Annotated in this window: 43 protein-coding genes and 1 tRNA gene; 25 read left to right on the top strand and 19 right to left on the bottom strand. The window is 60.9% G+C overall.

Annotation, left to right across the window (positions count from 1 at the left end):
* Positions 1 to 510 precede the first annotated feature (510 nt).
* On the top strand, positions 511 to 1242 hold the full coding sequence (locus NW844_RS01300; protein WP_414332798.1) for a protein-L-isoaspartate(D-aspartate) O-methyltransferase: 732 nt from the start codon (positions 511 to 513) through the stop codon (positions 1240 to 1242).
* Between the two features lie 12 nt (positions 1243 to 1254).
* On the opposite strand, the gene NW844_RS01295 is transcribed toward NW844_RS01300, so the two are convergent.
* The gene (locus NW844_RS01295; RefSeq protein WP_414332796.1) at positions 1255 to 2016 is read right to left on the bottom strand and encodes a glycerophosphodiester phosphodiesterase; all 762 of its coding nucleotides are present in this window, start codon (positions 2014 to 2016) and stop codon (positions 1255 to 1257) included.
* On the opposite strand from NW844_RS01295, the gene NW844_RS01290 reads away from it, so the two are divergent.
* A complete protein-coding gene (locus NW844_RS01290; protein WP_414332794.1) occupies positions 2015 to 2200 on the top strand; it encodes a hypothetical protein in 186 nt (61 codons plus the stop codon). The genes NW844_RS01295 and NW844_RS01290 overlap by 2 nt on opposite strands.
* Here NW844_RS01290 and NW844_RS01285 read toward each other — a convergent pair.
* The 5 genes from NW844_RS01285 to NW844_RS01265 form a co-directional block, all read right to left on the bottom strand.
* Entirely contained in the window at positions 2197 to 2766 is a 570-nt protein-coding gene (locus NW844_RS01285; protein ID WP_414332803.1) for a peroxiredoxin, read from the bottom strand. The genes NW844_RS01290 and NW844_RS01285 overlap by 4 nt on opposite strands.
* Positions 2767 to 2810: 44 nt before the next feature.
* A complete protein-coding gene (locus NW844_RS01280) occupies positions 2811 to 3320 on the bottom strand; it encodes an N-acetyltransferase family protein (protein WP_414332792.1) in 510 nt (169 codons plus the stop codon).
* A 316-nt stretch (positions 3321 to 3636) separates the two neighbouring features.
* The gene (locus NW844_RS01275; RefSeq protein ID WP_414332791.1) at positions 3637 to 3789 is read right to left on the bottom strand and encodes a hypothetical protein; all 153 of its coding nucleotides are present in this window, start codon (positions 3787 to 3789) and stop codon (positions 3637 to 3639) included.
* A gap of 738 nt (positions 3790 to 4527) precedes the next feature.
* Positions 4528 to 5244 (bottom strand): precorrin-2 C(20)-methyltransferase, encoded by a 717-nt coding sequence (locus NW844_RS01270; protein WP_414332789.1) that lies wholly within the window; start codon positions 5242 to 5244, stop codon positions 4528 to 4530.
* 3 nt (positions 5245 to 5247) lie between these two features.
* Positions 5248 to 5610, bottom strand: coding sequence for an STAS domain-containing protein (locus NW844_RS01265; protein ID WP_414332787.1), 363 nt, complete (start codon positions 5608 to 5610; stop codon positions 5248 to 5250).
* 296 nt (positions 5611 to 5906) lie between these two features.
* Between NW844_RS01265 and NW844_RS01260 the strand changes: the two genes are divergently transcribed.
* The gene (locus tag NW844_RS01260; protein WP_414332785.1) at positions 5907 to 10706 is read left to right on the top strand and encodes a translocation/assembly module TamB domain-containing protein; all 4800 of its coding nucleotides are present in this window, start codon (positions 5907 to 5909) and stop codon (positions 10704 to 10706) included.
* Positions 10707 to 11168: 462 nt separating this feature from the next.
* Positions 11169 to 11396, top strand: coding sequence for a nucleotidyltransferase family protein (locus tag NW844_RS01255; protein WP_414332783.1), 228 nt, complete (start codon positions 11169 to 11171; stop codon positions 11394 to 11396).
* A gap of 35 nt (positions 11397 to 11431) precedes the next feature.
* On the opposite strand, the gene NW844_RS01250 is transcribed toward NW844_RS01255, so the two are convergent.
* Positions 11432 to 11734 (bottom strand): Mo-dependent nitrogenase C-terminal domain-containing protein, encoded by a 303-nt coding sequence (locus tag NW844_RS01250; RefSeq protein ID WP_414332782.1) that lies wholly within the window; start codon positions 11732 to 11734, stop codon positions 11432 to 11434.
* Positions 11735 to 12326: 592 nt separating this feature from the next.
* Between NW844_RS01250 and bchB the strand changes: the two genes are divergently transcribed.
* From bchB to coaD, 4 genes are read left to right on the top strand one after another with little or no spacing between them, the layout of a single operon-like run.
* Complete coding sequence (gene bchB, locus NW844_RS01245) at positions 12327 to 13859, top strand: ferredoxin:protochlorophyllide reductase (ATP-dependent) subunit B (RefSeq protein WP_414332780.1); 1533 nt, start codon at positions 12327 to 12329, stop codon at positions 13857 to 13859.
* 50 nt (positions 13860 to 13909) lie between these two features.
* Positions 13910 to 14911: a UDP-glucose 4-epimerase GalE gene (gene galE, locus NW844_RS01240; protein WP_414332779.1), complete on the top strand. Its 1002-nt coding sequence runs from the start codon at positions 13910 to 13912 to the stop codon at positions 14909 to 14911.
* Between the two features lie 10 nt (positions 14912 to 14921).
* The gene (gene cutA, locus NW844_RS01235) at positions 14922 to 15257 is read left to right on the top strand and encodes a divalent-cation tolerance protein CutA (RefSeq protein WP_414332778.1); all 336 of its coding nucleotides are present in this window, start codon (positions 14922 to 14924) and stop codon (positions 15255 to 15257) included.
* A gap of 25 nt (positions 15258 to 15282) precedes the next feature.
* Positions 15283 to 15762, top strand: coding sequence for a pantetheine-phosphate adenylyltransferase (coaD, locus tag NW844_RS01230; RefSeq protein ID WP_414332776.1), 480 nt, complete (start codon positions 15283 to 15285; stop codon positions 15760 to 15762).
* A 23-nt stretch (positions 15763 to 15785) separates the two neighbouring features.
* Here the strand turns inward: coaD and NW844_RS01225 are convergent, their stop codons facing one another.
* Positions 15786 to 16145, bottom strand: coding sequence for a pentapeptide repeat-containing protein (locus NW844_RS01225; RefSeq protein ID WP_414332774.1), 360 nt, complete (start codon positions 16143 to 16145; stop codon positions 15786 to 15788).
* A gap of 363 nt (positions 16146 to 16508) precedes the next feature.
* Here NW844_RS01225 and NW844_RS01220 point away from each other — a divergent pair, with 363 nt between their 5' ends.
* On the top strand, positions 16509 to 17621 hold the full coding sequence (locus NW844_RS01220; RefSeq protein ID WP_414332772.1) for an ATP-dependent 6-phosphofructokinase: 1113 nt from the start codon (positions 16509 to 16511) through the stop codon (positions 17619 to 17621).
* Positions 17622 to 17817: 196 nt separating this feature from the next.
* On the opposite strand, the gene NW844_RS01215 is transcribed toward NW844_RS01220, so the two are convergent.
* Positions 17818 to 18828, bottom strand: coding sequence for an FHA domain-containing protein (locus tag NW844_RS01215; RefSeq protein ID WP_414332770.1), 1011 nt, complete (start codon positions 18826 to 18828; stop codon positions 17818 to 17820).
* Positions 18829 to 18967: 139 nt separating this feature from the next.
* Between NW844_RS01215 and NW844_RS01210 the strand changes: the two genes are divergently transcribed.
* Both NW844_RS01210 and NW844_RS01205 read left to right on the top strand, forming a co-directional pair.
* Positions 18968 to 19453, top strand: a complete 486-nt coding sequence (locus NW844_RS01210; protein ID WP_414332768.1) for a CGLD27 family protein — start codon at positions 18968 to 18970, stop codon at positions 19451 to 19453.
* 32 nt (positions 19454 to 19485) lie between these two features.
* Positions 19486 to 20418, top strand: a complete 933-nt coding sequence (locus NW844_RS01205) for a bifunctional riboflavin kinase/FAD synthetase (protein ID WP_414332766.1) — start codon at positions 19486 to 19488, stop codon at positions 20416 to 20418.
* A 6-nt stretch (positions 20419 to 20424) separates the two neighbouring features.
* Here NW844_RS01205 and NW844_RS01200 read toward each other — a convergent pair whose 3' ends face one another.
* Genes NW844_RS01200 through rpoD form a run of 4 tightly spaced genes read right to left on the bottom strand, consistent with a single transcriptional unit; the run spans position 20425 to position 23114 of the window.
* The gene (locus NW844_RS01200) at positions 20425 to 20664 is read right to left on the bottom strand and encodes a hypothetical protein (RefSeq protein WP_414332764.1); all 240 of its coding nucleotides are present in this window, start codon (positions 20662 to 20664) and stop codon (positions 20425 to 20427) included.
* Positions 20661 to 21449 carry an adenosylcobinamide-GDP ribazoletransferase gene (gene cobS / locus NW844_RS01195; RefSeq protein ID WP_414332763.1) on the bottom strand — a complete coding sequence of 263 codons (789 nt, stop codon included), beginning with the start codon at positions 21447 to 21449 and terminating at the stop codon, positions 20661 to 20663. Before cobS ends, NW844_RS01200 begins: the two co-directional genes overlap by 4 nt.
* A gap of 48 nt (positions 21450 to 21497) precedes the next feature.
* Entirely contained in the window at positions 21498 to 21842 is a 345-nt protein-coding gene (locus tag NW844_RS01190) for a DUF4342 domain-containing protein (RefSeq protein ID WP_414332761.1), read from the bottom strand.
* A 60-nt stretch (positions 21843 to 21902) separates the two neighbouring features.
* Positions 21903 to 23114 carry an RNA polymerase sigma factor RpoD gene (gene rpoD / locus NW844_RS01185; RefSeq protein WP_414332759.1) on the bottom strand — a complete coding sequence of 404 codons (1212 nt, stop codon included), beginning with the start codon at positions 23112 to 23114 and terminating at the stop codon, positions 21903 to 21905.
* 619 nt (positions 23115 to 23733) lie between these two features.
* Between rpoD and metH the strand changes: the two genes are divergently transcribed.
* Positions 23734 to 27378: a methionine synthase gene (gene metH, locus NW844_RS01180; RefSeq protein WP_414332757.1), complete on the top strand. Its 3645-nt coding sequence runs from the start codon at positions 23734 to 23736 to the stop codon at positions 27376 to 27378.
* 135 nt (positions 27379 to 27513) lie between these two features.
* Here the strand turns inward: metH and NW844_RS01175 are convergent, their stop codons facing one another.
* A complete protein-coding gene (locus tag NW844_RS01175) occupies positions 27514 to 28302 on the bottom strand; it encodes an ABC transporter permease (RefSeq protein ID WP_414332756.1) in 789 nt (262 codons plus the stop codon).
* Positions 28303 to 28995: 693 nt separating this feature from the next.
* On the opposite strand from NW844_RS01175, the gene NW844_RS01170 reads away from it, so the two are divergent.
* Entirely contained in the window at positions 28996 to 29673 is a 678-nt protein-coding gene (locus NW844_RS01170; protein WP_414332754.1) for a TIGR03943 family putative permease subunit, read from the top strand.
* 1 nt (position 29674) lies between these two features.
* On the opposite strand, the gene apcB is transcribed toward NW844_RS01170, so the two are convergent.
* The gene (apcB, locus tag NW844_RS01165) at positions 29675 to 30178 is read right to left on the bottom strand and encodes an allophycocyanin subunit beta (protein ID WP_414332752.1); all 504 of its coding nucleotides are present in this window, start codon (positions 30176 to 30178) and stop codon (positions 29675 to 29677) included.
* Positions 30179 to 30415: 237 nt separating this feature from the next.
* Positions 30416 to 31315 (bottom strand): tRNA pseudouridine(55) synthase TruB, encoded by a 900-nt coding sequence (truB, locus tag NW844_RS01160; RefSeq protein ID WP_414332801.1) that lies wholly within the window; start codon positions 31313 to 31315, stop codon positions 30416 to 30418.
* Between the two features lie 100 nt (positions 31316 to 31415).
* On the opposite strand from truB, the gene NW844_RS01155 reads away from it, so the two are divergent.
* Complete coding sequence (locus NW844_RS01155; RefSeq protein ID WP_414332750.1) at positions 31416 to 32417, top strand: DMT family transporter; 1002 nt, start codon at positions 31416 to 31418, stop codon at positions 32415 to 32417.
* A gap of 10 nt (positions 32418 to 32427) precedes the next feature.
* On the opposite strand, the gene trpS is transcribed toward NW844_RS01155, so the two are convergent.
* On the bottom strand, positions 32428 to 33423 hold the full coding sequence (trpS, locus tag NW844_RS01150; RefSeq protein ID WP_414332748.1) for a tryptophan--tRNA ligase: 996 nt from the start codon (positions 33421 to 33423) through the stop codon (positions 32428 to 32430).
* 116 nt (positions 33424 to 33539) lie between these two features.
* On the opposite strand from trpS, the gene NW844_RS01145 reads away from it, so the two are divergent.
* The 3 genes from NW844_RS01145 (at position 33540) to gatC (ending at position 34844) form a co-directional block, all read left to right on the top strand.
* A complete protein-coding gene (locus tag NW844_RS01145) occupies positions 33540 to 33824 on the top strand; it encodes a chlororespiratory reduction protein 7 (RefSeq protein WP_414332746.1) in 285 nt (94 codons plus the stop codon).
* 112 nt (positions 33825 to 33936) lie between these two features.
* Entirely contained in the window at positions 33937 to 34458 is a 522-nt protein-coding gene (locus NW844_RS01140; protein ID WP_414332744.1) for a photosystem I assembly protein Ycf3, read from the top strand.
* Positions 34459 to 34550: 92 nt separating this feature from the next.
* A complete protein-coding gene (gene gatC / locus NW844_RS01135) occupies positions 34551 to 34844 on the top strand; it encodes an Asp-tRNA(Asn)/Glu-tRNA(Gln) amidotransferase subunit GatC (protein WP_414332742.1) in 294 nt (97 codons plus the stop codon).
* Positions 34845 to 34931: 87 nt separating this feature from the next.
* On the opposite strand, the gene NW844_RS01130 is transcribed toward gatC, so the two are convergent.
* Positions 34932 to 35016 (bottom strand) — tRNA-Ser (locus NW844_RS01130).
* 214 nt (positions 35017 to 35230) lie between these two features.
* Here NW844_RS01130 and scpB point away from each other — a divergent pair.
* Positions 35231 to 35773: an SMC-Scp complex subunit ScpB gene (gene scpB, locus NW844_RS01125; RefSeq protein ID WP_414332740.1), complete on the top strand. Its 543-nt coding sequence runs from the start codon at positions 35231 to 35233 to the stop codon at positions 35771 to 35773.
* 24 nt (positions 35774 to 35797) lie between these two features.
* On the opposite strand, the gene NW844_RS01120 is transcribed toward scpB, so the two are convergent.
* Positions 35798 to 37042, bottom strand: a complete 1245-nt coding sequence (locus NW844_RS01120) for an ATP-binding protein (RefSeq protein WP_414332738.1) — start codon at positions 37040 to 37042, stop codon at positions 35798 to 35800.
* Positions 37043 to 37438: 396 nt separating this feature from the next.
* Here NW844_RS01120 and NW844_RS01115 point away from each other — a divergent pair, with 396 nt between their 5' ends.
* The 7 genes from NW844_RS01115 to rpiA all read left to right on the top strand — a co-directional run bounded on the left by NW844_RS01115 (position 37439) and on the right by rpiA (position 43512).
* Positions 37439 to 38221 (top strand): SH3 domain-containing protein, encoded by a 783-nt coding sequence (locus tag NW844_RS01115; RefSeq protein WP_414332736.1) that lies wholly within the window; start codon positions 37439 to 37441, stop codon positions 38219 to 38221.
* A gap of 44 nt (positions 38222 to 38265) precedes the next feature.
* Positions 38266 to 39219, top strand: coding sequence for a hypothetical protein (locus tag NW844_RS01110; protein ID WP_414332734.1), 954 nt, complete (start codon positions 38266 to 38268; stop codon positions 39217 to 39219).
* A 70-nt stretch (positions 39220 to 39289) separates the two neighbouring features.
* Positions 39290 to 39823: a hypothetical protein gene (locus NW844_RS01105; RefSeq protein WP_414332733.1), complete on the top strand. Its 534-nt coding sequence runs from the start codon at positions 39290 to 39292 to the stop codon at positions 39821 to 39823.
* A 2-nt stretch (positions 39824 to 39825) separates the two neighbouring features.
* Positions 39826 to 40470: a cobalt transporter CbiM gene (cbiM, locus tag NW844_RS01100; RefSeq protein WP_414332731.1), complete on the top strand. Its 645-nt coding sequence runs from the start codon at positions 39826 to 39828 to the stop codon at positions 40468 to 40470.
* Complete coding sequence (gene cbiQ / locus NW844_RS01095; protein WP_414332730.1) at positions 40457 to 41290, top strand: cobalt ECF transporter T component CbiQ; 834 nt, start codon at positions 40457 to 40459, stop codon at positions 41288 to 41290. The genes cbiM and cbiQ overlap by 14 nt, the downstream gene beginning before the upstream one ends.
* 119 nt (positions 41291 to 41409) lie before the next feature.
* Positions 41410 to 42789: a 30S ribosomal protein S12 methylthiotransferase RimO gene (gene rimO / locus NW844_RS01090; protein WP_414332728.1), complete on the top strand. Its 1380-nt coding sequence runs from the start codon at positions 41410 to 41412 to the stop codon at positions 42787 to 42789.
* A gap of 30 nt (positions 42790 to 42819) precedes the next feature.
* A complete protein-coding gene (gene rpiA, locus NW844_RS01085) occupies positions 42820 to 43512 on the top strand; it encodes a ribose-5-phosphate isomerase RpiA (protein WP_414332726.1) in 693 nt (230 codons plus the stop codon).
* Positions 43513 to 43594: the final 82 nt, after the last annotated feature.

The raw sequence follows: 43594 nt of genomic DNA, 5'->3' as shown, positions 1-43594 counted from the left end.
GTTTCCGTCCCCTTGCGGGGAAAAGGTAGGGATCAACCCTACCCCCGGAAAAGCTTGAATCCATAAGGTTTTCAAGGTGCGTTCGCGAGGGAGTACGGAGACTTCCCGACACAGATATTAACATTGTTCTGGCGGATGAGCGCAAGTCGGGAAATTTGCTGTTTTAAGAGTATTGTGCCGCATTTTTGTGTCAATTCCGGCAAGAGCTTCTGGTTTTCTCTTAAAGACTAGAGCGGGCAAAGAAAGGCCAGCAATCGCTCGTCCCGACGGATCGCGCACAAAACTTTACAATTTTGGCCCTCCCCAACCCTTAGGGGTTCAGCTTTCCGGGTTGTCGAGAGACTTTGCGGCAGCAGGCTTGGCAACAATCTCTTGATGAAAGCTGGAAGTCCTTGGGAAAGTGGGCCAGGATCGAGGTGGAAGCCTTCAGGGATCCGCGATCTTGTGCAATTGCGGCGCAGCATTCGAGCAAAATCCCCGCGGCCCATCATCTTGGGAGGGTGTAGGCCAATGGTCAGACTGTTCTCATCTTTTTTTAGGAGGACTGCCGACCCAGGGATCCGGGCTGCCGAGTTGGGGGCTCCTGAGCCTGCTGCTGGCGGTGGGGAGAGGCAGGCTTGTCCTTTTGCTGCCCAACGGGAACGGATGGTGAGGGAGCAAATCTTGCAGCGGGGGATCCGCGATCCGCGGGTGCTGGAAGCAATGCGCAAGGTGCCGCGCCATCTTTTCGTTCCTCCGGAGCTGCAGGATCGCGCCTACAGGGATTGCCCGCTGCCCATTGGCTACGGCCAGACGATCTCTCAGCCTTACATCGTTGCCTTTATGACCGAGGCGGCCCGCCTCACCCCTGAGTCGGTGGTGCTGGAGATCGGCACCGGATCCGGCTACCAGGCGGCTATTTTGGCCGAGCTGGCCCGACAGGTATATAGTCTGGAGCGTTTGTCTCCCTTGGCCGCCCGTGCCCAGCAAACCCTTGCTGCCTTGGGCTACCGCAACGTGGAGGTGCGCCAGGGAGATGGCTATCAAGGTTGGCCGGAACACGCTCCCTACGACGCCATCGTGGTCACAGCAGCCCCCCCAACCCTGCCGATGCTGCTCCTGGATCAACTGGCGGTGGGGGGCCGGTTGGTAGTGCCGGTGGGCGAAAGCCAGGGATCCCAATCCTTGCTGATCCTCCACAAAACCCCAGAAGGGGTGGTGCAAAAGGGCGCTTTCCCGGTGCAATTTGTGCCCATGGTCTAGGGCAGGGGATCCTCAGGAGGCGGCCCAGAGCCGGGCGCGAATTTGTAGCGCCAACTGAGGGCGGTCGGTGATTAGCCCCTGAACCACGGGATCCTCCCCAGGCGGGCGCAAACAGAAGGCCATGATCTCCGGATCGTTCACCGTCCAGACGTAGAGCGGGATCCCGGCCCGGGCTGCCGCTGCCAAAAACGGCAAGTCCAGCCAAGCGTAGTGGGGAGCGAGAAAGTCGGCCCCCAGCTCGCGGCAATAGGCCAACAGGGATCCCTGCTCTTCCCTCGGCGGCGCTTCCACCAACAGGCCAACCTGGGGGGCGGCCCCTTCAAGGTGCGGGCGTCCCAGAAGAGTTTTCACCCGTTGCACCACCTGGGGCAAAAAGGAAGTGATCACACACTCTGCAGGGGTCAAGAGCTTGCCGATAAGGGCGAGGATCTGTTCTTCATAGCCCGCCTCTTTCAGCTCGATATCGAGGGCAATCCTGCCCCTGACGTGGAGCAGCGCTTCTTCCAAGCTGGGAATCGAGGGCTTGCGGGCGCGGATCTCAGCCCACGTGAGCGCCGCCAACGGCTGGCCCTCCAGCTCGGCATCGTGAAAAACCAGCGGGATCCCGTCGCCGCTGCGGCGCACATCCAGCTCGATCCCGTCGGCCCCGCCTTCGATGGCCGCCGTAAAAGCGGCCAGGGTATTTTCCTCAACGTGGCTGTGATCCCCGCGGTGAGCGACGATCCGGGTGGGAAAGCGATAGGCTGGAGGAGTTGAAACAATCTCTGTAGCCATGGACGCAGCCGAAATTGCCGCCTTAAAAGAGCGCATCAAGCGCATTCGCGAGCGCCGGCCAGCTTTGGTCAAGCTTTTGGAAAAGCCAGACCTGGGCAGCTTGCGCATCGATGTCAACCAGGCCCTCGAGGAGATCGACGAGCTGCTGCAAGAGTTCGAGCAGACCTTTGGCCCGCAGGACTAGCCGGCCCGGGCCAGCTCTTGCAACTGGGCCAAGACCTCGGCGCTGTGCCGAGAGGGATTGACAATTGGGTCGATGGCCCGCAGGATCCCGTCAGGATCGATCAAAAAAGTGTTGCGCAGAGCCATCTCCCCCATCCAGGAGCCGTAGGCGCGGCTAACGGTGCCCTCAGGATCGGAAAGCAAAGGAAATTGCAGCCCCTCTGCCGTGCAAAACCGCCGGTGGGAGTCCACCGAGTCGGCGCTTACGCCCACAATCTGCGCCCCCAGAGCCCGAAACTTGGGCAGATCCTGCTGAAAGCGGCGGGCCTCGATCGTGCAGCCGGAAGTGAAGTCGCGGGGATAGAAGTAGAGCACCACCCACTCGCCGCGAAAATCCGCCAGCCGCCGCACCTGGCCCAACTGATCCGGCAGCTCAAACTCTGGGGCCGGCGCCCCGATCTCCGGCAGGGGAGTGGTGCCCCACTGGGCCAGGGCAGACTGAACACCCACAACGCTCACCAGCAAAGCCGCAAACAACCCTGCCAGGCCCAGCCAGCGCCCAATCCTACCCACCACTTTTTTGACAATCACGGCAACACCTCTCTAGCTCCCCCCTTCCAGTTTACATAACTTTACGTCAGCCACTTGCAGAGCAAAAGCTGGGGCGGGATCCCCAACCACTGCCAAAGTTGAGAGGTGCGCTGGACGGGAGTGTAGCGCAGTTGGGCATAGAGTTGTCGAGCGGGCAGATTGTCCGCCACCACGTGCAGATGCAACTGGCGATAGCCCCAGCCCTGCACCACCCCTTCGGCGCTCAGCAAAAGCTGCCGGGCGATCCCGCGCCGCCGCCAAGCGGGCAGCACCGCCAAGTTGGAAAGATAGGGATACTTGCCATGGGCCATGCGCCGCAGAGAGATCTCGGCAGTTCCCACCACCTTGGCCCCCACCGCCGCCGCCAGGCAGCAATAGCAGGGATCCCTGGCCGCCAGCTTGAGGCGCAAATCTTCGCGGATCCCTAGCTTGCGAATCGGGTAGATCCAGCGCTGCAGACCCAGTGGGGGGTGAAAAGCCTGCGCGAGAACCTCGGCTAAGGAATCCAGATCACCCGACGTAGCCGGATAAACCACAAGGGAAGGCAACACGCATCAACCGTGGGCATCCCTATTATTTTGCCAGACAACTTGCAAACCATAACAAGCGGCGGCCCTCTAAACAGAGCCGCCACTGAACTGGTAGAACTTGACCCCAGAGAGGAGAACCACCCTCTCCCGCCGCAGACCAACTGCAGCGCAAATTGACCCAGGCTTATTCAGTTGTCCTGTCCTAACACGTAACCGATCCGAGCACTCCAAAAAATGGATTCAACAAATTGGTTAGCAAACAACACTCTGGAAACGAAGATTTTTGAGCCAATGCCCGTGGGTGCTCCAAAACCCAAATCAAATCTGAGGCTTACGATCAGATCTCCAGATCGCTAGCGTGGCAGGCTGAGCCATTGATGCGATAGACATCATCCGTAATGGGCTGGTAACCCACTTCCACCAGATCGGATTTGTCAGGAGCAAATATGCGGATAACTGCTCTAGCAATCTTTGACAGAAAAGCAAACATAGCAACCTCCTGAAAGCGAGAGTGGAACTATGAACTGAGAGAACCTCGAAGAATTGCTAAAGCCCGCAGCCCTTGTCCCACTGAGCATTGGCTTCACCTTGCCAGAGCCTGCAGGTTGAGAGCACCTGAACCCGATCACCGATTTTCCTACTTGCACTCGCTCATGCGTGGAGACTCAAAATAGCCGGCTGAGCTTCTCGATCTGGCAAAACCACTTGAGAAACTTGCTTCCGGAAGAGTACTTCCCTGCTTCCCTCGTGGCCTCTACAGCAAACCCAACAGCTATCTGCTTTAACTCCCATGTTCTACTTCGAGGAAAACCTGTCGTAGGTACCAGGTGCTCTGCTTGGCGAGACATCCACTTCTCAGAAAAGCCTGCCGCAGCAACGGATCGGAAGTTGAGATCAAACTGTTGACTGACGGAGCCTTTTGGATTTGATTGAATCGAGAAGCGGTGTCTCGCGTTTGATGGGGATGAGATATTATCCTCCTCGCCTGAATCACCACACCCATAATCTAACCTGTAATCGATCTCGCTTCCAAGGGCAGCAACCATTCTTAACGGGCTGGATCATTCCTTTAACTTGGTCTTTTCATCTCTTTTTGATGTAGCTCAATAGAGGGATCCCTGCCTTCTGGATTGGGGCTGCTTGGCCTCTGACCAGCCCAATCTCTCCCCTTCTTCTAGGGAAACAAGCCGGCTCTATCCGGGCCTTAAGTTATAAAAGAAAAGTTAAACTAATTCCGAGGTTCACAACGCAGGATCAGCAGGGAAAAGTAGGGGGGGCGATAGTCGGCCAATCCTTCCAGGGTGGGGAAGAGAACTTGCTGCGGCCAACCGGCCCAAACCACCAAGCTGGCCTGCTGCAGCCAGCCTCTTGCCGCCAGCCACTGCCAAACCTGAGGATAGACGGGGGCCACTTTCATCAGCACGACCACGTCCGCCCAGGCGCAGGCCGCCTCCAGCTCCGCCAGGGCAAAGAGAGCAGGCAAAATCGCCAATTTCTCGGAGCCGAGCGCCAAAGGGGATCCGAGGGCGGCGGCGGCAGCCAGGGGAGAGCACACCCCCGGTACGGCCTGGATGGGCAAGTCAGGGATCCGCTGCTGCAGGGCCTGGGCCAGGTAGGCAAAGGTGCTGTAGAGGCCCACATCCCCTTCACACACAAAGGCCACATCCTCACCCCGTTCTAGAAGCGGGGCCAGTTGCTCGGCAGCCGCTTGCCAGGCCGCCTGCAGAAGCTCAACTTGGGTAACAAAGGGCAGATGCAACGGCAATAGGGTTTGTTCCGGTCGCAGCCAGGGGCGCACGATTTGATAGGCTAAACCCGGCTGGCCGATGGCGTTCTGAGGGCAGGCCACCCAGCGGACGGCGCCGAGGATGCGGGCTGCTTTGAGGGTCAGCCACTCGGGATCCCCGGCTCCAGCACTGATCCCCCAAAAAGTTCCCAGGCCCATGTATCAGGCGGTTTCTGGATTGCCCGCGCCTTCCTCCCTCAGGCGATCCAAGGCTTCCTGCAGAGAGTTGCGCAAGGACAAAAACTTTTCTAGCCGCACCAGTTTCACGGTTTGGGTGACGCGGGGGTTGCTCACCACCTGAAAGATACCTCCACGGCCCTGTGCCAGCTTGGCCAATTGCACCAGGGCACCGACGCCAGAGCTATCGATGAAGTCGATCCCCGTCAAATCCAGGATAAGGTTGGGGGATCCCTCTTCTAAGTATTTGGTGACCACCTTAACAAAGACCGGCTCAGAAAAGGCATCCAGAAGGCCCGTCAGGTAAAAGACCTGGCAGTTTTGCAGCGCTTCGTGGCTGCCGCGCAAGCTGACCGTCAGAGACAGAGGTTCCGGAATGGCTTTTCTCCTTTTGTCTATCTCGACAGAAGATGGAGGCCCGATCTCGGGCGTGGAGATAGCTTAGCATCCCTGCGGGCGAGACGGTATTTTTCCGCGGGCAGGGGATTGCGGCTGGGGGCAGGGATCCCTTCTCTCTGTCCCCTCGTGGCAGGCCGGGAGTCCTTGGGTAGGATGGGGGCAGCTTCCCCTATTTCAGAGGAGGCCGGCCTGCGGGCCAAACAGGGCTTCTCAACTGGGGTGGTTCGGATCCCTGAGGGTGGGTGTTGGGCGAAGATCAGCGCGAGAAAGAGCAACGATTTCCCCTCTCCTCCAAGACCTGGATTGGGGTGGGGGCGGGGCTGGGTTTGGGCTTGACGGCTGCTGCCTTGGGCGCCGCCTGGGGAATCGGGGCGTATCTTCAAAATCAGGTGCTGCCCCAGGTAGAAGAAACCCTCTCGCAGGCGATGCGCCGGCGGGTGGAATTGGGGGAGGTAAGGTTTGTGGCCCCTTGGCAGGTGAGGCTGGGAGAAAGCCACATCGAACATTTGGCCAGCATCGGCTCTATCGACCTCAGCCCCGACTTTTGGACCTGGCTACAAACAGGCGAGTGGGTGCTCAACATTACCCTGAACCGGCCCCAGTTGCTGCTGATGGAAACGCTGGATCGCGGCTGGGCAGATGTGCAGTTTCAACTTCCAGAAGGGGAGGGATCCCTGCCCTTGCAGGGGCTGAACGTCCGTTTGCAGGAGGGATCCCTGACGGCCATCCCTTTGGTGGGGGAGCGGCGCCAGTTTGACCATCTGCAGGGCCAGGTGCAGGTGTGGCTGAGTGCTCCGCCGGGGGGAGGGAATCGGGCCAGTTTCCAGCTCTCGGCGCGGCTGCGTCCTCTGCAGAGGGAAGGAGGGTATCCCTTGCAGCTTAGGGGGGTGGCGGATTTCGCCCAGGCTTCTGGCGCGGTGACGCTGGCCGCCCAGCGTCTGCCTTTGGAGCTGCTGCCCAGCGTCTTGCCGGCGGCGCCCTTGACCGAGGTGGAAGGGGAGACCAGTCTGGATCTGCAAGTCCTCTGGGGCGGAGAACGCCCTTGGGAGTTGACGGGGCAAGCCCAGGTTCAGCAGGCGCGGCTGGGGTTGGAGAGGTTGCCGCATCCTTTTGAAGAGGTGAAGGGCTCTGTTCGCTTTACCCTAGAGGAGCTGGATCTGCAGGGGGTGAGCGGTCGCTTTGGCCAGCTCTCTTTCGGGGATCTCAACGGCTCCATTGCCTTCGGCGACAACGAGGGGTTCAATCTGCAAGCTGTCATGGCTCCAGCCAGTTGGCAGCAAATCCAGGAGACTTTCAACTTTGAGCTGCCGGTGGCGGCGGCAGGGGTGGTGGCGGGATCCCTGGCGGTTACTGGGCCGCTCAAGGGGCCGCAGATCCAAGGGCAGTTGCAAGGGATCTCGCCGGGGCAGGTGGATCGCCTGGCGGTGCCGGAATATGCTTTTGGCTTCCGCTGGGCCGACCAGACCTTGGCCTTTGAGGAAATTGACCTGAAGGCCGCCGGCGGACGCATCCAGGGATCCGGACAACTGCAATGGGCTGCCGGCTTGGCGGGCCAGTTCAATTTGCAGGTCAGCGGGGCCGACGTGGAGCAGGTGCTGGCCCTCTACGACCTCAACCTGCCGCGGCGGGGCGAGCTGCCCTGGGCGGGGCCGGTAAGTGCTCAGGTACAGGTGGCGCTGACGGGATCCCGGCCCCAGGTGGAGGCCACCTGGGAAACCCAAGGGGGAGAGATTGCCGGCAGAGGACAGCTTCAGATCTTGCCCGAGGCGGGGGGCTGGGCGGTGGAGGTGCCGCAGGCCGTGTTGGAGCTGGGCGGGGGCCGGGCCCAGGTGGCGGGAAGGTGGGCGGCAGGGCAACTCCAGGCGCGGCTGGCTCCCCAGGATCTGCCGCTGGCCTTTTTTAACCCCCAGTGGCCGGGATCCCTCTCCGGGGAGCTGATGGCGCAGATGAACACGGCGGAGGCGGCGGAGGTGGGTTTCCTGGCGGCGTTGCGAGCGCAAGGGTCGCTAGCCCTGTCCCAGCCTTTGGGAGAGAGGGGATGGCCATGGGTTGACGGCATCCGCGGCCAGCTAGCTTGGGAAGGATCTGACCTGCGTATCCAGCAGGCAGAGATCTTGGCCGGCACCACCCGCTTGGCCAGGGTAGAGGGACGGATCCCCGTAGACCCGCAGACGCTGCAGGTGGGATCCCTGGATCTGAACTTTGCCGCCGACGGGATCCCCCTGGCAGAAGTACCCGGCCTGCCGCCGAGGGTGGCAGGAGTGCTGCAGGGATCCGGGCAGCTCCGCGGCTCCCTGGAGGAGTTACAGGTGACGGGGGAGGCCCAGTTGCGCGGCTTGCAGGTGGGGGAGGTAGCCTTTGCCGACTTGGCTGGGCCCTTTAGCTGGTCTAGCCAGGGGACGACGGTGGAGCTAGCGGGGACGCGGGAGCGGCTGGCGCTGCAGTTGGATCCCCAGTTTCGGCCCTTGCAGTTCGAGCTGCGGCGGGGCGAGGCGGAAGTGCGCGGCCAACGACAGCAAGATGAGCTGCAGGTGGTGGCGAACCGCTTGCCGCTAGCTTGGCTGGGGGGGGTGGCTGCTGGGGCATGGGCCGGCTTGCAGGGAACCCTCGATGGGGAGGTGGCGCTTGACCTGGCCAGTGGCGCTGCTCAAGGTCAAGCTGCGGTCGAGGGGCTGCGACTGGGCAATCTCGAGGCGCAGGGCCTTGCAGTGGATTTCGCTTACCACCCTGGAGACGACTCTCGCCCCGCTCGTCTGACCCTTGCCCAAGCCCAACTGGAGCTGTTCCAGAGCCTCTACACCGCCAGCGGTACTTTGGAGCTGCCGGCGACCTCTCTGGATCCCACCTCGGCGGCTCCCGTTCCCCAAATCGACCTGCAGATCAGCACCCGCCGGGGTCGCCTGGAAGATATCATTTCTACTTTCAAGTGGCGGAAGTGGAGCGATATCACCAGCCGCGGTTTTCGGCTGCCACCTTTGGGCCCTGCCGCGGTGCTGCGGACGGATCCGGTTGGTCTGCCCAACCATCCCCTCTGGGAGCAGCTAGAATACTACGCCCAGATCCTGGCTGCCCACCTGGAGGCCCTGGCCAGCCGAATGGATCCCCGCATCCCGCCGCCCACCAGCTTGCGGGGGGAATTTCAGGCTAGCGTCAGCCTCGTCGGCAACCTCAACCGGCCCAGCGTCAGCTTTCACCTGGAGGGCCAGAATTGGCAAGCGGAGGAGTTTGGTGTTGAAAGCCTCACCGCCAGCGGCAGCCTGGTCGAGGGGGCGGTGGTGTTGCAGCCGCTGCTGTTGCGCAGTGGGGAACGCCAAGCCCTTTTCACCGGCAAGTTGGGCCTGGAGGAACAGTCGGGATCCCTGCAAATTCAAGGGTTTCCTCTGGCTTTGCTGGATCGCTTCCTGCCGGATGGGCTGGAACTCCAAGGGGATCTCAACCTGGATGTGGAGCTGGCAGGCAACCTGCGGGATCCCCTTGCCCGCGGTTCCCTGACGGTGATGAACGCCCAGATCAACCAGGTGCCGCTGCAGGAGGTGGGGGGACAATTTGACTACCACCAGGGACAACTGCGCTTGGAAGGCGCCCTGCTGGCCAACGGCGACGAGCCGATCCGCCTCTCTGGCCTGGTGCCCTACACCCTGCCCTTTGCGAAGGTGCGGGCCGCCTCGGATCAGATCGACCTCAGCCTGCAAGCCGAGAATGGCGGCCTGCGCTTGGTCAACCTCTTCACCGACCAGGTGCGCTGGGAGGGCGGCCAAAGCCAACTGGAGCTGGCCATCCGCGGCACCTTGCGAGAGCCCAGCCTGCAGGGGAACCTCAGCCTCGGCTCCGGGATCCTCAAACTGGCCGCCCTGCCGGAGCCCATCACCGACCTGACCGGCCAAATTGTCTTTAACCTCAACCAATTGGAGGTGCGGGAGCTGCGGGGCCAGTTGGGGGGCGGATCCCTGTTGGCCAACGGCTTTTTGCCCGTCAACTCCCGCGGCGCCCTGCAGAGGGACGAGACCGCGCCACCCTTAACGCTGCAACTGCAAGGGATCCAGCTCAACCTGCCCAACCTCTACACAGGCCGCCTGGAAGGAGAGGTGACGGTGGGCGGCCTGCTGCTGCGGCCTCTGATGGAGGGACACCTAGAGATCTCCGATGGAATCGTCGATGTCAGCCCGCGCCAAGCGGCAGCTCCTACAGACGCGACTCAGGTAGATCCCTTTTGGCAGCCGCGGCTGAACGGTCTAGAGCTGGTCTTGGGACCTGGGATCCGCGTGCAGCGCCCCAACCTATTTGAGTTCAACGCCAGCGGCAGCTTGCGCCTGTTTGGCACTCCCCAAGATCTACGTCCGGCGGGCACCATTGCCCTGGAGCGAGGCCGCGTCAGCCTGCCCATTGCCAACTTTCGCCTGGATCGCTCCCGCCCCAACACCGCCACCTTTGACCTAGACAACCCCTTCGATCCTTTTTTAAACCTGCGCCTGGTGACCCAAGCCTTCGAGGTGTATCGCTTTCCCCAGGAGCTCTCTCCTTTTGAGACCAACCGCACCCTACCGGGATCCCAGCAGAGCATCGAGATCTTGGCCACTGTCAACGGACGGGCCAGCCAGCTTGCGGCTGCGGATCCCCGCAACGGGGTTTTGACGCTTTCTAGCAGTCCCAGCCGCTCCCCAGAAGAGATTGTCGCCCTGTTGGGGGGAACAGCTTTGGCCCAACTGAATCCAGAAGCCGGGGTGGCCGGACTGGCGGGAACAGCCCTACTCAACGATGTGGTGGAGACGCTGCGGGACACCCTCGGCTTGGATGAGGTTCGCCTCAGCCCCGTCCCCCAGGTCGATACCCGTGCCCCCAGACGTTCCTCGGTGGGCCTGGCCCTGGAAGTGGCCCGCGATCTGGGGCCCGCCACTTCCCTCTCGGTGCAGCGCAACCTGACGGATCCCTTTCAGCCCACCCGCTACAGCGCCCGCTACCGCCTCAACGAACAAACCCTCACCCGCGCCAGCACCGACCTCGAGGGCAACAACGCCATTGCCATCGAGTTCGAGACTCGCTTTTGACGGGATCCGCCCCAGCCAGACTACGGTTTGTTATGTTACATCGTTATTGCTACGCAACACTGTCGCGAATGCGCGCAGAGCGCTCTCCCCAACTCCCCTCTCCCTTTGGGAGAGGGGCCGGGGGTGAGGGTGGGAGAGGGGCCGGGGGTGAGGGCAGCGGCGCCGAGTGCTTGGGTAGTGGCGAGAACCGCTTGGAGACTGTCTTAACCTAGGTTGAAGTGGCCATAGTTTTTCAACGGCTTTTGGACGGCCAGGGATCCCTTGAACCGGACTCCGTGACTCCTAAAGATAGCTAGAATAAACACCTACCTGTGTGAGCCTGGAAGATCGAAACAAGCGGCCAACCTGCGTTCCCCCTTAGAGAGTTGACAAGTGAGTGATCCAATCTGCCCAACCATGAGGAAACAACAAGTATTACAATTGCTCGGCGAGCAATTTGCCGAGATTTAAGAGCAGTTTGGCGTGCGGCGACTGGCCCTCTTTGGCTCAACCGCTCGTGGCGAGGATCAAGCCGGCAGCGACATCGATATCCTAGTTGAATTTATGGGTAAAGCCGACTCCAAGCATTACTTGGGTCTGCTCTTCTACTTGGAAGATAAACTTGGATGCTCCTTAGACCTTTTCACCGACAAGGCTCTGCGCCCCGAACTCCATCCATTGATAGAAAAAGAAGCAATCTATGTCCCGTGAATATCTGTGAAGTATCATCTAAACCAAGAGCCAATCTAGAGATAGCGGCTGATGTCTTCTCCCTGTTCTGCCAAGAACGACAAAGCCCGGAAGCGCAGCCCTACCACCTGATCGTAGAAGGGGTTGAGCTTGCACATCGGTGGAATGTGCATTATTTTGTGGCCACACAGCACCACATCTCGCTCGAAAGGACAGCGAGCCGGGATCCACCGACACAAAAAGTGGGCCAGCCGGGGATCCCCAACTTCAATGCTGTCAATTGCCGCTCGAATTGGTTGCAAGGGCGCCTGCAGCCAGTCGCGCAGGTGAGCCGCAGGCTTGAAGTACGTGGAAGTCATGGAATCCGTTTGCTCCTCTGAAGCTTTGCGCGCACGTTGCCAAGAAATCGTGGTAGAGCCCATAAGCTTTCACCTCAACACCTCAAGGGTGTTCGCTCTCTGCAGCAGTCATGCTCTCCTGCCCGGGTTTGTATCTAGGGAAACAGGAAGGCGTTTCTCTCCAGACTCAGTCTGCCTTCGGCGGCCAGAAACTTGCCTGGGTAACACAAAATCTCTGCTCAAGTTTGTAGAGGTACACATTTTGTATTCAAAAGTTAACCTGCAACAAAAACTACAGAATTGACCGCCTTGGCTGGCGAGCTGCCAGGGCTTGGGGATCCAGCTCAAGGCTGTTGTCCCTATTTCCAGGATGGAACAGAGCTTGGGCCTATGGTAGAGGGATCCCCGCACCAAAAGTTACCTTGAAGCATTGTTTTTCTTTATGATCAATATTTTCTCAACATGTTGTTGTCGAGAGTTACAGGAGATAACGAGCAAGGGATCCCGGCTGCTGGGCACTCTACAATTCCAGGAGAGGTTCCCAGCGAGTGAGAAGCGGGCAGGGGATGGGGATCTCCTTTTTGTTACCTCGGTCTTTCTTCAGAGGCTGCTTATGAAATTGGCCTATTGGATGTATGCTGGCCCCGCCCACATCGGCACGCTGCGGGTGGCCAGTTCCTTCAAAAATGTCCACAGCATCATGCATGCTCCCCTGGGGGACGACTATTTCAACGTGATGCGTTCCATGTTGGAGCGGGAGCGGGACTTTACCCCGGTAACCACCAGCGTCGTTGACCGGCAGGTGTTGGCGCGGGGATCGGACGAGAAGGTGATTCGCAACATCGTCCGTAAAGATGGCGAGGAGCAGCCGGATTTGATTGTCGTCACCCCCACCTGCACCTCCAGCATTTTGCAGGAGGATCTGCATCACTTTGTGCGGCAGGCGCAGTTGGCCAGCCGCTGCGACGTGCTGCTGGCCGATGTCAACCACTACCGGGTCAACGAGTTGCAGGCCGCCGATCGCACCCTGCAGCAGATTGTGGAGTTCTACATCAACAAAGCCCGCAAAAGCGGCGAATTGGACGGCTTAGCCCAGAAGACGGAACGTCCTTCCTGCAACATCCTCGGCATCTCCAGCCTGGGCTTTCACCACGCCCACGATCTGCGGGAGTTGAAAAAGCTGCTGCGGGATCTGGGTATCGACCTTAACTTGGTGATCCCGCAGGGGGCCAGCGTCCACGATCTCAAGCATCTGGGGCGGGCCTGGTTCAACGTGGTGCCCTACCGCGAACTGGGGCCGATGACAGCTCGCTACTTGCAGGAGCAGTTTGGCACGCCCTACGTGGAGATCACCCCCATGGGAGTGGTGGAAACAGCCCGCTTCATCCGCCAAATCCAGCAGGTTCTCAACGAGCAAGGGATCCGGGCGGACTACGAGCCCTACATCCAGGAGCAGACCCTACATGTTTCCCAGGCGGCCTGGTTCTCCCGCTCCATCGATTGCCAAAACCTGACCGGCAAAAAGGCAGTGGTTTTTGGGGATTGCACCCATGCGGCAGCGATCACCAAGATCCTGGCCCGCGAGATGGGGATCCACGTGGTCTGGGCGGGCAGCTATTGCACCTACGATGGCGAGTGGTTTCAGGCGGAGGTGGGCGGGTATTGCGATCAGGTTCTGCTGACGGAGGATCACACCCGTGTGGCCGATGCCATTGCCCAGGCGGAGCCTGCTGCTATCTTCGGCACCCAGATGGAGCGGCATGTGGGCAAACGGCTGCGGATCCCCTGTGGGGTGATCTCCGCGCCCATCCACGTGCAGGATTTTCCCATCGGCTACAAGCCCTTTTTGGGCTACGAGGGCGCCAACCAAGTTGTGGACTTAATCTACAACTCCTTTACGCTGGGCATGGAGGATCATCTGCTGGAGGTCTTCGGCGGCCACGACACCAAAGAAGTGATCCACAAGAGCCTGAGCGCCGATTCCGATCTCATCTGGACGCGGGAGGCCCAGGCGGAGCTGAACAAGGTGCCCGGCTTTGTGCGGGGCAAGGTGAAGCGCAACACCGAAAAATTTGCCCGCGAGCGGGGCTTGGCTGAGATCAGCGTGGAGGTGATGTACGCCGCTAAGGAGGCTTTTGGCGCTTGATAGGGATCCCCTCGGCAACCTTTAACAACCTTTTGCTCTGACGTCTGCCTATGCGGCTTTTGGTTACGGGCGGGGCAGGATACATCGGCAGCCACACCTGCAAAGCTCTGGCGGCTGCTGGCCATCTCCCCATTGCTTACGACAACTTGATTTACGGGCACCCCTGGGCGGTTCGCTGGGGGCCGTTGGAAATCGGCGACATTGCCGACCGCGAGCGACTGGATCAGGTGATCCGACGCTATCGACCGGAAGGGGTGATCCACTTTGCCGCCTATGCCTATGTGGGTGAGTCGGTCAAGGATCCCGGCAAGTACTACCGCAACAATGTGGCCGGATCCCTGAGTTTGTTGGAGGCCATGCGAGATCACGGGATCCCGTACATTGTGTTCTCCAGCACCTGCGCCACTTACGGGGTGCCAGAGCGGCTCCCCATCCCTGAAAGTCATCCGCAACGTCCCATCAACCCCTACGGCCAGAGCAAGCTGATGGTGGAGCAGATCTTGCGGGATTTTCGGGCTGCCCACGGGATCCAGTCCATCAGCCTGCGCTACTTTAACGCCGCCGGCGCCGATCCCGACGGCGAAATCGGTGAAGCCCATGACCCGGAAACCCACCTGATCCCTTTGGTGCTGGATGCCGCCGCCGGCCAACGTCCCCACATCACCGTTTTCGGAGATGACTACGAGACCCCTGATGGCACCTGTATTCGAGACTACATCCATGTCGCCGACCTGGCTCAAGCCCACGTGTTGGCAGCAGAGGCGCTGGCCTCTGGCCGGCCCGTGCAAGCAGCCTATAACCTGGGCAATGGCCAAGGCTTTTCCGTCAGGGAGGTCATCGCCGCCGCCGAAGCCGTGACCGGACAACAGATCCCGGTGCAAATGGGAGCACGCCGACCGGGGGATCCCCCCTGCCTGGTGGGCGATGCCGGTGCCATCCTGCGGGATCTCAACTGGAAACCTCTCTACAGCGACTTGGCCGAGATCATTCAAACAGCCTGGCGCTGGCACCAGAAGCGGCCCTATTTTGCCAAAGGCACATCCCTGCTCTAGGAGCACCTGAATGGACAACACAGATGCACCCAATAGCCTCTTGGTTGTGATGACCACGGTGGGATCCGAGGCCGAAGCCCACCGCTTGGCCCACACCTTGGTGGCCGAACGTCACGTGGCCTGTGCCCAGATCTTGCCCGGAATTACGTCCTACTATCGCTGGCAGGGATCCCTGCAGACCGATGCTGAGTTCCTCCTCCTGTTCAAATTGCCCGCGACCGCCTATCCTCGGCTCGAACAACGGCTGCGGGAGCTACATCCCTATGAAGAGCCGGAGATTCTGGCCATCCCAGCCAGCCAAGTGAGCGCCACCTATTTGGCTTGGGCCCGCGACCAGGTAGGGTGAAGAATAGCACGACTCCAGCTTGGCCATGATCGCTCTCTATCCCGGTAGCTTCGATCCCATTACCCTTGGGCATCTCGATATCATCGAGCGGGCCAGCCGTCTTTTTTCCAAGGTGATCGTCGCCGTCTTAAAAAACCCCAACAAAACCCCCCTCTTCAGCCCCGAGCAGCGGCAGGCCCAGATTAGCCTTTCCACTGCCCATCTGAAAAACGTTGAGGTCGATACCTTTTCCGGCTTGACGGTGGCCTATGCCCGTCAACGGGGGGCAAAAGTCGTTGTGCGTGGCTTGCGCGTCCTGTCGGACTTCGATGTGGAGCTGCAAATGGCCCACACCAACAAGCTGCTGGCCCCCGAACTGGAAACCCTCTTCCTCGCCACCGCCAGCGAACACAGCTTCGTCAGCAGCAGCCTGGTCAAGGAGGTCGCCAAGCTGGGCGGCCCCATCGACCATCTCGTGCCGGCGCCGGTGGTTCAAGATCTGCGGGAGCGCTTTCCCCTGCCCTGAGGCTTGGGCAGCCGAATTGCCAACTAAAATTCAAGCAGTTGCATCCCTGCCGCCGCCGGGTCAAACCCTGCCGGAAAGCAGGTGCTGTGGTTGTACTGGGAGCCACTCAAGTTGGCTCCTTCCAAACGGGCTCCCTCCAGGTCGGCATAGCGCAGATCGGCACAGCGCAGATCGGCATTGGCCAGATTGCTGCCGCGCAGGTTGGCATAGCGCAGGTTGGCCCCATGCAAATCGGATCCCTGGAGATCGGCGTGCCGCAGATCTGCCCCCCTCAAAAAAGCGTACTCTAAGCAGGATTGGGGAAAATGGCGCTCTCCCCGCTGGTAGCGGCTGAGCAACTCCGCGGCCCCTTGCAGAGCACACTGAGCAATGGTTTGAGTCATAATACTTCTCCCAAACGAGACTTGAGACCCTATCTCTATGCTCATCTTTATCATCGGGTTGAGTGGGTTTTGATCATCCCTGCTTAACAAATGATTTCATTTTTTGAGTCGATCGTTGCCCCAAGTTTTTTCGGAAAGATCTATCCTCGGAGATATCGCAGCTTGCCCAAATTGCGGGTTTGTGCGGCAATGTTTCTTAATTGTTTTTGTGAAGGATACTTAACGTCTGGGCTTATCGCCCAAGACAAACTGCGCCGGCAAGGCAGGCTAACCTGATCTTGCTGGGTTGTAGGGATCCCTCAACCTCTCCTTTTTCTCTGCAATCGATGTTTAGGATGTTCGCCCTTTTTCAGCCAGAGACCTATGCCCAAACGTAAGCGAATCGGGATCCTCACCAGCGGCGGCGATTGCGGCGGTCTCAACGCTGTGATTCGAGCGGTGGTGCGGCGGGCCCGCGACTACGACATGGATGTTTACGGCATCAAAGATGCGACGGCAGGACTGATGGCCCGACCGGTGGAGGCGGAGCTGCTGGATGTCAAGCGGGTTTCCGGCATTTTGCGCTACGGCGGCACCATCCTGGGTACGGTGAACAGGGGCAACCCCTTCGCCTATCCCATGCCCGATGGCAGCTTGGTGGATCGCTCGGCAGAGGTGATCACCGGCTACCACCGGCTGGGCTTGGATGCTTTGATCGGGGTGGGCGGGGATGGCAGCCTGGCCATTCTCCGGCAATTGGCTCTGCAGGGGGATTGGAACTTCGTCGGGATCCCTAAGACCATCGACAACGATGTTGGCGCCACCGAGTATTCGGTGGGGTTCAATACGGCTCTGAGCGTGGCTGTGGAGGCCCTGGATCAGCTCACCTACACGGCCATCAGCCACAGCCGGGTTATGGTCATGGAGGTGATGGGGCGGGATGCCGGTCACATTGCCATCAGCGCCGGCATTGCCGGGGGGGCGCATGTGATCTTGATCCCGGAGATCCCCTACAAGCTGGAGAATGTCTGCAAAAGGATCCTCGACCGCAAAGAGCGGGGCAACAATTTCAGCATTGTGGTGGTGGCGGAGGCCGTTCCCACCGAGTCAGGCGAGCCCATAACCTACACCAACAGCCTGGGGCAGTCTCTCTACGGTGGCATTGGCCATTATATTGGCAACGAGATCGCCCTGCGCACCGGCATCGAGACGCGGGTGATGGTTTTGGGCCATCTGCAGCGGGGAGGCACCCCTTCGCCGCTGGATCGCCTGCTGGGAGCAGCCTTTGGGGTGGCGGCTGTGGACCTGATCGCCCAGGGCAAGTACGACCGCATGGTGGCCTGGCAAAACCGGCGGGTGGTGGATGTGCCCCTGGCAGAGGCCATCGCCCAATACCGGCGGGTGGAGGTGGATGGGGCTTTGATCGCCACGGCTATCGGGTTGAATACCTATGTGGGCGAGGTGGATCCCCAGCTTCTGCGCCGCCTTTCCCCCTGAGCAAGTTACCGCCGGCAGAGACAATCTTCCGCCGATATCGGGGAACCTACACCACATCTGGCTTTGGCGACCCAAGCGCGGGATCCCGTTCACCGGACGGCGAAACTCCAAGGTGACCGAAAAGTGACCACCTGTAAAGGAGCAGCAGAAGGTTCTGGAGGAACGGCGGGATCCCACGGGTATCGGGAGGCGGGGTCTAGGTGCCGAGAACGGCTTGCAAAGACCCCACATCGCAGTAGTACACCTGATGAGGGTGGGCATACCCCTTCAGCTCTACGGCCTGCTGCGAGAAGCAGGTGGCTGCCTGCCCCAGTTGTTTGGCCAAGCAGATATAGGTGTCGTGGCTGATGGCCAAGTCGGTGTTGAGGGTGCGGGTGGCACTCTCGATGCGAAAGGCCAAATTCACTGTATCTCCCAAGGCCGTGTACTCCTGGCGAGTGTTGTTGCCCACCTGGCGCACGATCGCCGAGCCGGTGTTGACACCTGCCCCCAGCCGGATGGGAGAAGGCAGGGGAAACTCGCCGTTCAGGTGCTCGGTCATTTGAAACAGCTTCGTCATGGCCTGCAAAACCGACTTGACGTCGAGATCCATTCCCGGCGCTGCGGTTTCCAGGGGAGCTGGGTTGGCTTGGGGCGCGTGGAACCAAACGGCCATGATCGCATCGCCAATGTATTTATCGACCGTGCCGCCGTACTGCTGAATGATATCTCCGCCCCGCCGGAACCAATCGCCCATCACCTGCGACAGCAGGCGCTCGTCCAGTTGTTGGGTCAGTTGTCCGTAACCGCGCACATCCACCACAGCCACCGAGATCAGCCAGCGGGTTTGCAGAACCAGAGTGTCCGACGGTTTGGCCGCAGAACTGGGTTCTGAGCTGGCCAGGGATCCGCTGTGAAACTCGAGCTGGGATTGTCCAAGGGTGAGGTGATCTCCATCTTGCAGCAGGGTGGGAATGCTGACGCGGCGATTGTTGACGAAGGAGCCGTTGCGGCTGCCCAGATCGATGAGATAGATGCTGTTGTGGTCGAGGTATTGCAGCAGGGCATGTTGGCGCGAAACGCTGGGATCGGTTAGGACGATGGCGTTGTCTTCATCGCGGCCCAGCGTCCAAGCGGTCGCTCCGGAGAGAATGTACTTCCTCTGGCTGCCGTCCGGCTCTCTCAGGACGACATAGGGTGCGGCGGCAGATTCGCTCGTGAAGCTCATGGCAAGAGGGATTGTAGACGCGACCACACTACTCAATACGATACCCCGCTCGCCTTCGGTTATCGGGGCGGGCTCTGAGAATGGGCTTGGCGGGGAGCTGACCCGACCGATATCATTTTGTGTAGATACATTAAGGTGTATGCTGGATCCTGCCCATCCCATTCCTGCTGAGCAACAGCCGCTGCGGCAGTATGCCGAGCTAAGGGAGTCTTTTCCTTTCTCCTGGCCCGCTTTGGGGTGGATTCCTTATCTCCGGCGAATCGGCGCTGTTTGGGGAGCGGTCGTGCTGGCGGTTTCCCCGCTGGTTTGGAGCAGCTTTGCCGGGGACTGGGGCCACTTCGTCTCTGGGTCTGTGCTGGGGGCCAATGCTTTGCTCGGCCTGGTGTTGCTCCATCTTTATTTGGGATGGGCCTATGTGCGGCGGCGCTTGCTGCAGGCCCGGATCCCCTATGAAGAAAGTGGCTGGTACGATGGGGCGATGTATGCCAAATCGGAAGAGGAACTGGCTCAGCATCGGCTGATCGTCAGCTATCAGATCGACCCTGTGTTGCAGCGCCTGCGACGCAGCCTGTGGGGTGTGGTGGGCTTAAGCGGGCTGGTGGCCCTGCTTTGGCCATTGGAGTAGAGGGGGTTGGCTGTTGTTCGGGATCCCAAACTGTGCATGTAACTTCTGATTTGGCTCAAACCTTGCGACCCACCGCTGTGGCCATCGGCAACTTCGATGGCCTGCATCTGGGCCATCAGAAGGTGCTGCAGCCGATTCGAGACTCTCTCCAGGGGGTGCGCACCGTCCTCACCTTTCATCCCCATCCCCAAGAAGTGCTGACAGGGCGCCGGCAACTGTTGCTCACTCCCCCTGCCGAAAAGCTGGCTCTGTTGGCGCAGATGGGTTTTGAGCAGGTGGTGTTGCTCCCCTTCACCCCTGCATTTGCCCGCCAGCCGCCCCAAGAGTTTATCCAAACAGTACTGGAACAGGGCTTGCGCGCTCGCCATCTCAGCGTCGGCTGGGATTTCTGCTTTGGCCACCGTCGTGCCGGCAACGCCCAAACCCTCCAAGCCTGGGGATCCGAGCGCTGCATTCCGGTGGAGGTGATCCCAGAGGCACAACTGAACGGGGAACGGGTGAGCAGCTCCCGCATTCGCGCTGCCTTGGCGACCGGGGAGGTGTCCACCGCCGCAGCGCTCTTGGGTCGCCCCTATCGGCTGATGGGAGAGGTGGTGCGAGGGGATCAGCGGGGCCGACAACTGGGCTTTCCCACCGCCAATCTGCGCCTGCCCCCGGAGAAGTTTTTGCCCCGCGATGGGGTGTACAGCGTTTGGGTGGATGTGCCTGCGGCGGCGGCAGCCCTGCCTGGGGTGATGAACATCGGTCACCGCCCCACGTTTGCCGGGCTACAGCACACCGTCGAGGTACATCTGCTGGATTGGACAGGGGATCTCTACGGGCAAGAGGTGCAAGTGGCGCTGCAGGGCTTTATTCGCCCAGAGCGGAGGTTTCCGGCAGTGGCGGATTTGGTGCAGCAAATTCAGCAAGACTGCCAAACGGCCCGTCAGCAGTTGGGCTTGGCCGAGCACGTGGGCCTGCTGTAGAGGGGCTTAACATCCTCTCGCAGAGAGTTGGCAAGCGCCCATGCTCACCCAGGCGCTGCTGCCATCCCTCCAGTGTTCTTTTTCCCAGATGGGGGCGTTGTGCTTGAGGTTGTTATCGCGAACAGAGCCGCTCATCACCACCACTGCCCCATTGCCCGGATGGGATGCCTCTTGGTGGACACGGTCGATGGATAGGGGAGCGAGGGTGATCTGGAAGGAGGTTTTCAGGGCGGCCAGAAGGTTCATGATGGCTCGAGCAGGGATCCCCACAACAAGGCTATCGCTTCTGACCATTCCACCGTAGCTCCGTAGGTGTCCCCCGTGTGCCCTCCCAACTGGCGGTAGATCCAATAGCCCACGGCCAGGGCTCCCAGGGCAGATCCCAGCGTCCAAAGCAGCAAAGGCTGCCAAGCCAGGAGCCCGGCCCAGCCCAACCCCCCAGTGATGGCCAGCAACAGCAGCGTGCCCGGCCACAGGGATCCCGGCAGAGCAGTGGAGTCTTTGAGGAAGCGGGCGGATCCCTGCCGGCGCAGATAGGGGTAAAGGGCGATGGCGAGCAACTGGCCCCAACGCCCCCAAGCCGGCACCAGCAGCAAGAGAGGCCAGACCTGAAGGCTGCTCAGAGCGGCAAATTTCAGCAGCAGCAGCAGCAGCAAGGCCAGCACCCCATAGGCCCCGGTGTGGCTGTCGCTCATCACCTGCAGGCGGCGGGATCCCTCCAGGTGCCGGGCCGACGGTTGCGGATCCCCTGCCTGAGGATGTTTGTGGACGTTGATCGCCAGGCCATCAGCCGTATCGGCCACCCCGTCTAGGTGCAGCCCACCGGTCAACAGAGCCCACAGAGCCACCAGCAAAGCCGCTCGCACCGCATTTGGGAACATCTGCAGCAGAAGCGCCGCCAGGGAGAGGATCCCGCCCAGCAGCAGGCCTACCACCGGCAGCCAGGCGGCGATGCCCTCAAACGATAGCCCACCCGCCCGCCCCAAAGGCAAGGCGGTGTAGAAAGTCAAAGCTGCCCACAAACGCCTCACCGGCTCGGCCTTGAGGCGGGCATCAGCCGCTGGAACAAGCTTGGCGGGCTAGGAATCATCGCGAATGGTTCGCTCCACAACAATGGTCAGCTTGGCCACCAGAGCTCCGATCGCTCCCACAGCCGCCAACACCGGAAACAGAGCCGCCCCCAACACCCCTGCGGCCACTCCTACGCCCAGAGGGATCTCGATCAACGTCTGCCCTTCGGCATTTTTGATCAAGATGCGGCGAACATTGGCCTCTTCGATCAGCTCGCGGATCTTGGCCAACAGCTCGTCCCCGCTGATCTTAAACTCCTCCACGTGGTACTCCAGCCTGGCCGGAGGCAGATCCCTGCCCTCCCCGTCGGCCTTTGCAGAGGAGTTGGGATCCGGCGTCTCATGGGGGTTCATGCTGAAGAGGCTCCATACGTCGGTTGGCAGCGGCAACTGAGTCCATCCTAAGACCGGATCCTAGCGGATGTACTCTTTCAACACACTGTTGCGATTGGGGTGGCGCAGCTTGCGCAGAGCCTTAGCCTCGATCTGCCGGATCCGCTCGCGGGTTACATTAAAGATCTGGCCGATTTCTTCCAAGGTTTTCATGCGGCCGTCATCCAGGCCGTAGCGCAGCTTCAGCACATCCCGTTCGCGGGGGGTGAGGGTTTCCAAAACGCTCTCCAGATCTTCTCTGAGCAAGACTTTGGCCACCCGATCCTCCGGCGTCTCCCCGTCGGACTCGATAAAGTCGCCCAGGCGCGAATCCTCTTCCTTGCCGATGGGCGTTTCTAAAGAAATGGGGAGCTGGGCCGACTTGGCGATAAAGCGCAACTTTTCGATGGTGATCTCCATGCGGGTGGCGATCTCCTCTTCGGTGGGCTTGCGGCCCAGCTCCTGAGAAAGCAACTTGGTCACCTTTTTGATGCGGGAGATCGTCTCGTAGAGGTGGACGGGCAGGCGAATGGTGCGGGATTGGTCGGCAATGGCGCGGGTGATGGCCTGGCGGATCCACCAGGTGGCATAGGTGGAAAACTTGTAGCCCTTCTCGTGGTCAAACTTTTCCGCTGCCCGGATCAGGCCCAGGGATCCCTCTTGGATAAGATCCTGAAACGACAAGCCCCGGTTCATGTATTTTTTGGCGATGGACACCACCAAGCGCAGGTTGGATTGCACCATCTTTTCTTTGGCCCGCCGCCCCCGATGCAACCGCCGCCGAAATTCCGGCAGGGACATTTTGACTTCCTCTGCCCAGAGGGTGTCGGGCACCTCCTCTGGATCCGACCAGAGGCCCATGCGCTGAAAAACGGCCTCGCGAGCGCGCTCTAGCTCCAGCAGATCGGCAATTTTGCGGGCCAGCTCGATTTCCTCATCGGCCCGCAGCAGCCGGATGCGCCCGATTTCCTGTAAATAGACCCGGATGGAGTCATCGGTGTAGGGCTTTTTCTTACTGGCCGCTTTGCGCTTCGAACGACCCTTGGCGCCGACGGCGACAGTCTCGCCATCCTCGTCTGCTACCTCTTCTTCGTCCTCATCCTCATCAAAAGCATCAGTGTCACCGGTATCCAGTTCGCTCTCGAGCGTGTCCGTCCCACTCTCCAACTCCAGAGCGCTGGAAGATGGATTTTCCAGATCCGGTTCGAGAAGCGCTGTTTGACCAGACTGCACCAATTCCTTTGCTTGAGCCATGCTGAGTTCCTCGTGATCCTGATCACAGACAACAGAAGGTGACTAGAGGAGGCTAGACGCCAAAAGGAGGAGAGCCAGTTGCAGCTCTGCCGCCTCCCACAGCGCCAGAGTGAGAGAGTTAGACCGGCAAACCAAAACCTGGCTTGCCCGCTTCTAATAGGCGATTGCTCCGGTCAATCTGGAAGCAGATATCGCTCATGGGGCTTAACTGAACTGGCGCAAGACTCATCTTGATGGACGGAGCCTCTCGCAGTTGCGAAAGGCGGATCTTTTTCTTCGCCAATCTTGCGACGGCAGGCGAGGCACTTCACCAGGGGGACAGGACATTCAGCACCTCAACCACTCCAACCTAGGAGAAGAAGATCCCTCTACAGCAGGCAGCAAATGGCCTCAAAGGGAGCACTTGCAGGCAACTGTAGCCGTTCTCACCAAAACGTCTTCCCTAAATTAGCCCGACCTTGGGGAAACAGCAACGGGGCAGGCAAAGAAAATGTTAAATCCACCTCAATAACCAAAGTCGGATCCCTGGCCTCGGTCTAGTCCAAGCGAAAGGCTCAATGCTACCTTAAATCAGACTTTCTTTAGATCCAACTTGATCCCTGCCTGCGCCGCACCGCCTATGACCCATCCCTTCCTACAGCATCTCCAGGAACGTGTGATCGTCTTCGACGGGGCAATGGGATCCTCTCTGCAAGCCCAGAACCTGACGGCAGCCGATTTTGGTGGGCCGGAGCTGGAAGGCTGCAACGAGATCCTGGTGCTGAGCAAGCCGGAGGCGGTGGCGCAGGTTCACCGGGGTTTTCTAGAGGTGGGGGCCGACGTCATCGAGACCAATACCTTTGGCGCCACCTCGATTGTCTTGGCCGAGTACGGGATCCCGGAAAAAGCCTACGAGCTAAACGTGGCGGCGGCGCGGCTGGCCAAGCGGGTGGCAGCCGAGTTCTCAACGCCGGAAAAGCCTCGTTTTGTGGCCGGCTCCATCGGCCCCACCACCAAGCTGCCCACCCTGGGGCACATCGGCTTTGACCAGATGCGGGCTGCCTATGAGGAGCAGGTGCGGGGGCTCCTCGACGGCGGGGCGGATCTCCTCATTATCGAGACCTGTCAGGACATTCTGCAGACCAAGGCGGCCTTGGTGGCCGTGCAGCAGGAGTTGGCCCGGCGGGGGATCCGCCTGCCGGTGGTGGTGTCCCTGACCTTTGAGGTGCAGGGGACGATGCTGGTGGGCACGGAGATCGGGGCGGCGCTGGCCGTCCTGGAGCCCTACCCCATCGATGTGCTGGGCCTCAACTGCGCCACCGGGCCGGACAAGATGGCCGAGCACATCCGCTACCTCTCCCGCCATTCCCCCTTCCCCATCTCCTGCATCCCCAACGCCGGTCTGCCGGAAAACATCGGCGGCAAGGCCCACTACAAGCTGACGCCGGAGCAGTTGCGCTTCCACCTGGAACACTTTGTGCGGGATCTGGGGGTGGCGGTGGTGGGGGGCTGCTGCGGCACCCGCCCGGAGCACATCGCCGCCTTGGTGGCAGCCGTCCAGGGGTTGCGGCCCAAACGCCGCGCCGTCGAGCGCATCCAGGCTGCCGCCTCGATCTACTCGCCCCAGCCCTACCTCCAGGACAACTCGTTTTTAATCATCGGCGAGCGGCTCAATGCCAGCGGCTCCAAGAAGATGCGGGAGCTGCTCAACGCTGAAGATTGGGACGGCCTGGTGGCCCTGGCGCGGGAGCAGGTGCGGGAGGGATCCCACATCCTCGACGTGAACGTGGACTACGTGGGCCGGGATGGGGTGCGGGATATGCGGGAGCTGGTCTCGCGGCTGGTGACCCAGATCCCGCTTCCCCTGATGCTGGATTCCACCGACTGGCAGAAGATGGAGGCTGGCCTCAAGGTGGCCGGGGGCAAGTGCCTGCTCAACTCCACCAATTACGAGGATGGGGAAGAGCGCTTCCTCAAGGTGCTGGAGCTGGCCAAGACCTACGGCGCGGGGGTGGTCATCGGCACCATCGACGAGGAGGGCATGGCCCGCACCGCCGAGAAGAAGTTCCAGATTGCCGAGCGGGCCTATCGCCAGGCAGTTGAGTACGGGATCCCGCCCTACGAGATTTTCTTTGACCCCTTGGCTTTGCCCATCTCCACCGGCATTGAGGAAGACCGCGCCAACGGAGCGGCCACCCTGGAAGGGATCCGCCGCATCCGCCAGGCTTTCCCCGATACCCACATCCTCTTGGGCATCTCCAACATCTCCTTTGGACTTTCGCCGGCAGCCCGCGTGGTCTTGAACTCGGTGTTTTTGCACGAGTGCCGCCAGGCCGGGCTGGATGCCGCCATCGTCAGCGCCGCCAAAATCCTGCCCCTAAGCAAGATCCCGGAGGAGCAGCAGCAGGTGTGCCGGGATCTGATCTGGGATCGGCGGCAGTTTAACGCTGAGGGCATCTGCACCTACGATCCCCTGGCGCGGCTGACGGAGCTGTTTGCAGGGGTTTCCAGCCAGGAGCTGCGGGCGGCGGGATCCCTGGCCAAGCTGCCGCTGGAGGAGCGGCTGCGGCGGCACATCATCGACGGGGAGCGCATCGGCCTGGAGGAGACCCTGGCGGAGGCGCTGCAGAAATACTCCCCCCTGGAGATCATCAATACCTTTTTGCTGGACGGCATGAAGGAGGTGGGGGAGCTTTTTGGCGCCGGCAAAATGCAACTGCCTTTTGTGCTGCAGTCGGCAGAAACCATGAAGGCGGCGGTGAAATACCTAGAGCCCTTCATGGAAAAGGTGGGCGGGGAGGTGTGCAAGGGCACCTTCTTGATCGCCACCGTCAAGGGGGATGTCCACGACATCGGCAAAAACCTGGTGGACATCATCCTCACCAACAACGGCTACAAGGTCATCAATTTGGGCATCAAGCAGCCGGTGGAAAACATCATCGAGGCTTATGAAAAGTACAAGCCCGACTGCATTGCCATGAGCGGCCTGTTGGTGAAATCCACTGCGTTTATGAAAGAAAATCTGGAGGTGTTTAACGAGCGGGGCATCGCCGTGCCTGTGATCCTAGGGGGGGCGGCCCTTACCCGCCGCTTTGTGGAAGAAGACTGCCGCCAGACCTACAAGGGCCAAGTCATCTATGGCCGCGACGCCTTTACCGACCTGCACTTTATGGATCGGCTGATGCAGGCCAAGGCTGCCGGGCGCTGGGATGACCGGCTGGGTTTTCTGGATGACTTGGAGCAGCGAGTCAACGGCCAGAAGGAGGCTGCTGCGGATCCAGCGGATCCCACCCTGCCTCCCCCGGAGACCACTGTGGGTGCTGCTCCTGCCCTTGCGGTCTCGGCTGGCGACGGCGGGGCAAACACCCGTCGTTCCGAGGCCGTTGCCCTGGATACCGAGCGGCCCATCCCCCCCTTCTGGGGATCCAAAGTTCTCGCCTCAGATCAGATCCCCTGGCCGGAAGTCTTCTTCTATATCGACAAGCAGGCCCTGGTGGCCGGCCAGTGGCAGATCCGCAAGCCGCGCGACCAGTCGGCGGAGGAGTTTGCCCAGTTTCTCGCCACCCAGGTGGAGCCGGTGATCGAGCGTTGGAAGGAGCGGATCCTGAGCGAAGACCTGCTGCACCCGCAGGTGGTCTACGGCTACTTCCCAGCGCAGGCGGAAGGGAATACGTTAATCCTCTTCGACCCGGCCAGCTTCCCCGAGCTGTTTGCTCTAGAGCCCGGCTCCACCACCTACTTCCAACTGCCCACCGTCGAGCGCCCCCAGCTTTCTCCCCAGGTGCGGGAGCTGGCCCGCTTCACCTTCCCCCGCCAAAAAACCGGCCAGCGCCTCTGCATTGCCGACTTCTTCGCCGATCGCTCCACCGGCCTGGTGGACGTTTTCCCCATGCAGGCAGTTACAGTGGGGCCAGAGGCCACGGCCTACGCCCAGCGCCTGTTTGCCGAAGGCCAGTACACCGACTACCTCTACTTCCACGGCCTGGCCGTCACCCTGGCAGAAGCCTTAGCAGAGTGGTGCCACGCCCGCATCCGACGGGAGCTGGGCTTTGGCGGCGAGGACAGCCCTGACATCCGCCAGATCCTGCACCAGGGCTACCGCGGCTCCCGCTACAGCTTCGGCTATCCTGCCTGCCCCAACATCGCCGATCAGCGGGTTTTGTTGGAGCTGCTCCGGGCCGAGCGCATCGGCCTGACCATGGACGACAGCGACCAGTTGGATCCGGAACAGTCCACCACTGCCATCGTCGCCTACCACCCGGCGGCCCGCTATTTCAATACTTGATCCCTCACCCCCAGCCCCTCTCCCTGAGATCCTCACCCACGGCCTCTCTCCCTGAGGGATCCACCCTCACCCCCAGCCCCTCTCCCTGAGGGATCCACCCTCACCCCCAGCCCCTCTCCCTGAGGGAGAGGGGGGCTAGCGGGAGCGGCTGAGCAGGGGAAACCCCATCACCACGACCAAGGTAGCCAGGATGATCACGGTGGAGAGGGCGTTGATCTCCGGCGTCACCCCCCGCCGCGCCGTGCTGTAGATGAGGATGGGCAGGGTCTGGCTTTCCGGCCCGCTGGTGAAAAAGGAGATGACAAAGTCATCGATGGAGAGGGTAAAGGCCAGCAGCGCCGCGGCCAGGATCCCCGGCCTGGCCAGGGGCAAGGTTACATAGCGCAGCTTCTGCCAGGTGTTGGCGTAAAGGTCGTAGGCGGCTTCCTCCAAAGCGGGATCCAAAAGCTGCAGGCGGCTGCGCACCACGATGGCCACAAAGGCAATCTGAAAGGTGATGTGGGCCAGGATCATCGTTCCCAAGCCCAGCTCAAACCAGCCGGTGTAGGCGCGCACAAACTGGTAAAACAGCAGCAGCGTAATCGCCATCACAATATCAGGGACAGTTACCGGCAACAGCAGCAACCCCTGCACAATCCTTTGGCCGGGGAAACGGTAGCGGTACAGCCCGTAGCCCAAGAGGGATCCCAGCACCGTGCTCACCAGAGTGCTGACTCCAGCCAAGACAAGGGTATTTTGCGTGGCCTGCCAGATCGCGGCATTGCGAAAGAGAGCCAAGTACCAATCGAAGGTAAAACCCGTCCACGCCAGGCCAAAGCGGGCGCGGTTAAAAGAATAGACGGCAATCAGCACAATCGGCAGGTAGAGAAAGCCATAGATGGCATAGCTCACTCCCCGCAGCCAGATGGGTACCCTCGGCAACATTTGGTTGTGCTATCTCGGTTGTGTCTATCTCACTGTAGAGCAAATGAGGGCAACTCCCCAGTTTCAGGCATCCGCTTGCAACCATGCCTACACGCTAAAGCCTCTCATCAATACTCTCATCAATATGAGGTTATTTGTGACTGAATTCGTTGAATTGACGATGGGATCCCGACAGCTTTGACATACTCCCCACAGCCGTACAGTTTTTTCTGACTTCACGGAAGTTCTGTAGCCAATCCGGATCTTCACGACACAAGAGATAGATCTACATTGGCTTATTAGATAACGCTGGAAAAAGCTGTAGCTTGCTAGGGCTTACGATCCACCACAGGCAAACCGTCCAGCAATAGACAGGGTAATCACGGTGCTTTTTGTAAAGTTGCCGATCAGGAACGTGGGCTAAACGAAGTTTTTTGCTGAGCTCTATTTGGGTGAACCTCAATACCTGTGACCGCGAAATCGCAGTAAAGACCTTGCCCATTCTCGCCACACAGGTAGTGGAAAATTGCGCGAGGATTGCTAAACTTGGGTTCGGAGTGGTGTGAAAAAGCTGTAACCATGCCCAAAAGCAGTTCTAGTCCTATTCGGGAAAAACAAAACCCAGAGGGAGTGCGTATCAAAACCAAGATTATGTCTTGGCCCAGGAAACTGTTGGCGTGGGGCCATATAGCCTACTGGGAGGCGTCCGGGTTGATGTTGCTCGGGATCCTGCTGATCGTTTACCGCTGGCGGGGTACCCTGCTGATGTTGATCAATCCCGGCTACGTGAATGTGGCTTTGTTGGCCGGGCTATGCCTGCTGGGCTTGGGGATTGGCCGTTGGCAAGGAGCGAAAGTCGCCTCTTCTGAAGCCCACGCCTCGCTGTTGGGACCGCAGCTGGGCGCAGGACTGCTGATCCTGACGGCACTGCTGGGGTTTTGGGTCGAGCCGCGACCGCTCTCCAGCCAAACTGCCCTCAACCGAGGGGTATCTCCCTACCTGGGGGTATCTCGTAGCCAGCCGCAGGCTTTTCGTCCCAAGCTCGACCCGCGTCAGCGCACTCTGCTGGATTGGGTACGCACCTTGGATGTCTACCCGGATCCCTACACCTACACAGGGCAGCCGGTGCGGGTACAGGGGTTCGTCGTTCCCGACCCGCGGCCCGACCACTTTGTTATCGCTCGCTTTTTGGTCAGTTGCTGTGCTGCCGATGCCTACCCTGTGGGCTTGCCGGTGCGCTGGCCAGAGGCAGAACAGTTAACTGCCGATAGTTGGCTGCGTCTGGAGGGACGCATGGCCGTAGAGCGGCGGGATGGCCAATCTCAGTTGGTGATCGTCGCCGAGCAGGTGGAGCCAATACCGGTGCCGGCCAATCCCTACGCCGACGAGTAGGCTAGATATCGGTTTCGCTTAGTTTGCTGCTCATGTAATCGAAAGGCTCGGCCACAAAGCTGTAGTCTTCGCCGGAGCCGAGCAGCTCCAGGGTGCGGGTTTTCATGTTTTGGATCCCAATCACCGTCGGGGCGATGGGCACGCCGAGGGAGTTGTAAGTTTCCCGCAAGCCGGCCAAGACTCGCTCATCCAAGACGCTGTTGTCGGCAGCCACCAGCGCATAAGAAGCGTAGCGCAGGAAGTAGTCCATATCCCGCAAACAGGTGGCGTAGCGGCGGGTGGTGTAGGCGTTGCCGCCCGGACGGATCAGATCCGGCACCTGGGCAAACATAGCTGCGGCAGCCGTCTTGACAATGTCCACCGAGTTGAGATTAATCACCTGCACTGCCTTGATGCGCCGCAGCCCTGAATCGTAAAAAGCTTTGAGCGCATCCATCGCATTCCGGTCCAAGTAGCGGCCCGCCAGGTCGTAGGTTTTGATCAGTGTGGTTACGGCATCCCGCATATTCTCAACTCCGTTCCTGTAACTCTATGTAAAAGTAGCTTGAGATGCAAAAGTGAGAAAAGATTGAGAAGAGATTTTGTCGGCAACGTCCAAAGGCCACCCTTGGAAAATCGAGCCGGAGCCCAACAACGGCAGCGCTCCGAGCTCCCCACTTGCCCCCAGAAGTTTAGCATGCAGGGGGTTCTTTCCCGCCGAGACAATGGCCAATGTTGTTACGAAAATGTAATGTTTCTGCAACTAGGGATCCGGCGGCAACACCCGCAGCGGCCTGAGCTGACCTGCTTGGCTGTGCCCCAAGCCCAAAAATTCCCCCTCTCTGCTCATGACCCGCAAGGTCTCAGCACCGGCCTGAGCAGGATCCAGGGGAATGGCCTGACCTTGCCGCCAGCGCTGGGCCTCAGCCGGAGATAGGGATACTGAGTCCCAATCGCGAAATCCCCACTCAATCGGCAGCAGGGCAGCGGCGGGATCGGCGGATCCCTGCCATTGCTCCAGGGGCAGGCTCTCCTGGACGCGAAAGGGGCCACTTTGCAGCCGTCGCAGGCGGCTCATCAAGCCTCCGCAGCCCAATTTCTCCCCCACGTCGCGGGCGAGGGCGCGGATGTAGGTGCCGGGGCCACAGGCAATCTCCAGATCCACTTCCGGGAAGTTGCCGGGGCGCCAGCCCAGGATCCGCAGGTGCCGAATCACTACTCTCCGCGGCTCCAGCCCCAGTTCTGAGACCTCTACCCCGGCCCGCGCCAGCTCGTAGAGCTTTTTCCCCTGCCGCTTGATGGCGCTGTAAAGGGGCGGCACCTGCTCAATCTCGCCGACAAACTCCCGCAAACAGGCCGCCACCTGCTCGCAGCTCAGCTCCGGACAAGGGGATCCCACCTGGATCTGCCCCTCGGCATCGTCGGTGTCGCTGCGCTGCCCGAAGCGGAAGGTGGCCCGATAGACCTTATCCCCCGGCAGAAAGGCCAAAAAGCGCGTCGCCCGCCCCACGGCAATGGGCAAAACCCCCGTCGCCGCCGGATCCAAAGTGCCGCCATGCCCCACCCTGCGGGTGCGCAAGACCCGCCGCACCACCGCCACACAGTCGTGGGAGGTAAGCCCTGCTGGTTTATCCAGGTTGAGAAAGCCCTCCAGGGATCCCATGCCAGGCATCAACTTGCATCAACCAATAATTAAGATTTGTAACCGAACTGCCGCAGCGCTTAACATGGGGTTAACTTCCGTCTGCGAGTTTGAAGCACCCATGGCTCAGTCTTACCTGCTTTCTCAGCCTATCTGGCAACGCCTGTTGATGATTGCCCCCTTTTTCCTGTGGGGTTCGGCGATGGTGGCGATGCGGGATGCCCTCTCTGAGACCACCCCTCTCTTTATCGCCATTCTGCGGCTCTTGCCGGCTGGGATCCTGGTTTTGGCCTTTCGGCTTTGGCAGGGACGGGCCGCCGGGGTGTCTCAACCCTGGCATCCGCAGGGGCGGCGGGGGTGGCTGTGGGTCTTGGCCTTTGCCCTGGTGGACGGCACCTGTTTTCAGGGATTTTTGGCGCAAGGGTTGAGAGAGACCGGCGCCGGGCTGGGATCCGTGCTGATCGACTCGCAGCCGCTGGCGGTGGCTCTGATGGCCACCTGGTTTTACCGCGAGCGGATGGGAGCGCTGGGCTGGCTGAGCTTGGGGATAGGGGTGGTCGGCATCGGCCTGATCGGCTTATCTGGCGGGGGATCCCTGCAGTTGGGGGCTGGCGTCGTCTGGATGTTGCTGGCATCCCTGTCGATGGCCATCGGCACCGTGATGATGCCCAAGGTGGCGGAGGTGGCGGATCCGGTGTTGGCGACGGGCTGGCACATGGTGTTGGGCAGCCTGCCCTTGATCCTGCTCTCGGCGCTAACAGAAAGCGAGCAATGGCAGCACCTGAGCGGTGCCCACTGGCTGGGCCTGCTCTACGCTTCGGTGATGGGAAGCGCTGTGGCCTATGCCCTCTTCTTCTATTTCGCCTCCCAGGAGAACCTCACCGAATTCAGCTCCCTGACCTTTCTCACCCCCATCTTCGCCCTGCTGTTCGGCAGCACCTTCTTGGGGGAATCGCTGACGCGGCTGCAGTGGTTGGGAGTGGGTATCACCCTGGTCTGCGTGTATTTGATCAACCACCGGCAAGAATGGCAGGAGCGCCTGCGCTTGGCCTGGCCAGGGATCCTCTCGGAGCTGGGCCTGGAGTTCAGCACCGTCGAGATCCGCGATGGCAACCGCGACTAGCAGGGATCCCTTAGGGGGGTAGGAACCCCATTGCCTCTCGCACCCTTTGCAGCGTTGGCTCGGCAACAGCGCGAGCCTTGGCAGCATTTTCCCGGATCAGCGCCAGCAGATAGTCGGGGTTGTTGCAGAGATCCCGGTAGCGCTGCTGAATGGGCTCTAGGGCAGCGATGATGCTGTCTGCGAGGAGAGGCTTGAACTGTCCCCACCCCATCTCGGCACACTCAGCTGCCACCGCCTCCTTGCTTTTTCCAGAGGTGAGCATGTAGATCGTCAGCAAATTGTGGGCTTCAGGACGAGCCGGATCGTCAAAGACAATGCCCCGAATGGGGTCGGTCTTGCATTTTTGGATCTTCTTGCGGATGGTATCCGGGTCATCCAAGAGATGAATGCGGCTGAGATCCGAGGGATCCGACTTGGACATCTTGCGCGTGCCATCGGTCAAGCTCATGATCCGCGCCCCCTGTGGGCGAATCAGGGCCTCTGGGATCACAAACACCTCGCCAAAGCGGTCGTTAAAGCGGCGGGCAATATCCCGACACAGCTCAATATGCTGCCGCTGATCCTCCCCCACCGGCACATACTTGGGCTGGTAGAGCAAAATATCCGCCGCCTGCAAAATCGGGTAGCTGAACAAGCCAACGCTGGTCTCCTCTCCCTGTTTTTCTTTTTTCTCCTTGTATTGGATCATGCGCTCCGCCCAGTTCATGGGGGTGATGGTGTTGAACAGCCAGGCCAGCTCCGTATGGGCAGGCACGTGGGACTGCACGAACAGCACACAATGCTCCAGGCTGAGGCCACAGGCCAAATAAAGGGCAAACAGCGAGCGGGTGCGCTCCCTCAACAGCTTGGGATCCTGAGGGACGGTGATGGCATGTTGATCCACAATGCAAAAAAAGTTCTCGTAGTGCTCCTGCTCGGCCACCCAATTTTTAATCGCCCCCAAGTAATTGCCCAGGTGCAACTCGCCAGAGGGCTGAATGCCAGAGAGGGTGCGCGGCTTAGCCATAGGAAAAGCAGATCTCAAATGCCAACAAGACAAGAGCAAGGAAAGTCTTTATCAGGATACCAAGAGAGGCGCAACCCGTTGGTTCATGATGGATAGAAGACGCCCAGCCCAACACCATGTCAGACTCGGAACCCGAACTGTTGCGTGCCGCCAACCACTATGTGCTGCTGATCCCGGGCTTGCCGGAGCAATTTCTCAGCCCTGAGGAATTGCAGGAGTTCCTCGTGCGGCTGTTGCAAGAGCACCCCCACCTGGTGGATGCAGATCTGGCCCGCTACCCCACCCCCCAAGCGCAGGCGCAGCGGCTGATCGACACCGCCTGTGAAGTCGAGGTTTCCCCCGGCGAAACCCTGCAGTGGCATCCTGTGCGCCTGAGCAAGCGCCCCTCGATACCGCCTTGACAGACCAGGGGCTCGTTTGTGAAACCAACGGGGCTGTGTTTCGGATCCCGCCTTGGACGTGATACAACGCAAGAGAGAAATCTTTAGTCCCAAGTTCTAAAAGGGGTCAGCCATGCCGCGCAGCATGAAGAACGACAACTTCATCGACAAAACCTTTACCGTCATGGCCGATCTGATCCTGAAACTGCTGCCGGGGGTGAGTTCTGAGCAAAAGAAAGCTTTTGCCTACTACCGGGATGGCATGGCCGCTCAGAGCGAAGGGGAATACGCCGAGGCTCTGGAAAACTACCGAGAAGCCCTCACCCTGGAGCAAGGCGAAGAGGATCGTAGCTACATCCTCTACAACATGGGCCTGATCTACCAAAGCAACGGCGAACTGGACAAGGCCCTGGAGTACTACCACCAAGCTCTGGAGTTGAACCCACGACTTTGTTCTGCCCTGAACAACATCGCTGTGTTGCTGCATCATAAAGGCGAGCAGAGCCTGCAGGCCGGAGATGAAGAAACGGCAGAGGCCCTGTTTGACGAGGCCGCTCAATACTGGATCCGCGCCATTCGCATTGCCCCCAACAACTACATCGAGGCCCAAAACTGGCTGAAAACCACCGGGCGCGCCAACCTCGAGTTGTATTGAGTCTGCCTGCCAAAGGACTCTGTACCACCAACGCGAACGGTTGCTCTCAGCTACCTTAAGCTAAGTTAATGATCTGCGCGCCGGGGGGAAGGATGCTGAAACGGGAAGGGGTACAACATGTCGCTCACTTGGCTCGTCTGGAGCTAACCGAGGAGGAAGAGATCCAGTTCACCGAGCAACTGGCAGACATCTTGGCCTACGTGGAACAACTGAAAGAGCTGAATACGGAAGGGGTGGAGCCCACCTTCCATGCCCTGGACATGGAGCTGCCCACCCGCCCCGATGAAGTCGAGCCCTATCCGGATGTCGAAGGGATCCTGGCCAACGCTCCCGACCGGGCGGATGTGTTCTTCAAAGTGCCCCGCATTCTGGATGCAGAAGACTGACGTCGCCAGATTACCTTAGGCTGGCCCAAGGGAGTAGGGGCGTGGTAGGGGCCGCCGGACAGCATTGTGGGTTACTCAATAAAGCAACGGAGAGGGTGGGATTCGAACCCACGGTGGCGTGAACCACGGCAGTTTTCAAGACTGCTTCCTTAAACCGCTCGGACACCTCTCCAATTCTCTGGGATCCCCAAACCCTATTTATGCTACGCAATTGGCTTCAGGTTGTGCAATTGTACTCCGCACCGAGTAGCGCGATGGGCGGGAAAGCAGGCCATGGCATGGTTTAGCATAGCAACGCTCGCCTTGGCCCAGGCCGCCCCAGCAGGGATCCCTCAGCCTGCAACTGCTGCTATGCTACGGGACAAGTAGGCGGATCCCTTGTCGCTATGGCCTCGCGTCGTTCCAAGTTGGTTTTGGATCCCGGATCAGAGGTGGAGGGGGGGCGTCTCTTAGCCCTGAAAAACCAGATTGAGGCAATCCTCTACCTGAAGGGGCAGCCGTTGGCCCTATCGGCGCTGGCTCAATTGGCCCGCTGCAGCCGCGATGAGGCCTATGATGCGCTGCTGGAGTTGATGGAAGACTATGCTCACCGCGACTCTGCCCTGGAAGTATTGCAGGTGGGGGAGGGGTTTGCCCTGCAGTTGCGAGAGCCGTTTTTGGAGCTGGCCAACCAGCTCTTGCCCCCCGAAATCGGGGTGGGCGCTGCCCGTACCTTGGCGACCATCATCCTGCGGGGGCCCCTCTCCCAAGCCGAGTTGGTAGAGTTGCGCGGTCAGGGCGCCTATCAGCATGTGGCAGAGCTGGTGGAGAAAGGCTTTATAACCCGCTACCGCAAAGAAGGCAGCCGCTCCCCCTGGTTGCGGGTGACGGATAAGTTTCATCGTTACTTTACGGTAGACAAGCTGGCCAATCCCTTCCCCGAAGAATAAACTTCCCGCAACGCGGCCAGCGATTCATTCGTTCCCTTTTGCCAGCCCTGCCCGAACGGCATCCAAAAACTGACGGGCGGTGCGACCGGAAAAGCCGTTTTGCTGCTGCGCCCAGATCAGGGCCCGGCGACGCAGGGCCGCCAAAGATTGAGCGAAACCCAGCCGCTGCGCCAAGTGTTCTACAGTTGCCAAGTAATCGTCTTGAGTGAACGGAGGGAAGGTGAGGGTGAGGCCAAAGCGATCCTGCAGCGACAGCTTTTCCTGCACCGTATCCCAGGCGTGGACTTCTTGATCTTGGGGGTTGGGGCGGTCGGCGAAAAACTCGCGGACCAAATGGCGGCGGTTGCTGGTGGCATAGAGGCGGACGTTGGGCGGCGGCGCGACGAGATCCCCCTCCAGGAGCACCTTGAGCTGCTTGAACTCGGTTTCGTCGGCCTCGAAGGAGAGATCGTCCACAAACAGCACAAAGGGCAGCCCCTGTTTCCTCAGCTCCGCCAAGATCTCCGACAATTGCATCAAGTCAGTTCGTCTCAGCTCCAGAAGGCGCAGCCCCTGAGGGCCGTAGCGGCGCAACAAGGCCTTCACCAACGAAGACTTGCCGGTGCCCCGCGCCCCGTAGAGCAAGACATGCAAAGCCAGATCCCCCCGCAGCAGCGCTTCGGTGTTGGCGGCCAACTGCTGCTTCTGCCGTTCGTAGCCGTAAATCTCATCCCAATCGGGCAGGTCGGGAGCCGGGATCCCTTCTAGCCCTGCCGGCCCCCAGCGAAACGCCCAATAGCGAGCACAGATTCCTACCCCTCTTTGGCGGTAGTGGGCGATCAACGCCTCCAGGCTCAGGCCCCAATCGGCAAAAGAGCGCGGATCCCAGCCGGCGCAGTCACTGTCCCCATCCGGCCAAGGGATCCCCAGGCCCAGCGCCTGCATCTGCTCTTCGATGAGCTCCTGGCTCTCGGCCAGGATCTGTAAGCAGCGGAGATCGTGCCGTGCTGCTTGCAAAAGGGGTGTCGGGATCTCCCCACCTCGCAGCGCCGCGCGGGCAAAGGGGTTGTCCGCCCAGCGGATCTCCTGGATCAGCCACTCCCGCCAGCTCAGGTTTTGCTGGGCCAAAAGCTCAAACCAGCGCCCGTAGGCCGCCCAGCAAGGCAGGGGATCCCCGGCCATCAACTGCTGGATCAGCTCCTGCCAGCCCAGGGCTAGGGGATGGGCGCAGATTTCTCGAAACAGCAACAGCTTGGCCGCCGCTTCCGCCGCTTCTTCGAGGGGAGTCATCGCTGTGGTTGAGATTGGGCATAGTCGCTATGTTGCCGCGATAACGGCAGTGCAGTAAAGCCTTGCAAGACAAGGTTGGTTTTCTGGCTCATCCCCATCGTTGGCGTAGTGTGCCGGCGGCAGGGAGAATCGCCAGACGGGGGGAGTCTCTATGCTCATCTTGGTCAAATGGGGGGTCGCCCACCCACAAGGGTGTCTGCTCTGCTTCCCCTGGCTATAGAGGCGGGGGGTTGACGCGATTCTGTTCAAGCCAAGGTCAGAAGCAAAAGTCGGCATCTTTGAAGATGTTATAGATTGGGATGCGAGTGCTCTGAATCTCGTAGATCCCCGGTTGCTGACAGGGATCCCAATGGGTTTTGCGGTTCTTGTCTGCAGCTTTGCAGGGAGGTACTTTGGATGGCTAACTACCCAATGCGAGGCCGTTCTTCTCCTGCTTCTGACCATTTTCCCTTGGGCACCTTGGTGGTGGCGAGCGTCTCGGTTGGGGCTCTGGCCGCCTTGGGTTGGCAGTTGTGGCAGATGGTCGCTCCGATGTTGGCCCCCCCGCCCCCACCCCAATTTCAGCGGGCGATCCGCCCGGATCCCTTGCCGAGCCCAACCAGCTTTCCCCCTCCCCTGTCTGCCCCTGCTGCAGGCACCCTTGACCCTGAAGGATTTCCCCCCGGCAGCCGCGGACGGGTGATTGAGCCGATTGGCCTGGCGATCCGCAGCCGGCCCTCCGCCGATGGAGCCTACCAGGGCGGGATTGTGGTGGGGGAAACGGTGACGGTGTTGGAGTATAGCGCCGATGGTCGTTGGCAACGGGTGCGGCGGGAGTTGAACGGTCAAGAGGGCTGGGTGCGGGCGGGCAATTTGGGCCCTGTGGAAGGGGCGGCAGCCTCGGCATCTGCTGTCTCTACCGTTTCACCATCGACAGTTCAGTTGACTCAACCCAGGCCTGAGTCCACCCACTCTCCTGGAGCAACAAGCGTTTCCCCCGGTGAGCGGGGGCGGGTGATCGAGCCGATGGGTTTGGCGCTGCGAGCCACTCCCGACCGGGAAGGGGCCTACATGGGCGGCCTGCCCCTGAATGAGGTGGTGACGGTGTTGGGCCTGAGCGAAGATGGCGGTTGGCAGCGTATCCGCCGCGAGAACGGGCAAGAGGGCTGGGTGCGGGCCGGGAACCTGGCGCAGGAGTAGCAAGATGCCCCAGCGGGGGATTGTGGTGCCCCGAAAGTTTGTGTTTGGCTAGGTCAGTAGCGCTGGCCGAACTCCAGGTGAAGCAACTCCTCTCTCCGTCGTGGGTCATTTCCTCCAGGGATCCCTTGGCCAGAGGGCTGGCTCTGGTGGCCCTGGGGCTGGGAGCCGGCATGACAGCTTGTCGTCCGCCTGTCGAGTCGGGGCCAGCTAGGGAGCCGCAGGCGATCTCTGCCTCGGCCAAAGGCACGCTGGAGCTGTGGGCCAACGGCGAAGCGTTCGTGCGGGAGGGGTTGGTCTCCAAAGACGGCTGGGCGCTGCAGTTTGAGCATGTGTACGTGACGCTGGCCGACATCACGGCCTACCAGACGGATCCCCCTTTTGAAGGGAAAGGGGAGCTCCAGGCCAAGGCCTTAGTCAACCTGACAGGCCCCCTCACGGTGGATTTGGTGCCAGCGGCGGGGGCAGAACGGGTTCTGCTGGGATCCCTGGAAGCTCCCCCTGGGCACTACAACGCCTTGGCTTGGCGGCTGGTGCCGGCAGCGGAGGGGCCGGCCAAGGGCTACTCCCTCTGGATCGAGGGCACAGCCCGGCCAGCAAAAGGGGAGGGAGAGGGGATCCCCTTTGTGCTCAAGTTCAGCCCTGAGCTGGCCTTCGTCTGCGGCGAGTATGTGGGGGAAGCGCGCAAGGGCTTTGTCCAGGCGGGCCAGGTGGCGGATCTGGAAGTGACTTTCCACTTTGACCACCTGTTTGGGGATGGCAGCCTACCGCCGGAAGATGACCTCAACCGGGCGGCGCTGGGGTTTGCCCCGCTGGTGAAGCTGGATCCCCTCTCCCTGGAGCAGCGGCTAAAGGGGGGATCCGACCCTCTGGTCTGGGACGACCTGCAGGAAAGTGGGACGGCGTCCGAAACCCTCTTGGAGATCCTGCAGAACTTGGGCCACGTGGGGGAGGGCCACTGCCGCGCGTCCTCTGACCGTCTTGGTGGGACGGGATCTTGACCTTAGGTCTTTGCCCTCAAGCCTGGGTGGCTTTTGCAGTCGAGAGATTGTCCTCTACTTTTGCCGACCCATGAACTCAGTCTGGCCAAATCGCCTCCCTTTCTACGCTTACTGGCAACTGAGCTGGCTGGCCTGCGGCCTGCTCTTGTCTGCTCCGGCTTGGGGGCATGGGGTGGAGGCCTCTTGGCGGGCCGTCCCCACTTTCGAGATCCAAGCCCGCTACGATTCCGGCGAGCCGATGCGTTCTGCCCGCGTCACGGTGTTTGCGCCCACCGATCCCACCACCCCTTGGCAGGAAGGGCAAACGGATGAGCAGGGGCGATTTCTGCTGCAGCCGGATCCTGAGCTCAAGGGACTGTGGCAGGTGCGCATTCGCCAGGCCGGCCACGGCGGGGTGGTGAACGTGCCGGTAGGCGAAGCGGCTATGCAGGCAGAAGGGATCCCCAACGGCTCCTCCTTTGGCCCTGTGCAGCGGGGGGTTATGGCTGCCTGTGTCATCTGGGGGTGCTTGGGTACGGCCCTGTTCTTCTCCCGGCCCCGTCCCTCCCAAGGCCCAGAACTCCCCGACTCCTCAGGGGGTGTTGCCGCTTTGAGCCAGGACTAGCCATGCACATCAGCGAGGGCCTTCTGCCAGCACCGCTTTGGCTGGGGGGCTATGGCATCACTGCCCTGCTTACGGGTTGGAGCCTACACCTCCTCCAGCGGTTGGAAAAGGATCCCCGCCGCCAACTGCCCAAAGCGGCGCTGCTGACCGCCGCCTTTTTTGTCGCCTCCTCCATTCACCTGCCTTTTCCCCCGGCCAGCCTGCACCTGCTGCTCAATGGCTTGCTGGGCGTGATGCTGGGGGCCTTGGCCTACCCGGCGATTGTGGTGGGCCTGTTTTTTCAGGCGGTGGCTTTTGGCCACGGGGGGCTAACCACCCTGGGGATTAACGCCGCCATTATGGGGATCCCGGCGCTCTTGGCAGGGGGGATCTTTCGAATGGGCCGACGGCGGCTGGGAGACGGGTTGGCAGCCTTCTGGGCGGGGGCGGCGGGGGTGGGGCTGGCGGCGCTGCTCTTCTACGGGGTGGTGATGGCTGCTCTCCTGGGCGAGGGGACGGTCTCCACCCAAGCAGAGCGCTTGGCCTTGGGCAGCTTGGTGATGGCCCACCTCCCTTTGGCGGCGGTGGAGGGGCTGTTTACCTGTTGGGTGGTGCGGTTTTTGCAGCGGGTGCAGCCGGAGCTGCTGGGAGAAGATGCCAAAAGATAGGGCCGAGGCCGTCATCTCCCAGGATCTCAGGGGAACGCAGTTCTCTCCACCCGCTCCCCTCCCTCCCTCCCCCTCTTGGCTTCACCGCTGGCGGCCTTTGCCCAAGCTGGTGGGCCTGGGAGCCCTGATGGCAGCTTTTGCCCAGGTGCAGCGCTTGGCCTTGCTGCCCCTGGCCTGGGCGCTGCTGGCTCTTCTCTGGGCGTTGTCGGGAGTGCCGCTCAGCCGAGGACTGAAACGGCTGGCCGCCCCAGGCGCTTTGCTAATAGCTCTCGTCGCTCTCCTACCGTTAGTTATGGGGAACACCATCCTCTGGCAGTGGGGATCCCTGGCTCTGCGGTGGGAGGGGCTGGAGAAGGCGCTCTATGTCGTTGGGCGCAGCCTGGCTTTGTTGGCGCTGGCGACGCTGCTTTTGGAGACCACCCCCCTGCTGGAACTGTTGGCGGCTTTGCGGGCGCTGGGGATCCCCGACCTGCTCTTGGAGTTGGCCTGGCTGACGCAGCGCTACCTGCAGGAGATAGGCGCCCAGTGGCAGCAGATGCAGCGGGCAGCTTGGCTGAGGGGCTGGCAGCCGCGGGGATCCCTGTGGCGTCCGGGCCCGGCCTTGCGCCAAGACCTGCCCTTCCTGGCTGCTGGGGTGGCTACTCTCCTGGTGCGCAGCTATGAGCGCTCCGAGCGCGTCTATCAGGCGCTGCGCCTGCGGGGCTACGGGCGGGCGCCCTTGGTTCCGACAGCGGCTGGCGGGGATCCCTGCAGTTGGGCGGCCAGCGGTCTGGCAGTGGCTGTGGCTCTTGGCTTGGTGTGGGTTCAACTTGGGGGGTAGCCCGATTGAGCTGGTTGGCAGAGGAGTAGCGAAACCTAAACTAGAATAAGAAAACTTTCATTTCTGCTGTCGCCATTCTCTCGGCCTCTCCTGTGGCTATGAACCGGTTGGAGACCGCTTTGCCTACGCCCTCTCGCAGCCCTGCCGCTCCCCCAAAGAAAGCGCCGGCAGTTGCCGTTGTGCACCTGGGCTGTGAGAAAAACCGGGTGGACACCGAGCACATGCTGGGCCTGCTGGCCCAGGCGGGCTACCGGGTGGAAGGCGACGAAGACAGCGCCGACTACGTCATCGTCAACACCTGCAGCTTCATCGAGGCGGCGCGGCGGGAGTCGGTCAGCACCCTGATGGAGCTGGCGGTACAGGGCAAAAAGATCCTCATCGCCGGCTGCTTGGCCCAGCACTTCCAAGAGGAGCTGCTGCGGGAGATCCCGGAGGCGGTGGCCATCGTCGGCACCGGCGATTACCACCAGATCGTGCAGGTGATCGAGCGGGCGGAGCGAGGGGAGCGGGTCAACGCCGTCACCTCCAGCTTGGACTACATTGCCGACGAGACCGTCCCCCGCTATCGCACCACCCATGCGCCGGTGGCCTACCTGCGGGTGGCCGAAGGATGTGATTACCGCTGCTCTTTTTGCATCATCCCCCACCTGCGGGGCAAGCAACGCTCCCGCCCCATCGAGTCCATTCTGCGGGAGGCGGAGCAACTGGCCGCAGAAGGGGTGCAGGAGTTGATTCTCATTTCCCAGATCACCACCAACTACGGGATCGACCTCTACGGGGAGCCGCGGCTGGCCGGGCTCATCCGCGCCCTGGGCCGGATCCCCATCCCCTGGATCCGCATGCTCTATGCCTACCCCACCGGCATTACCCCGGCAGTGGTGGAGGCCATTCAAGAGACGCCCAATTTCCTGCCCTATCTGGATCTGCCGCTGCAGCACAGCCACCCGCAGATCCTCAAAGCCATGAACCGCCCCTGGCAGGGCCAGGTCAACGACCGGGTAATCGAGCGGCTGCGCCAGGCGCTGCCCAACGCCGTGCTGCGCACCAGCTTTATTGTCGGCTTTCCCGGCGAGACGGAGGAGCACTTCCAGCATCTGTTGGACTTTGTGCAGCGCCACCAATTTGACCATGTGGGGGTGTTTACCTTTTCTCCTGAAGAAGGCACACCCGCCTACCACCTTCCCCAGCAAGTGCCGGAGCCCCTTAAGGAAGAGCGCCGCGCCCGCCTGATGCAACTGCAACAGGGGATCGCCTTCCGCCGCAACCGCGAGCAGGTGGGCCGGGTGGTGCCTGTGCTCCTGGAGCAGGAAAACCCCCGCACCGGCGAGTGGATTGGCCGTTCCCCCCGCTTTGCCCCTGAGGTGGACGGGGTGGTGTACGTGCGCGGGCCGGGATCCCTGGGATCCCTGGTGCCGGTGCAGATTACTCGCGCCGAGCCCTACGATCTCTTTGGCCAGGTGGTGGCAGCGCCGCAGGGCTTTAGCTGGAGCGGGCGGTAGAATAATTCGGTTGGACTCCGGAAAGGCGAGATGGCCAGTGCAGATGAGCTGAAACAGGCAGCAGCCCAAGCGGCGGCTCAAAAGGTGCAGTCAGGGATGGTGGTGGGGCTGGGCACAGGATCCACGGCTGCTTTTGCGGTGAGCGCCCTGGCGGAGCGGATGCAAAAGGAGGGGCTGCAGTTCATCGGTGTGCCCACCTCGGAGCGCACAGCAGAACAAGCCCGCTCCCTGGGGATCCCGCTGGCCACCCTGGAGGAGCAGCCCCGCCTGGATCTGGCCATCGATGGAGCCGACGAAATTGAAGTGGGATCCCTGAACTTGATCAAAGGAGCGGGGGGGGCTCTGCTGCGGGAAAAACTGGTAGAGGCCAGCGCCGCCGAGCTGATCATCATCGCCGATGCCTCCAAGAAGGTGACGCATCTGGGCACTCGCTTCCCGGTGCCCGTGGAGGTGGTGCGCTTTGGCTGGAAAACCACCTTGGCGCGGGTAGAGGCTATTGGCTGTGCGGCCACTTTGCGGTTGAATGCCCAAGGGGATCCCTACCTGACGGATGAACAGCACTACATCCTCGATTGCCAATTCGGCCCCATCGCCGATCCCGCCAAGATCGCCGATCAACTCAAGGGGACGGTGGGGGTGGTGGAGCATGGCCTGTTCATCGGCATGGCCCAAGAGGCGATCATCGCCCTTCCTGAGGGAATTGAGACGCTGCAACCAAGCTGATCCCGTACCCAGTTGCGTATTGGCATCATGTCCAATCGCCATGAAACGGTTCGTTAACTCCCCTCTCCCGCTGGGAGAGGGG

It is taken from the genome of Synechococcus sp. H55.2, assembly GCF_047462495.1.
GTDB lineage: Bacteria > Cyanobacteriota > Cyanobacteriia > Thermostichales > Thermostichaceae > Thermostichus.
Note: the sequence above shows the minus strand (reverse complement) of the source record. Positions and strands in the feature narration are given on the sequence as shown.

What these genes read in the sequence shown, in the direction of transcription:
- NW844_RS01105 (WP_414332733.1), top strand. Translation starts at nt 39,290, where the DNA reads ATGAACTCAGTCTGGCCAAATCGCCTCCCTTTCTACGCTTACTGGCAA.
- NW844_RS01225 (WP_414332774.1), bottom strand. Translation starts at nt 16,145, where the DNA reads ATGACTCAAACCATTGCTCAGTGTGCTCTGCAAGGGGCCGCGGAGTTG.
- NW844_RS01270 (WP_414332789.1), bottom strand. Translation starts at nt 5,244, where the DNA reads ATGGGCCTGGGAACTTTTTGGGGGATCAGTGCTGGAGCCGGGGATCCC.
- NW844_RS01250 (WP_414332782.1), bottom strand. Translation starts at nt 11,734, where the DNA reads ATGACTTCCACGTACTTCAAGCCTGCGGCTCACCTGCGCGACTGGCTG.
- NW844_RS01275 (WP_414332791.1), bottom strand. Translation starts at nt 3,789, where the DNA reads ATGTTTGCTTTTCTGTCAAAGATTGCTAGAGCAGTTATCCGCATATTT.
- bchB (WP_414332780.1), top strand. Translation starts at nt 12,327, where the DNA reads ATGAAATTGGCCTATTGGATGTATGCTGGCCCCGCCCACATCGGCACG.
- cutA (WP_414332778.1), top strand. Translation starts at nt 14,922, where the DNA reads ATGGACAACACAGATGCACCCAATAGCCTCTTGGTTGTGATGACCACG.
- rpoD (WP_414332759.1), bottom strand. Translation starts at nt 23,114, where the DNA reads ATGGCTCAAGCAAAGGAATTGGTGCAGTCTGGTCAAACAGCGCTTCTC.
- NW844_RS01200 (WP_414332764.1), bottom strand. Translation starts at nt 20,664, where the DNA reads ATGAACCTTCTGGCCGCCCTGAAAACCTCCTTCCAGATCACCCTCGCT.
- apcB (WP_414332752.1), bottom strand. Translation starts at nt 30,178, where the DNA reads ATGCGGGATGCCGTAACCACACTGATCAAAACCTACGACCTGGCGGGC.
- NW844_RS01175 (WP_414332756.1), bottom strand. Translation starts at nt 28,302, where the DNA reads ATGTTGCCGAGGGTACCCATCTGGCTGCGGGGAGTGAGCTATGCCATC.
- NW844_RS01190 (WP_414332761.1), bottom strand. Translation starts at nt 21,842, where the DNA reads ATGAACCCCCATGAGACGCCGGATCCCAACTCCTCTGCAAAGGCCGAC.
- NW844_RS01145 (WP_414332746.1), top strand. Translation starts at nt 33,540, where the DNA reads ATGTCAGACTCGGAACCCGAACTGTTGCGTGCCGCCAACCACTATGTG.
- NW844_RS01290 (WP_414332794.1), top strand. Translation starts at nt 2,015, where the DNA reads ATGGACGCAGCCGAAATTGCCGCCTTAAAAGAGCGCATCAAGCGCATT.
- rpiA (WP_414332726.1), top strand. Translation starts at nt 42,820, where the DNA reads ATGGCCAGTGCAGATGAGCTGAAACAGGCAGCAGCCCAAGCGGCGGCT.
- NW844_RS01120 (WP_414332738.1), bottom strand. Translation starts at nt 37,042, where the DNA reads ATGACTCCCCTCGAAGAAGCGGCGGAAGCGGCGGCCAAGCTGTTGCTG.
- coaD (WP_414332776.1), top strand. Translation starts at nt 15,283, where the DNA reads ATGATCGCTCTCTATCCCGGTAGCTTCGATCCCATTACCCTTGGGCAT.
- NW844_RS01155 (WP_414332750.1), top strand. Translation starts at nt 31,416, where the DNA reads ATGGCTCAGTCTTACCTGCTTTCTCAGCCTATCTGGCAACGCCTGTTG.
- NW844_RS01215 (WP_414332770.1), bottom strand. Translation starts at nt 18,828, where the DNA reads ATGAGCTTCACGAGCGAATCTGCCGCCGCACCCTATGTCGTCCTGAGA.
- scpB (WP_414332740.1), top strand. Translation starts at nt 35,231, where the DNA reads ATGGCCTCGCGTCGTTCCAAGTTGGTTTTGGATCCCGGATCAGAGGTG.
- cbiM (WP_414332731.1), top strand. Translation starts at nt 39,826, where the DNA reads ATGCACATCAGCGAGGGCCTTCTGCCAGCACCGCTTTGGCTGGGGGGC.
- NW844_RS01210 (WP_414332768.1), top strand. Translation starts at nt 18,968, where the DNA reads ATGCTGGATCCTGCCCATCCCATTCCTGCTGAGCAACAGCCGCTGCGG.
- truB (WP_414332801.1), bottom strand. Translation starts at nt 31,315, where the DNA reads ATGGGATCCCTGGAGGGCTTTCTCAACCTGGATAAACCAGCAGGGCTT.
- NW844_RS01140 (WP_414332744.1), top strand. Translation starts at nt 33,937, where the DNA reads ATGCCGCGCAGCATGAAGAACGACAACTTCATCGACAAAACCTTTACC.
- metH (WP_414332757.1), top strand. Translation starts at nt 23,734, where the DNA reads ATGACCCATCCCTTCCTACAGCATCTCCAGGAACGTGTGATCGTCTTC.
- galE (WP_414332779.1), top strand. Translation starts at nt 13,910, where the DNA reads ATGCGGCTTTTGGTTACGGGCGGGGCAGGATACATCGGCAGCCACACC.
- NW844_RS01170 (WP_414332754.1), top strand. Translation starts at nt 28,996, where the DNA reads ATGTTGCTCGGGATCCTGCTGATCGTTTACCGCTGGCGGGGTACCCTG.
- NW844_RS01115 (WP_414332736.1), top strand. Translation starts at nt 37,439, where the DNA reads ATGGCTAACTACCCAATGCGAGGCCGTTCTTCTCCTGCTTCTGACCAT.
- NW844_RS01300 (WP_414332798.1), top strand. Translation starts at nt 511, where the DNA reads ATGGTCAGACTGTTCTCATCTTTTTTTAGGAGGACTGCCGACCCAGGG.
- NW844_RS01295 (WP_414332796.1), bottom strand. Translation starts at nt 2,016, where the DNA reads ATGGCTACAGAGATTGTTTCAACTCCTCCAGCCTATCGCTTTCCCACC.
- NW844_RS01220 (WP_414332772.1), top strand. Translation starts at nt 16,509, where the DNA reads ATGCCCAAACGTAAGCGAATCGGGATCCTCACCAGCGGCGGCGATTGC.
- gatC (WP_414332742.1), top strand. Translation starts at nt 34,551, where the DNA reads ATGCTGAAACGGGAAGGGGTACAACATGTCGCTCACTTGGCTCGTCTG.
- trpS (WP_414332748.1), bottom strand. Translation starts at nt 33,423, where the DNA reads ATGGCTAAGCCGCGCACCCTCTCTGGCATTCAGCCCTCTGGCGAGTTG.
- cbiQ (WP_414332730.1), top strand. Translation starts at nt 40,457, where the DNA reads ATGCCAAAAGATAGGGCCGAGGCCGTCATCTCCCAGGATCTCAGGGGA.